General features: G+C 69.0%; 51 protein-coding genes (2 of these 51 only partly in view). 28 read left to right on the forward strand and 23 right to left on the reverse strand.

Annotated elements, in window-relative coordinates:
- Positions 1-376 carry the 5' end (the start) of a tRNA (adenosine(37)-N6)-threonylcarbamoyltransferase complex transferase subunit TsaD gene (tsaD, locus tag ACFWZ4_RS11200; protein WP_439704761.1) on the reverse strand. 686 nt of this gene lie to the left of the window's left edge, so the window shows 376 of its 1,062 coding nt (coding positions 1-376); its start codon is at positions 374-376; the stop codon falls past the left edge of the window.
- A gap of 72 nt (positions 377-448) precedes the next feature.
- On the opposite strand from tsaD, the gene rpsU reads away from it, so the two are divergent.
- The 6 genes from rpsU to ACFWZ4_RS11230 all read left to right on the forward strand — a co-directional run bounded on the left by rpsU (position 449) and on the right by ACFWZ4_RS11230 (position 5,180).
- A complete protein-coding gene (gene rpsU / locus ACFWZ4_RS11205; RefSeq protein ID WP_055999514.1) occupies positions 449-664 on the forward strand; it encodes a 30S ribosomal protein S21 in 216 nt (71 codons plus the stop codon).
- Between the two features lie 104 nt (positions 665-768).
- Complete coding sequence (locus ACFWZ4_RS11210) at positions 769-1,215, forward strand: GatB/YqeY domain-containing protein (protein WP_439704762.1); 447 nt, start codon at positions 769-771, stop codon at positions 1,213-1,215.
- Positions 1,216-1,377: 162 nt separating this feature from the next.
- The gene (locus ACFWZ4_RS11215) at positions 1,378-1,548 is read left to right on the forward strand and encodes a DUF1328 domain-containing protein (protein WP_231349929.1); all 171 of its coding nucleotides are present in this window, start codon (positions 1,378-1,380) and stop codon (positions 1,546-1,548) included.
- Positions 1,549-1,659: 111 nt separating this feature from the next.
- Positions 1,660-3,456: a CHC2 zinc finger domain-containing protein gene (locus tag ACFWZ4_RS11220; RefSeq protein WP_439704763.1), complete on the forward strand. Its 1,797-nt coding sequence runs from the start codon at positions 1,660-1,662 to the stop codon at positions 3,454-3,456.
- Positions 3,457-3,523: 67 nt separating this feature from the next.
- Positions 3,524-4,147: a DedA family protein gene (locus ACFWZ4_RS11225; RefSeq protein WP_439704764.1), complete on the forward strand. Its 624-nt coding sequence runs from the start codon at positions 3,524-3,526 to the stop codon at positions 4,145-4,147.
- Positions 4,148-4,193: 46 nt separating this feature from the next.
- Complete coding sequence (locus ACFWZ4_RS11230) at positions 4,194-5,180, forward strand: bile acid:sodium symporter family protein (protein ID WP_439704765.1); 987 nt, start codon at positions 4,194-4,196, stop codon at positions 5,178-5,180.
- Between the two features lie 78 nt (positions 5,181-5,258).
- On the opposite strand, the gene ACFWZ4_RS11235 is transcribed toward ACFWZ4_RS11230, so the two are convergent.
- The 3 genes from ACFWZ4_RS11235 to ACFWZ4_RS11245 form a co-directional block, all read right to left on the reverse strand.
- On the reverse strand, positions 5,259-7,697 hold the full coding sequence (locus ACFWZ4_RS11235; protein ID WP_439704766.1) for a CehA/McbA family metallohydrolase: 2,439 nt from the start codon (positions 7,695-7,697) through the stop codon (positions 5,259-5,261).
- Between the two features lie 120 nt (positions 7,698-7,817).
- Positions 7,818-10,469 (reverse strand): magnesium-translocating P-type ATPase, encoded by a 2,652-nt coding sequence (mgtA, locus tag ACFWZ4_RS11240; protein WP_439704767.1) that lies wholly within the window; start codon positions 10,467-10,469, stop codon positions 7,818-7,820.
- A 141-nt stretch (positions 10,470-10,610) separates the two neighbouring features.
- Positions 10,611-10,799: a hypothetical protein gene (locus ACFWZ4_RS11245; protein ID WP_439704768.1), complete on the reverse strand. Its 189-nt coding sequence runs from the start codon at positions 10,797-10,799 to the stop codon at positions 10,611-10,613.
- Between the two features lie 341 nt (positions 10,800-11,140).
- On the opposite strand from ACFWZ4_RS11245, the gene ACFWZ4_RS11250 reads away from it, so the two are divergent.
- Entirely contained in the window at positions 11,141-12,733 is a 1,593-nt protein-coding gene (locus ACFWZ4_RS11250) for a sulfotransferase (RefSeq protein ID WP_439704769.1), read from the forward strand.
- 4 nt (positions 12,734-12,737) lie between these two features.
- Here ACFWZ4_RS11250 and cyoE read toward each other — a convergent pair whose 3' ends face one another.
- Genes cyoE through ACFWZ4_RS11275 form a run of 5 tightly spaced genes read right to left on the reverse strand, consistent with a single transcriptional unit; the run spans position 12,738 to position 16,652 of the window.
- Positions 12,738-13,676: a heme o synthase gene (gene cyoE, locus ACFWZ4_RS11255; protein WP_439704770.1), complete on the reverse strand. Its 939-nt coding sequence runs from the start codon at positions 13,674-13,676 to the stop codon at positions 12,738-12,740.
- A 33-nt stretch (positions 13,677-13,709) separates the two neighbouring features.
- On the reverse strand, positions 13,710-14,120 hold the full coding sequence (locus ACFWZ4_RS11260; protein ID WP_439704771.1) for an EF-hand domain-containing protein: 411 nt from the start codon (positions 14,118-14,120) through the stop codon (positions 13,710-13,712).
- A 17-nt stretch (positions 14,121-14,137) separates the two neighbouring features.
- Positions 14,138-15,331: a COX15/CtaA family protein gene (locus ACFWZ4_RS11265; RefSeq protein ID WP_439704938.1), complete on the reverse strand. Its 1,194-nt coding sequence runs from the start codon at positions 15,329-15,331 to the stop codon at positions 14,138-14,140.
- Positions 15,332-15,351: 20 nt separating this feature from the next.
- A complete protein-coding gene (locus ACFWZ4_RS11270; protein ID WP_439704772.1) occupies positions 15,352-15,927 on the reverse strand; it encodes a hypothetical protein in 576 nt (191 codons plus the stop codon).
- Positions 15,924-16,652: an SURF1 family protein gene (locus ACFWZ4_RS11275; RefSeq protein ID WP_439704773.1), complete on the reverse strand. Its 729-nt coding sequence runs from the start codon at positions 16,650-16,652 to the stop codon at positions 15,924-15,926. Before ACFWZ4_RS11275 ends, ACFWZ4_RS11270 begins: the two co-directional genes overlap by 4 nt.
- Before the next feature lie 59 nt (positions 16,653-16,711).
- Here ACFWZ4_RS11275 and ACFWZ4_RS11280 point away from each other — a divergent pair, with 59 nt between their 5' ends.
- Positions 16,712-16,927, forward strand: coding sequence for a twin transmembrane helix small protein (locus tag ACFWZ4_RS11280; RefSeq protein WP_231321978.1), 216 nt, complete (start codon positions 16,712-16,714; stop codon positions 16,925-16,927).
- A 170-nt stretch (positions 16,928-17,097) separates the two neighbouring features.
- Here ACFWZ4_RS11280 and ACFWZ4_RS11285 read toward each other — a convergent pair whose 3' ends face one another.
- From ACFWZ4_RS11285 to ACFWZ4_RS11305, 5 genes are all read right to left on the reverse strand, one after another.
- Positions 17,098-17,982, reverse strand: a complete 885-nt coding sequence (locus tag ACFWZ4_RS11285) for a cytochrome c oxidase subunit 3 (RefSeq protein WP_439704774.1) — start codon at positions 17,980-17,982, stop codon at positions 17,098-17,100.
- Between the two features lie 101 nt (positions 17,983-18,083).
- Positions 18,084-18,212, reverse strand: coding sequence for a hypothetical protein (locus ACFWZ4_RS11290; protein ID WP_256445231.1), 129 nt, complete (start codon positions 18,210-18,212; stop codon positions 18,084-18,086).
- Between the two features lie 49 nt (positions 18,213-18,261).
- Entirely contained in the window at positions 18,262-19,878 is a 1,617-nt protein-coding gene (gene ctaD, locus ACFWZ4_RS11295; protein WP_439704775.1) for a cytochrome c oxidase subunit I, read from the reverse strand.
- A gap of 51 nt (positions 19,879-19,929) precedes the next feature.
- The gene (coxB, locus tag ACFWZ4_RS11300; protein ID WP_439704776.1) at positions 19,930-20,892 is read right to left on the reverse strand and encodes a cytochrome c oxidase subunit II; all 963 of its coding nucleotides are present in this window, start codon (positions 20,890-20,892) and stop codon (positions 19,930-19,932) included.
- Positions 20,893-20,912: 20 nt separating this feature from the next.
- A complete protein-coding gene (locus ACFWZ4_RS11305) occupies positions 20,913-21,353 on the reverse strand; it encodes a DUF2244 domain-containing protein (RefSeq protein ID WP_439704939.1) in 441 nt (146 codons plus the stop codon).
- A gap of 374 nt (positions 21,354-21,727) precedes the next feature.
- Here ACFWZ4_RS11305 and putA point away from each other — a divergent pair, with 374 nt between their 5' ends.
- The 3 genes from putA (at position 21,728) to ACFWZ4_RS11320 (ending at position 26,860) form a co-directional block, all read left to right on the forward strand.
- Entirely contained in the window at positions 21,728-24,883 is a 3,156-nt protein-coding gene (gene putA / locus ACFWZ4_RS11310) for a bifunctional proline dehydrogenase/L-glutamate gamma-semialdehyde dehydrogenase PutA (protein WP_439704777.1), read from the forward strand.
- Positions 24,884-25,032: 149 nt separating this feature from the next.
- Positions 25,033-26,442 (forward strand): coniferyl aldehyde dehydrogenase, encoded by a 1,410-nt coding sequence (locus tag ACFWZ4_RS11315; RefSeq protein ID WP_439704778.1) that lies wholly within the window; start codon positions 25,033-25,035, stop codon positions 26,440-26,442.
- 82 nt (positions 26,443-26,524) lie between these two features.
- A complete protein-coding gene (locus ACFWZ4_RS11320; RefSeq protein ID WP_439704779.1) occupies positions 26,525-26,860 on the forward strand; it encodes a hypothetical protein in 336 nt (111 codons plus the stop codon).
- A gap of 68 nt (positions 26,861-26,928) precedes the next feature.
- Here ACFWZ4_RS11320 and ACFWZ4_RS11325 read toward each other — a convergent pair whose 3' ends face one another.
- The gene (locus tag ACFWZ4_RS11325) at positions 26,929-28,368 is read right to left on the reverse strand and encodes an OmpP1/FadL family transporter (RefSeq protein WP_439704780.1); all 1,440 of its coding nucleotides are present in this window, start codon (positions 28,366-28,368) and stop codon (positions 26,929-26,931) included.
- Positions 28,369-28,568: 200 nt separating this feature from the next.
- Here ACFWZ4_RS11325 and ACFWZ4_RS11330 point away from each other — a divergent pair, with 200 nt between their 5' ends.
- Together ACFWZ4_RS11330 and ACFWZ4_RS11335 are read left to right on the forward strand one after the other, a co-directional pair.
- Entirely contained in the window at positions 28,569-28,856 is a 288-nt protein-coding gene (locus ACFWZ4_RS11330; protein WP_231321983.1) for a YcgL domain-containing protein, read from the forward strand.
- Positions 28,857-28,920: 64 nt separating this feature from the next.
- The gene (locus ACFWZ4_RS11335; protein ID WP_439704781.1) at positions 28,921-32,364 is read left to right on the forward strand and encodes an ankyrin repeat domain-containing protein; all 3,444 of its coding nucleotides are present in this window, start codon (positions 28,921-28,923) and stop codon (positions 32,362-32,364) included.
- 125 nt (positions 32,365-32,489) lie between these two features.
- Here the strand turns inward: ACFWZ4_RS11335 and ACFWZ4_RS11340 are convergent, their stop codons facing one another.
- Positions 32,490-34,298 carry a monovalent cation:proton antiporter-2 (CPA2) family protein gene (locus tag ACFWZ4_RS11340; protein ID WP_439704782.1) on the reverse strand — a complete coding sequence of 603 codons (1,809 nt, stop codon included), beginning with the start codon at positions 34,296-34,298 and terminating at the stop codon, positions 32,490-32,492.
- Positions 34,299-34,395: 97 nt separating this feature from the next.
- Here ACFWZ4_RS11340 and ACFWZ4_RS11345 point away from each other — a divergent pair, with 97 nt between their 5' ends.
- Positions 34,396-35,220 carry a glutaminyl-peptide cyclotransferase gene (locus ACFWZ4_RS11345; RefSeq protein WP_439704783.1) on the forward strand — a complete coding sequence of 275 codons (825 nt, stop codon included), beginning with the start codon at positions 34,396-34,398 and terminating at the stop codon, positions 35,218-35,220.
- A 176-nt stretch (positions 35,221-35,396) separates the two neighbouring features.
- Here ACFWZ4_RS11345 and ACFWZ4_RS11350 read toward each other — a convergent pair whose 3' ends face one another.
- A complete protein-coding gene (locus ACFWZ4_RS11350) occupies positions 35,397-35,570 on the reverse strand; it encodes a hypothetical protein (RefSeq protein WP_439704784.1) in 174 nt (57 codons plus the stop codon).
- A gap of 22 nt (positions 35,571-35,592) precedes the next feature.
- The gene (gene hemB / locus ACFWZ4_RS11355) at positions 35,593-36,585 is read right to left on the reverse strand and encodes a porphobilinogen synthase (RefSeq protein WP_439704785.1); all 993 of its coding nucleotides are present in this window, start codon (positions 36,583-36,585) and stop codon (positions 35,593-35,595) included.
- A 292-nt stretch (positions 36,586-36,877) separates the two neighbouring features.
- Between hemB and glk the strand changes: the two genes are divergently transcribed.
- Both glk and ACFWZ4_RS11365 read left to right on the forward strand, forming a co-directional pair.
- Entirely contained in the window at positions 36,878-37,894 is a 1,017-nt protein-coding gene (gene glk / locus ACFWZ4_RS11360; protein WP_439704786.1) for a glucokinase, read from the forward strand.
- Positions 37,895-37,946: 52 nt separating this feature from the next.
- Positions 37,947-38,630 (forward strand): HAD family hydrolase, encoded by a 684-nt coding sequence (locus tag ACFWZ4_RS11365; RefSeq protein WP_439704787.1) that lies wholly within the window; start codon positions 37,947-37,949, stop codon positions 38,628-38,630.
- 51 nt (positions 38,631-38,681) lie between these two features.
- On the opposite strand, the gene ACFWZ4_RS11370 is transcribed toward ACFWZ4_RS11365, so the two are convergent.
- The 3 genes from ACFWZ4_RS11370 to secB all read right to left on the reverse strand — a co-directional run bounded on the left by ACFWZ4_RS11370 (position 38,682) and on the right by secB (position 43,480).
- Positions 38,682-41,705, reverse strand: a complete 3,024-nt coding sequence (locus ACFWZ4_RS11370; RefSeq protein ID WP_439704940.1) for a DEAD/DEAH box helicase — start codon at positions 41,703-41,705, stop codon at positions 38,682-38,684.
- Positions 41,706-41,934: 229 nt separating this feature from the next.
- Positions 41,935-42,960: an NAD(P)H-dependent glycerol-3-phosphate dehydrogenase gene (locus ACFWZ4_RS11375; protein WP_439704788.1), complete on the reverse strand. Its 1,026-nt coding sequence runs from the start codon at positions 42,958-42,960 to the stop codon at positions 41,935-41,937.
- A gap of 13 nt (positions 42,961-42,973) precedes the next feature.
- Positions 42,974-43,480, reverse strand: a complete 507-nt coding sequence (gene secB / locus ACFWZ4_RS11380) for a protein-export chaperone SecB (protein ID WP_439704789.1) — start codon at positions 43,478-43,480, stop codon at positions 42,974-42,976.
- A gap of 298 nt (positions 43,481-43,778) precedes the next feature.
- On the opposite strand from secB, the gene rpmB reads away from it, so the two are divergent.
- The 5 genes from rpmB (at position 43,779) to ACFWZ4_RS11405 (ending at position 45,833) form a co-directional block, all read left to right on the forward strand.
- The gene (rpmB, locus tag ACFWZ4_RS11385; RefSeq protein ID WP_209619039.1) at positions 43,779-44,015 is read left to right on the forward strand and encodes a 50S ribosomal protein L28; all 237 of its coding nucleotides are present in this window, start codon (positions 43,779-43,781) and stop codon (positions 44,013-44,015) included.
- A 10-nt stretch (positions 44,016-44,025) separates the two neighbouring features.
- Positions 44,026-44,193, forward strand: a complete 168-nt coding sequence (rpmG, locus tag ACFWZ4_RS11390; RefSeq protein ID WP_017463578.1) for a 50S ribosomal protein L33 — start codon at positions 44,026-44,028, stop codon at positions 44,191-44,193.
- A 76-nt stretch (positions 44,194-44,269) separates the two neighbouring features.
- Complete coding sequence (locus ACFWZ4_RS11395; protein WP_439704790.1) at positions 44,270-44,809, forward strand: DUF4166 domain-containing protein; 540 nt, start codon at positions 44,270-44,272, stop codon at positions 44,807-44,809.
- Positions 44,802-45,209, forward strand: coding sequence for a thiol-disulfide oxidoreductase DCC family protein (locus ACFWZ4_RS11400; protein ID WP_439704791.1), 408 nt, complete (start codon positions 44,802-44,804; stop codon positions 45,207-45,209). The genes ACFWZ4_RS11395 and ACFWZ4_RS11400 overlap by 8 nt, the downstream gene beginning before the upstream one ends.
- A gap of 111 nt (positions 45,210-45,320) precedes the next feature.
- Complete coding sequence (locus ACFWZ4_RS11405) at positions 45,321-45,833, forward strand: DUF3016 domain-containing protein (protein ID WP_439704792.1); 513 nt, start codon at positions 45,321-45,323, stop codon at positions 45,831-45,833.
- A 126-nt stretch (positions 45,834-45,959) separates the two neighbouring features.
- On the opposite strand, the gene ACFWZ4_RS11410 is transcribed toward ACFWZ4_RS11405, so the two are convergent.
- A complete protein-coding gene (locus ACFWZ4_RS11410; RefSeq protein WP_439704793.1) occupies positions 45,960-47,153 on the reverse strand; it encodes a DesA family fatty acid desaturase in 1,194 nt (397 codons plus the stop codon).
- Between the two features lie 161 nt (positions 47,154-47,314).
- Here ACFWZ4_RS11410 and ACFWZ4_RS11415 point away from each other — a divergent pair, with 161 nt between their 5' ends.
- From ACFWZ4_RS11415 to mutM, 6 genes are all read left to right on the forward strand, one after another.
- Complete coding sequence (locus tag ACFWZ4_RS11415) at positions 47,315-48,025, forward strand: ABC transporter ATP-binding protein (RefSeq protein ID WP_439704794.1); 711 nt, start codon at positions 47,315-47,317, stop codon at positions 48,023-48,025.
- A complete protein-coding gene (locus ACFWZ4_RS11420) occupies positions 48,022-48,777 on the forward strand; it encodes an ABC transporter permease (RefSeq protein WP_439704795.1) in 756 nt (251 codons plus the stop codon). Before ACFWZ4_RS11415 ends, ACFWZ4_RS11420 begins: the two co-directional genes overlap by 4 nt.
- Entirely contained in the window at positions 48,777-50,132 is a 1,356-nt protein-coding gene (locus ACFWZ4_RS11425; RefSeq protein ID WP_439704796.1) for a GldG family protein, read from the forward strand. The genes ACFWZ4_RS11420 and ACFWZ4_RS11425 overlap by 1 nt, the downstream gene beginning before the upstream one ends.
- Positions 50,132-50,617, forward strand: coding sequence for a hypothetical protein (locus ACFWZ4_RS11430; protein ID WP_439704797.1), 486 nt, complete (start codon positions 50,132-50,134; stop codon positions 50,615-50,617). Before ACFWZ4_RS11425 ends, ACFWZ4_RS11430 begins: the two co-directional genes overlap by 1 nt.
- A gap of 102 nt (positions 50,618-50,719) precedes the next feature.
- Positions 50,720-52,126: an NADP-dependent phosphogluconate dehydrogenase gene (gene gndA, locus ACFWZ4_RS11435; protein WP_439704798.1), complete on the forward strand. Its 1,407-nt coding sequence runs from the start codon at positions 50,720-50,722 to the stop codon at positions 52,124-52,126.
- Positions 52,127-52,225: 99 nt separating this feature from the next.
- Positions 52,226-53,053, forward strand: a complete 828-nt coding sequence (gene mutM / locus ACFWZ4_RS11440) for a bifunctional DNA-formamidopyrimidine glycosylase/DNA-(apurinic or apyrimidinic site) lyase (protein WP_439704799.1) — start codon at positions 52,226-52,228, stop codon at positions 53,051-53,053.
- Positions 53,054-53,062: 9 nt separating this feature from the next.
- On the opposite strand, the gene ACFWZ4_RS11445 is transcribed toward mutM, so the two are convergent.
- Entirely contained in the window at positions 53,063-53,776 is a 714-nt protein-coding gene (locus ACFWZ4_RS11445) for a 2OG-Fe(II) oxygenase (RefSeq protein ID WP_439704800.1), read from the reverse strand.
- A gap of 206 nt (positions 53,777-53,982) precedes the next feature.
- Here ACFWZ4_RS11445 and ACFWZ4_RS11450 point away from each other — a divergent pair, with 206 nt between their 5' ends.
- On the forward strand, positions 53,983-55,780 hold the 5' portion of the coding sequence (locus ACFWZ4_RS11450; protein WP_439704801.1) for a S8 family peptidase. The gene runs 698 nt beyond the window's last position; 1,798 of the gene's 2,496 nt are visible here — the first part of the coding sequence; the start codon lies at positions 53,983-53,985; its stop codon lies off the right edge, out of view.

Here is a 55,780-nt window from a genome sequence, read left to right on the forward strand (position 1 = left end):
GCACGCCGATCGCCGGCACGTCCAGCGCCCAGGCCATCGCACGGGCCGCCGCCGCGCCGACCAGCAGCGCGCCGACCAGGCCGGGGCCGGCGGTGTAGGCCACACCGCCGAGGTCGGCGGGGGTCATGCCGGCCTGTGCCAGCGCCTCGCGCACCAGTGGCAGCAGCTTGCGCACGTGGTCGCGGCTGGCCAGTTCGGGCACCACGCCGCCGTAGTCGGCATGCAGTTTGATCTGGCTGTAGAGCGCGTGCGCCAGCAGGCCGCGGCCGGGGGCCTCGGGCTCCCAGCGCAGCAGCGCCACGCCGGTCTCGTCGCAGGAAGTTTCCACGCCGAGGACGGGCTTGTTGGACGGGTTTGAAAGTTGGCTGGTGTGCACGCTATACTTCGCGGCTCGCCCTATTCCACAGGCGCGCCAGGTTGGCGGGCCAGTTTACCACCCGGAGTTTTCATGCCCAGCGTAAAAGTTCGCGAGAACGAGCCGTTCGAGCTTGCCCTGCGCCGTTTCAAGCGTACCTGCGAAAAGGCCGGCGTCCTCGCCGAAACCCGCAAGCGCGAGTTCTACGAGAAGCCGACCCAGGAGCGCAAGCGCAAGCGTGCCGCCGCGGTGAAGCGCCACCTGCGCCGTCTCTCGCGCGACGTTTCGCGCAAGACCCGGATGTACTGATCCGCCTGCCGCTGCGTAGCGCGCGGCACGGTGGTTCTTTCATCCCCAAGGCCGGTGTTGCCCTCCACGGCGACACCGGCCTTTCGCGTTTCCGGAGATAGCCCATGAGCCTCAAGCAGCGCATCACCGACGACATGAAGGCCGCCATGCGCGGCGGCGAAAAGGATCGCCTGGCGGTGATCCGCCTGATCCTGGCCGCGATCAAGCAGCGCGAGGTGGACGAGCGCATCGAGCTGGACGAGACGCAGACCCTCGCCGTGCTGGAAAAGATGCTCAAGCAGCGGCGTGACTCGATCGTGCAGTACGACGCCGCCGGTCGCGTGGATCTTGCGGACGTCGAGCGCGCCGAGATGGTGGTGATCGAAGCTTATCTTCCGGCCAAGCTGTCCGAGGCCGAGATCGACGCACTCATCGACGCGGCCATCACGCAGACCGGCGCCAGTTCCCAGCGCGAGATGGGCAAGGTGGTCGGCCTGGTCAAGGAGCGCGCCGCCGGCCGCGCCGACATGGCGCAAGTGTCCTCGCGCATCAAGGCGCGACTGGGCGGCTGAGGCCTCCCCCGATTCCTTGCCCATTCGGAAAGCCGGAGCAAGGGAGCATCACGCCGCACGGAGCGAGCTGATGCGCACCCTTCACGCCGCTTCCCCTACAACGTTGCGGCGTCGCCGGATCGGAGGCTCCCGCCCCCGGCCGCGCGGCAAGGGAGAAGCCGCATGCTGAAGTGGGCCATCATTTTCGCCATCATCTCGCTGATCGCCGGCTGGCTCGGTTTCGGCGGGATTTCCGGCATCGCCGCGACGATCGCCAAGATCCTGTTCGTGATCTTCGTGATCCTGTTCATCATCGCCCTGCTGGCGGTGATCGGGGTGTTCCACATCCTGTAGCGGGGCGAAAGCCATCGCGCGTTGCGCGCACGAAGGCGGGCCCGACGGCCCGCCTTCGCGCATTGCCGCAGGCGCCCCGGAACACGGGCACAAGCCCTAGACTAGCCGCCTATGCGCGGCCGTATTCCTGACAGCTTCATCGACGAACTGCTCGCCCGCGTCGACATCGTCGACGTGATCGAGCGGCGCGTGCCGTTGAAGAAGGCCGGGCGCGAGTGGACCGCCTGCTGCCCGTTCCACAACGAGCGCACGCCCTCGTTCTACGTCAGTCCCGCCAAGCAGTTCTTCCATTGCTTCGGCTGTGGCGCGCACGGCAGCGCGGTCAAGTTCCTGATGGACTACGAGCGGCTGGAATTCCCCGACGCGGTGGAGGAACTGGCGCAGGCGGTCGGCCTGACCGTGCCGCGCGAGGGCGGCCGCGAAGCCGCACCGCGCGAGGACAAGACCGACCTCTACGCACTGCTCGACAATGCAGCGCGCTGGTACGAAACCGAGCTGCCCAGGAACGCCGAGGCGCAGGCCTATTGCCGCAAGCGCGGGCTGGACGCCGACACCATCGCGCGCTTCCGCCTGGGCTGGGCGCCGGCCGGCTACGACGGCCTGATCAAGGCGCTGGGCGGGAGCGACCGTCGCATGCAGTTGCTCACCGAAGCGGGCATGGTCGCCACCGGCGAGCGGGGCCATCGCTACGACCGCTTCCGCGAGCGGCTGATGTTCCCCATCCTCGACCGCCGCGGTCGCGTGATCGCCTTCGGCGGACGGGTGTTGAGCGGTTCTTCGAGCGCGAGTCCTTCGCGCGAAGATCAAGAAGCGGGCATCCCTGCCCGCACTCCTGAAAAAAGCTCCCCCAAATACCTCAACTCGCCCGAAACGCCGCTGTTCCACAAAGGCCGCGAGCTGTTCGCGCTGTGGCAGGTCAAGCAGGCCAACAGCCAGCTCGCGCGCATCGTGGTGGTCGAGGGCTACATGGACGTGATCGCGCTGCACCAGGCGGGCCTGCCGATCGCGGTGGCCACGCTGGGCACCGCGACCACGCCGGAGCACACCGAGGTGCTGTTCCGCGCCGCGCCCGACGTGGTGTTCTGCTTCGATGGCGACCGGGCCGGCCGCGCCGCGGCGTGGAAGGCGCTGGATGCGGCGCTGCCCCGGCTGCGCGATGGCCGCCAGGCGTACTTCCTGTTCCTGCCCGACGGCGAAGACCCGGACTCGCTGGTCCGCAAGGAAGGCAAGGAAGGTTTCGAGAAGCGCCTGAAGGAGGCCACGCCGCTGTCGGATTATTTCTTCGGCGAACTCGCGCACGACGTGGACACCGCCAGCCTCGACGGCCGCGCGCGGCTGGCCGAGCGCGCGCGCCCGCTGATCGCCAGGCTTCCCGACGGCGCCTTCCGCGACCTGATGGCGCAGGAACTGGAAAAGCGCACCGGCGCGCGCGCCAACGTGCCCGCCGAATCGGCTTCGCGCCGCGCGGTGCAGCGTCCGGTGGCCGTGCAGCGCTCGCTGGTACGCAGCGCCATCGCGCTGCTGCTGGCGCAACCGGGACTGGCCGACCTGGTCGAACCGCCTTACCGCTTCCTGCGCCTGGACAAGCCAGGCGTCGGACTGCTGGCAGAGCTGATCGACCTGTGCCGCGCCCGCCCGGGCATCAATCCGGCGATGCTGGTGGAGCACTTTGCCGAACGCCCCGAGTATCCGGCGCTGCAGAAGCTGATGGCGGCGATGGTGGTCGGCGAACTGGAGACCCAGCGCGAGGAGTTCCTCGACGCGTTGCGGCGCATGGACGAGCAGGCCACCGCGCTGCGCCGCGAGGCGCTCACCGCCCGGCACCGCGACGGCACGCTGACCAGCGCCGAGAAAGCCGAACTGCGCGAACTGCTGGCGGCACGCCGCCCCTCCCCGACGCAGGGCTGATCGATGCGGCATGTTTCCTGGCGCGTGCGCCATTCCCGATCGGCGCGCGCGCCCGCCAGGACCAACGATGCCGCTGCTTGAACGGCTGATCCTGCTGTTTGCCGAAAGCGGCTACCTGGCGGTGTTCGCCGCGCTGCTGCTGTGCGGCGCCGGCGCGCCGCTGCCGGAAGACATCACGCTGGTTGCCGGCGGCGTAATCGCCGGCCTGGGTTTCGCCAACGTGCACGTGATGGCGCTGGTTTCGCTGGTCGGCGTACTGGCCGGCGACGCGGCGATGTTCCTGCTCGGCCATCGGCACGGCGCGCGCATCATGCAGTGGCCGCTGGTGGCGCGCCTGCTCACGCCCGAGCGCTACTGCCGCGTGCAGGAAAAGTTCGCCCGCTACGGCAACCGCCTCTTGTTCCTCGCGCGCTTCCTGCCCGGCATGCGCACGGCGGTCTACGTGACCGCGGGTGCCACGCACCGCGTGTCGTTCCTGCGCTTCTTCCTGCTCGACGGGCTGGCCGCGCTGATCAGCGTGCCGGTGTGGGTGTACCTGGGCTACTTCGGCGCCAACAACCGCGAGTGGCTCGCGATGTGGATCGGGCGCGGGCAGCACGGGCTCTGGATCGTCGGCGCGCTGGTGCTGCTGGCCGGGCTGGTCCTGTGGTGGCGCCGTCGGCGGCGCACGCGCTGCGGCATGGGCAACTGATCCGGGCCCGCTACAATCCAACGCTGCGTTCGCCGCCTTCGCACCCATGCCCCCTGCCCTGCTGCGCCGCCTGCTGCCCGACCGCTTCACCCTCGCCCTGCTCGCCGCCGTCGCCCTGGCCACGGTGCTGCCGTGTCGTGGCGAGGCGGCCGTTTGGCTGGACCGGATCACCGACGCGGCGATCATGCTGTTGTTCTTCCTGCATGGCGCGAAGCTTTCGCGCGCGGCGATCCTTCGCGGCGTGACGCACTGGCGGCTGCATCTGGCGGTGTTCGCCAGCACCTTCGTGCTGTTTCCGCTGCTGGGCTTTCTGCTGGCGCCGCTGGCGCGCGCGCTGTTGACGCCGTCGCTGGCGCTTGGCGTGCTGTTCGTCTGCACGCTGCCGTCGACGGTGCAGTCCTCGATCGCGTTCACCTCGATCGCCGGTGGCAACGTGCCCGCCGCGGTGGTGAGCGCTTCGCTGTCGAGCCTGATCGGCATCGTGCTGACGCCGCTGCTGGTCGAGCTGCTGCTGGCCACGCACGGCGGGCACGCGCCCGGCGCCGCGGGGGTGTGGCAGATCGTCAGGCTGTTGCTGCTGCCGTTTGCCATCGGGCACCTGCTGCGGCCGTGGATCGGGCACTGGATCGACCGCCATCGCCCGCTGCTGGGGTTCACCGACCGCGGCACGATCCTGCTGGTGGTCTACGCCGCCTTCGGCGAGGCGGTGGTCGACGGCCTGTGGCGCGCCACTGCGCCGCTGGCCGTGCTGGCCACCCTCGGCGTGGGCGCGCTGCTGCTCGCGCTGGCGCTGCTGTGCACCAGCGCGGCTGGCAGGTTGTTCGGCTTCGCCCGTGCCGACCGCATCACATTGGTGTTCTGCGGCTCGAAGAAGAGCCTGGCCAGCGGCGTGCCGATGGCCAAGATCCTGTTCGCCTCCCAGGCCGGCGGATTGGGGGCACTGCTGTTGCCGCTGATGATCTTCCACCAGTTGCAGCTGATGGTGTGCGCGGTGCTGGCGCGTCGTTACGCAAAGGCGCCGCCGACGCTGTAGGGGCCCACTCGGCGATGTTCCCGCTGCGCCGATCCGCAGAAGGACATCGCCCGCAAGTGGGCCCCGACAGGTTTGCCCTTACTGGGTCTTGACCGCCACGTCGTCCACCACGAACGAAGTCTGCAGACTGCCGTCCTCGACACCGTAGAAGTTCACCTGCACCGTTTGTCCCTTGTAGCCGCTCAAACTGAGGGTGTGGTGCTGGTAGCCGCTGGCGGCGTCCGTGTTGGAGTAGGTGGCCAGCGTGACGTACTTGCCGGTGGAGGTGATCACCTGCACTTGCAGCGTGTCGTAGGCGGTACCGGTGCCCTCGGCGCTGTCGATGTGCAGGTAGAAGTCCAGCGTGGCACTGCTCACCGTCGAGGGGATGCTTACCTGCTGCCGCACGTAGTCGGTGTGGCTGCTGCCGTAGCCGTCCAGCCACGCCTTCCAGCTGCCGGCGTGGGCTGCCTCGCTACTGTCGCTGGTGATCACGCCGCTGGTCTGCGTCCAGGCGGTGGCGCCGCTCTCGAAGCCGCCGTTGCTCAGCAACTGGCTGCTGCCACCGCCGCTGCCGTTGGCGACGCTGAAGCCCACGCCCGAACTGCTGCCGACGTTGCCGGCCGCGTCGTAGGCCTTGGCGACGAGCGTGTGCGAACCGTCGGTGAGCGTGGTGGAGTCGAGGCTGGCCTGGTAGGGCGAGCTGCTGTCGGTGGCCTTGAGCGCGCCATCGACGTAGAACTCCACGCGGCTGACCCCGACGTTGTCGCTCGCCGTCGCCGCCAGCGTGATCGTGCCCGCGCTGCCGCTTTCCGAGGCGCTGACCGTCGGCGGCGTGGTATCGCCGCCACCGCCGCCGCTGCCCTGGCTCACCCAGACCGGCGCCGACCACAATCGGTTGCCGTCGGCCTGCGTGATCTTGGCGTAGTAGAAATGCTCGCCCGCGGCCGGCGTGATCGTGGTGGTCGCGGTTTCGGACAACGACGTCACGGTGCCGTTGCTGCCGGGCACACCCTGGAACACCTGCACGCGCTGCACGCTGTCGCCGGACGTGCTGGCGTAGTTGACGGTGAGCGTGAGCGGGCCTGAATTGCTGAAGCGCTCGCCCATGACATGCCCGTTGGCGGTGAGCACGATCTGGTCGGTCTTGTCCTCCGTCGCGAACACGCGGCGTGCGCGCAGCGCATCGAGGAAGCTGGTCAGGCTGAGCGCCGTGCCGCTCGGGATCAGCACGCCGGTGCGGTTGGTGTAGCTCGCGCCCCAGTTGGCGCAGTGGTTGTCCTGGTCGGAACTCGGCGCCACGTGGTAGCCGCGTTCGAGGATGGTGTTGAAGGCGGTCTCGTAGTTCGGCCGCGAGGTTTCGGTCTCGCTGGTATTGGCCGAGAAGGCCGAGCTGTTGAGCACCTCGGCCAGGACCATCACCGTGTCGCCGTCGGCGGTGTAGCCGAAGTTGGTGCCGTTGACCACGAACTGCCCACTGGAGGCCGGGTGGTTGAACTGGCCGATCCAGCCATGCTGGCGCATCAGCGTGTACAGCGAGGCGTAGTCGCCCTTGGCGATGTAGTAGTCGCCGATCACCTGGCCGGCGCTGTTTTTCTCCCACTCGATCAGGCCGTCGGCGTTGAGGATGTTCATGTGGCCGCCGTTGCTGATCACGCCCCACTCCTGGCCGTACACGGCGAGGAAGCTCGGGTGCGCGGCACGGAACGAGCTTGCCGCCTGCAGGCCCGAGGCGAACAGGTTCCTGGCCGTGGCCGGATCGGCCGAGGTGTTGGTGCCGGTGGAACCGTCGAACATGTGGTTGTGCTCGGAGGTCATCAGCATGTCGAGCCCGCGGTTCATCGCGTACTGGTACGCGTCGGTCGGGCCGTAGGCGCTGCTCTGCGGCGCCTGTTCGCTGTCGCAGGTGGCCAGGTCGCCGCCACCGTCGCTGTGGTTGGTCTGGCTGTGCAGGTTGCCGTAGTAGATCGTGTACGGCAGCGATCCGGCGCCGACCGACTGTGCCTGCAGCGTCTCGTCATGGCGCGGCAGCGCATGGAAGGACGGCACGCGGGCGGACGACACGTCGCCCACCTGGATGTCGTAGCGCTGCTCCTCGATGCGGTCGGGTGCGCGATCGGCGGCCAGGGCCAGCGCGTGGCCAGGCAGGCCGGTTCCCAGTTGCCGGATGTTGGCCTCGTCGAGCGCGATCGCGCGCAGGCGCATCGTGTAATAGCCGGCTGGCAAGGCTTGGCCATGGTCGCCCTTGCCATCCCAATGCACGCGGGCCGTGGCCGTGCGCGCGTGCAGCGTGCTGTGGCCGTCCCAGGCGCGCAGCACGCGCCCATCATGGTCCAGCAGCGCGACTTCCCAGGCGACCGGCGTGCCGGGCGTGGCGCCCGGATAGGCGAAGTGCAGCGTCACCGGCCGCCCGGCGACCGCCTGGAACGGAACCTGCAGCGACGCCTCGAATTCCTGGTGGTCGGGCAACGCCGTACCGGCCCACGCGACCGGCAGGCCGCAGCATCCCAGGCCCGCCAGCATCAGCGCGCGAGCCATCAAAATTCTTGCTTGCATATGAACCCCTACACGTTGGCAAGGATTCCCCCGACAGGTTTTATAGCTGTCGGCCGCTGGTGGCGGTATCGGCAAAATTCGTAGGAAAAATTCCCCGAAAGGTCAGAGCCAGCGACCGTAGCGCCGCATGTACACCCGCTTCACCAACTGCGTCAGCACGGCATAGCAAAGCAGCGTCAAGGCCAGCCAACCGAAGTACGCCAGGGGCAATCCGGTCATCCCGAGCTTGGCCCCCAGTCGACTGTAGGGAATGAAAAGCCCGATCGCGCCGATGGCCACCGTCAGCGCAAGCACGGGGGCGGCCGCGATGCTCTGCACGAACGGAATCCGCCGCGTGCGGATCATGTGCACGATCAACGTTTGCGAGAGCAACCCCTCCACGAACCAGCCGGACTGGAAGAGCGCCTGGTGCGCCACGTCGTTCGCCCCGAACAGGTGCCACAGCAGCCAGAACGTGGTGAGGTCGAAGATCGAGCTGACCGGTCCGACCCACGCCATGAAGCGGCCGATGTCGCTGGCGTCCCACTGGCGCGGGGACTTCAGGTATTCCTCGTCCATGCGGTCGAACGGGATCGCCAGCTGCGAGATGTCGTAGAGCAGGTTCTGCACCAGCAGCTGTAGCGGCAGCATCGGCAGGAACGGCAGGAAGGCGCTGGCCACCAGCACGCTGAACACGTTGCCGAAGTTCGAGCTGGCGGTCATCTTGATGTACTTCATGACGTTGCCGAAGGTGATGCGGCCCTCGATGACGCCCTCCTCCAGCACCATCAGGTTCTTTTCCAGGAGGATGATGTCGGCCGACTCCTTGGCGATGTCGGTCGCGCTGTCCACCGAGATGCCCACGTCCGCCTCGCGCAGCGCCGGCGCATCGTTGATCCCGTCGCCAAGGAAGCCGACGGTGTGGCCCTGGCGCTGCAGCGACTTGACCACGCGCGCCTTCTGCAGCGGGGACATCTTGGCAAACACGGTGGTGCGCGCGACCAGCGCGTCGAGCGCGGGCTCGTCCAGCGGTTCGATGTCGCGGCCTTGCGCCGAATGCACCACTTCCAGGCCGACCTCACGGCAGATCTTGCGCGTTACCGCCTCGTTGTCGCCGGTGATCACCTTCACCGCCACACCGTGTTCGCGCAGCGCCGCGATCGCCGTGGCGGCGGAGTCCTTGGGTGGGTCGAGGAAGGCGAGGCAACCGATCGCGGTCAGGCCCGCCTCGTCGGCCAGGCCATAGGCGCGCCCGCTCGGGCCCTGCCGCTTGATCGCCACCACCAGCACGCGCAGGCCGTCCTCGTTGAGGCGGCGGGTCATCGCGCGGATTTCCGCGCGCCGGGCGTCGTCCAGCGTGGTGTCGATGCCGTCCAGCCGTGCGGCGGTGCAGATGGCGAGCATTTCCTCGACCGCACCCTTGCACACCAGCAGGTGCTGTCCGTCGTCGCCGGCGAGCACCACCGACATGCGCCGGCGCTGGAAGTCGAACGGGATCTCATCGACCAGACGGAAGCGTGCGGCCATCGGCTCGAGGTTGCGGTGGGCCAGCACGGCCTTGTCCATCAGGTTCTTCAGGCCCGTCTGGAAACGGCTGTTGAGATAGCCGTATTCCAGCGCCTCGTCCGACGCTTCGCCGTCCAGGTCCAGGTGGCGTTCGAGCACGATCCGGTCGAGCGTCAGCGTGCCGGTCTTGTCGGTGCACAGCACGTCCATCGCGCCGAAGTTCTGGATCGCGTTGAGGCGCTTGACCACCACCTTGCGACGGGACATCGCCATCGCGCCCTTGCCCAGGTTCGCGGTGACGATCAGCGGCAGCATCTCGGGCGTGAGGCCGACCGCCACCGACAGCGCGAACAGGAACGCCTGCAGCCAGTCGTGCTTGTCCAGCCCGTTGATGGCGAACACCACCGGCACCATCACCGCCATGAAGCGGATCAGGAGCCAGCTGACCGAGCGCACGCCGCGGTCGAAACTTGTCTGCACGCGCTGTCCGGACAACGTGTGCGCCAGCGAGCCCAGGTAACTGCGCGAACCGGTCGCCACTGCCACGGCGATCGCGGTGCCGCTGACCACGTTGGTGCCCATGTAGCAGACCGTGGGCAGGTCCAGCGGATCTTTCGCGTCACCCTCGGCCAGGTCGCGCGCCGTCGGCGCCGCTTTTTCAACCGGCAGCGATTCGCCGGTGAGGATCGCCTGGCTGATGAACAGATCCTTGGCCGAGAGCAGGCGAAGGTCGGCCGGCACCATGTCGCCCGCGCCCAAATGCACGATGTCGCCGGCGACCAGTTCGCCGACCGGTACCTCGATGCGCTCGCTATGGCCGTCAGCCGCGCGGCGGGTGACGCTGGCGGTGTTGCGCACCATCGCCTTGAGCCGCTCGGCGGCGCGCGAGGAACGGTATTCCTGGGTGAAGCTGAGAAGTACGCTGATGCCGACCATCACGGCGATGATCAGCGGTCCGGTGAGGTCCTCGCGGTCGGTCGCCAGTTGCACGATGGCCAGCAGCACAAGCACCGCGATGAACGGGTTGCGGCAGGCGCGCAGCAACTGGCGCGACCAGTGCGGCGGCTTCTCGTGCGAGACCTCGTTGGCGCCGTCGCGGTGCAGGCGGGCGGCGATGCGTTCGGCGTCCAGGCCCGACGTGCCGGTGTCGAGCCGGGCCAGCAGTTCGTCGTTGCGCAGCCGCGCGTAGTCGACCGCCATCACGCGTGCCGGCGCCGCGCCTCTGCCGGTTGCCCGGGCGGCCGCGCTGTGGAGGGTCTGCCTGATCATCTGTCCGCTTCCGTCTTTCGCCTCGTCGAACGACGCTTGCCTTCGATCAGGCGCGCGCCGGCTACCGCAGGTCCGGTCGTCTGGGCGGCCGGACGGGACGAGGTCCTGGCGGGGGCCAGCCCTTGCGCGACGGACGCAGGCTCATCCGTTGACCGCGCACGGCAGCGGGGCCGGCTGGGCCACCACCACGGGATTGCGACGTTCGGCCAGGCCCGCATCGGCGAGCGGCGCGGGAACGGTGACGGCGTAGACCGGCCGCGCCGCGCGGCGGCGGTCGACGGCAAGGCGGCGCCACAGGCGCAGCCACGGAAGATCGCGAAGGAGGTTCATGACCCATCTCCTCGTACGGTGCCGACGGCACCGCGGGAGTGGGCCGGGCGTTTCCTAGTCGAGGAAAGCGCCGGCCGACCGCAGGCGGTCGCCGCAGGCGTTCAGCTTGTGATGCGACGCCGGCATCCGAAGCACGCGGATGTCGACGTTGCGACTAGGGTAGACGTCCATATGCCTTGGAAGGTCTTGGGGAATGCCGCGGCGCGGCGCGCCGGAGGGCGCGCGCATTCTGGTGTCCGCACGCTCGTCTGTCAATGGACCACGGGCTCCCCTGCTTTTTCCCATTGGCCGCGACGCGTGCGATCAGGCATGCTGCGCACCCTCCTCCGCCGGATCGGCCAGTGACGGCAACGGCTTCCCCTTCGTTCGACCATCTGCATGGGCGGGCCCGGGCCGCGCTGCGCCAGCACGACTTCGCGGGCCTGTACGCCCTGGCCGCGCAGATGCTCAAGCTCGAGCCGGCGAGCACCGAGGCGCATTACCTGGCCGGTGTCGGCGCGCTGGAGCTGCGCCAGGTCGGCGTGGCACTGGAGCACCTGCACCGCGCGGCGAGCAGCGAGCCGCGGCGGGCCGACTATGCCGTGCAGTTCGCCCGTGCGCTGGTGCGCGCCCATCGCCAGGGTGATGCGCTGCAGGTAGCCCTTGCCGCCAACGCGTTGGCTCCCCGCGATCCACTCCTGCTCGATGCGCTGGGCACGGTGTTCACGCAATGCCATGCGCACGAACGAGCGGCCAGCCTGTATCGCCGTGCGGCCGCGCTGGCGCCGGACAACCCGGTCTGCCAGTTCAACCTGGCCATGTCGCTGGTCTATGCCGGCCGCGCCGTGGATGCCGAGCGCGCGCTGGAAGCGTGCCTGGCGCTGGCGCCGCGGCACTGGGTGGCGCACGGCGCGCTGTCGCGCGTGCGGCGCCAGGATGCCGGATGCAACCATATCGAGCGGCTGTCCGCGCTGTTGGCCGGACATGGCGCCGAACCGGCCGCGGCCTACCAGCTCAACATGGCGCTGGGCAAGGAACACGAGGACCTCGGCAATCACGCGCAGGCCTTCGAACACTTCAGCCGCGGCAAGCAGGCGATCCGCGCGAGCCTGCCCTACGCGCCGGCACGGGACGCGTCGATCGTCCAGTCGCTCATCGACGCCTTTCCCGCAGCATCAGCTTCCCAGGGCGGCTGCCCGAGCGACGAGCCGATCTTCGTCATGGGCATGCCACGCAGCGGCACCACGCTGGTGGAGCGGATCATCGCCAGCCACCCGGAAGTGCACGCCGCCGGCGAACTGGAAAACTTCAGCATCTGGCTGCGTCGCCTCGCCGGGACCACGGCCCCGGTGCCGCTCGATCCCGACGTGGTGGCGCGCGCCACACAGTTGGACTGGAACCGGCTGGGCGAGCTCTACCTGGCCAGTACGCGGCCGGCGACGGCGCTCAAGCCGCGTTTCATCGACAAGTTCCCGCACAATTTCCTCTACGCCGGCTTCATTGCGCAGGCACTGCCGAACGCCAGGCTCGTCTGCCTGCGTCGCCACCCGCTGGACACGTGCCTGGGGAATTTCCGCGAGCCGTTCGCCGAGGGTTCGTTCTTCCACGGCTACGCATTCGACCTGCTCGACATCGGCCGCTACTACGCGCTGTTCGACCGCTTGATGGCGCACTGGCGGCACGTGCTGCCCGGACGCATCCTGGAGATCGATTACGAGGCCCTGGTCGACGCGCCGGAGGCCACCACGCGGCAACTGCTCGCACATTGCGACCTGCCGTGGAACGACGCCTGCCTGCACTTCGAACGCAACCGCGCGGCCAGTTCGACCGCCAGCGCACTGCAGGTGCGCGATCCCATCCACAAGGCCGGGGTGGGCCGCTGGAAGCAGTACTCGACCGAATTGACCGGACTGCGCGAGCTGCTGCAGGCCAACGGCATCGCCTGCGGAGAGTAAGGCCTCAGCGAGCCGCGGACGCCAGTGTCGGTACCGCCGTGGCAGCGGCCGACTGCAGCACCAGCCCGGGCCGCTGCGGCGGCGCGATCCAGTGGTCGGCCAGCAGGAAGGCGAACAGCGCCATCAGGTACACGATCGAGTACTTGAACACGCGCATGGCGAAGAACTCGTCCGGCGGGTTGAGCAGGCGGATCGCGTAGTAGAGGAATCCACCGCCGAGCACCAGCGCGCCGCCGAGATACACCGCGCCGCTGAAGCCGGTCAGCGCCGGCAGCAGGGTCACCAGCACCAGCAACACGGTGTAGAACAGCACGTGCCAGCGGGTGTAGGCCACGCCGTGGGTCACCGGCAGCATGGGGATCTGCGCGCGCGCGTAGTCGTCGCGGCGGAAGATCGCCAATGCCCAGAAGTGCGGCGGCGTCCATACGAAGATGATCAGGCACAACTGCAGCGCGAAGGCGTGCAGCTGACCGGTCACCGCGGTCCAGCCGAGCACCGGCGGGATCGCGCCGGCGAGGCCGCCGATCACGATGTTCTGCGGCGTGGCGCGCTTCAGATACGCGGTATAGACCAGGGCATAGCCGATCAGCCCGCCGAAGGTCAGCCACGCGGTCAGCGGGTTGACCAGCAACGCGAGCACCAGCATCGAGGCGATCCCCAGCAGCACCGCGAACACCAGCACCTGTCGCGGCTTGAGCTGGCCGGTAGCGAGCGGGCGGCGCTGCGTGCGCGCCATCAGCTTGTCGATGCGCTCGTCGATCAGGTGGTTGAACGCCGCGGCGGAACCGGAAGCCATCCAGATGCCCAGCGTGCCGAACACCAAGGCGCGCCACGGCGGAATGCCCGGCACCGCCAGGAACATGCCGATCACGGCGCAGAACACCAGCAGCGCAACGACGCGCGGCTTGGTCAGTTGAAAGTACTGGGACAGGTGCAGGGTCACGTGGAAACTTCGCGGTGTGGTTGGGCCAGGCGGTCAGGGCGTGCGCTGTGCAAGCTCGTCCGCGGCCGTGTCGGAGTAGTCGGCAAACTCCGAATAGGACAGCCGGTGGTCGCCATCGGAATCGAACTTGTCGAAGCGCGCGCGCAATGCGGGCAGGCTCTTCAGTTCGGAACGCGTCAGGCGCAGATCCTTGTCTTGGTCGAGGCTGAGAAACAGGTCGGTCAGTTGCTGCGGCGACAAGGTCGGGCGGGCGTCGTCGCGGCGCTTGAGCTCCTGCTGGACCGAAACCATGTCCTGGCCACTGGCGTGTATCTGGCTGCGCCGTTCCACGGCCCCGGTGCTTACACCCTTTTCCGGCCGTTCCTGCGCCAGCGTGTTGGCAGACGCCAGAATTGCTCCCGCGCCAAAGGCAAAACCAAGCAACCGCGCCGAAGATTTCGCCATGCCCGGACTCCCTGTTGTCAATGTGGGTGGGTCGACCCGATGGCCGGGAGCGGCTGCGTCCGCGCCAGCGTGGCCAGCAGGGTGAACAACAGCAACGCGGCGACACCGTTGTGGAGGGTCGCCACCGGCAAGGGTAGCCCGAAATGTACGTTGCTGATGCCCAGCAGCACCTGTGCCACAAGCACCACGCCGATCGCCGCGCCGGCCAGGCGCAGGCCGCGTTTGGCCGCGCGGTGGCCCAGCCACATCAGGTAGACGAACACCACCAGCGCGCCGAAGCGGTGCGCGACCTGGATCGCACTGCGCGCGGCCATGTCCAGGATGCCGCCCTCGTAGTTCACGCCGATGCCGCGCCACAGCACGAAGCCTTGCTTGAAATCGGTCGGTGGCATCCATTGGCCCAGGCACTTGGGGAAGGCGTCCGCGCCAGTGCCGCACGCGAGGGCGGCGTAGTTGGACGAAGTCCAGCCACCCAGCGCGATCTGGCAGGCCAGCAGCACGATGCCAAGCACGACCCAGCGCCGCAACGTCGCGTGGCGCTCGTCGGGCGCGCCGACGCCCGCGAAACGCAGCGCCGCGTAGGCCAGCAACGCGAACGTCGTGATGCCGCCGAGCAGGTGTCCCATCACCACGATCGGCTTGAGCAGCAGGGTGACGGTCCACATGCCCAGCATCGCCTGGAAGATGATCACCGCCAGCGCCAGCACCGCGATCCGCCACGCGCCGGGGCTGCGCAGCCGGGTCGCGGCGGCAAGCGGCAGGCCGATCGCCACCACCGCCAGCAGCGAGGACCAGGCATGCTCGCCGCGCATGTACAGGGTGACACCGCCAGCGGCGAAGACCGCGCCCAGGATCACCGCCGCACGCGCCCAGCGCGGACGCCAGGCGGCCATCAGCGCCAGCACGAGCACCAGCACGCCCAGCGTGCCGGCAAGGAAGCGGTGGACCTGTTCGCGCCAGGCCTTGTTCGCCTCGTAGGGGCGGTCCGGGAACGCCGCGTCGGCGCGCGCCACCGCCTGCTCGTGGTGCGGCCAGGTCACCTGGCCGTAGCAGGTCGGCCAGTCCGGGCAGGACAGGCCCGCGTTCGACAGGCGTACGAAGGCGCCGAACATGACCACACCGAAGGCGAATACCGCGGCGCACAGCGCGAGCCAGCGCATGATGCGCCGCGCCCGGGACGACGCCAACGGCGTTTCGCTCGCGGCCTGCATGCGGCCGCCACCCTCACCGTTCATTTGATCACCTTGTGCATGTCGCGAAGCAGGCCGGTGCCGTCGAAGCCGGCCGGGTAGTACGCCAGTGCGGTGCCGTTGGACTCGACCAGCAGCGCGCTCACGCTGTCGGACGCCTGCGGGCGAAAGGCGTCGAGCTTGCCTTCGGCATCGCGCCCCAGCGTCCAGTAGGCCTTCATGGCCGCGAGCCGACCCGCGTCGGCCGGTGGCTCACCGACGTAAAGGAGGCGCAGGCGCTTCTGGTTGCGATTGAGCGTGACCCATGCTTTGGCCATGCCTGTCAGCGTGTCGAAGCAGCGCGCGGCGCAGCCGGGGCCGGCCAGCGCGACCAGGGTCATGCGCGGCTCGGCCGGGTCGCGCCAGGCGTAGTTGCCCGCGTCGGCAAGCGTCACGCGCAGGTGTTCGTCGACAAAGTTGCGTTGCGGTTCGATCGGCTGGCCATAGCCCTTGCCGCTGGGCTGCCAGCCGGTGAAGGTCAGCACGCCGGCGGCAATGATCGGCAGCGCGAAGACCGCCATGATCGCCAACAGTTTCAGGCGGCTGGCCTTGAGGGTCGGAGGCGTGGGTGTGTTCATGGGTTGTCCGTGCGTCGGGGGCGGCGCTTGCGGTGCAGGACCAGGAAGATCACTACCACCGCGACCGCAAAGCTGAACCACTGGAAGGCGTAGGCCCGATGCCGCTCCGGCGGCATCGAGGAAAAGTCGAAGGCGTGCTCGCGCTGGTAGGCGGCCGTCGGGTCCGCGTCGAGCGCGAGCACCCGCGGGTACAGCGGACGACCCAAGTCCCTGGCCACCTGGCCGAGCTCGAGATAGATGGTCGTCTTGGGCCAATGCGCCTGGCCAGCCAGCGCATCGCCGCCCAGCTCCAGGCCCACGCCCGGCGGTGGCAGGTAAAGCCCGTGCAAGCTGACCTGGCCAGCCGGCAGCGGCGGCACCTGCTCATGGGTGCCGGGCAGAAAGCCCAGGTCCACCAACAGCAGGCGCGACTGTCCCGGCAACGCCAGCGGCACGTAGACCTCCACTCCGCCGCGCGCATCGTGGTGGGGGTTGTCCAACAGGTATGCGCGGTCTGCCAGCCAGTTGCCACGTACCGCCACCCGCGGGAACGCGTCGGCCGGGGGTGCGGCCGCGACCTGCCCGAAAGGCACCGGGAGGGCGGTGGCCGCGGCGGCATAACGCCGCACCAGGCTGTCCTTGTAGGCCGCGCGATCGAGTTGCCACACGCCCAGGCGCACGAACAGCGCCGCGGCGGCCACGGTCAGCAGCACGCTCCACCAGGCCGGCCTGCGCCAACGTGTCACGCAGAGGCCTCGTCGGCGGTGGCTATACTGCCGGCTGGGAAGTCGTTCGGACCGCTCACGTGGAAACCATCTACAAAGTCGCGCTGGTGATCATGTTCCTGATCGTGGTGTTCAACCTCGGCCAGGCGCTGTACTACATGATGACCGACAAGGACGGCAGCAAGCGCACCGCCTGGGCGTTGACCCGGCGCATCGGCCTGTCGATCGTGCTGATCGCCATGATCATGCTGGGCATCTGGATGGGCTGGCTGCAGCCCCATGGCGTCGGCCGTTGATTGTAGCGGTCCCGGGCCCGCGTAGCCTGCAAGCGCGACATTTAGCGCACGCCCGCCGTCCTTGAATCCAAACAAAAAGCCCGCCATCCGGCGGGCTTTTTTTCGTGCGGCGGCTCGCCGTCGCAGGGTGGGCTTCGACCGCGGGCCGAGACCCGTCCTGCGGTCTCGTCTCAGAGGATGTAGACGAACATGAACAGGCCCAGCCACACCACGTCCACGAAGTGCCAGTACCACGCGACCGCCTCGAAGCCGAAGTGGTGATCGGGGCTGAAGTGACCCTTGAGCACGCGCAGCCAGATGATCGCCAGCATGATCGTGCCCAGCGTCACGTGCAGGCCGTGGAAGCCGGTCAGCATGAAGAAGGTCGAGCCGTACACGCCGGTGTGCAGCGTGAGGTTGAGCTCCTTGTAGGCCTCGATGTACTCGTGCGCCTGGGCGTACACGAAGGTGGCGCCCAGCAGGACGGTCAGCCCCAGAAACACCAGAATCCTGCCGCGGTGGCCGGCCTTCAGCGCATGGTGCGCGATGGTCACGGTGACGCTGGAGGTGAGCAGGATCAGGGTGTTGAGCAGCGGCAGGCCCCACGGCGCCACCGTCTGGAAGTTACCGCCGATGTTGCCCGGGCCGTTGCCGCCGCCGGCGCCCCAGGCTGCGGCGTAATCGCTCCACAGGAACTGATGGGTGAGCACGCCGTGGCCTTCGCCACCGAGCCACGGCACCGAGAACATGCGGGTGTAGAACAGCGCGCCGAAGAACGCGGCGAAGAACATCACCTCGGAGAAGATGAACCACATCATGCCCATGCGGAACGAGCGATCCACTTGGGCGTCGTACTTGCCAGACAGCGATTCATGGATTACCGAACGGAACCAGCCGAAGAACATCAGCAGGATCCCGATGAAACCGATGGCGATGACCGTCTTGCCGAAGCCCGCTTCGCCCGGCGGTGCGTTCAGCCAGTGCGCGGCACCGAACACGGTGAGGAACATGACCACCGCGGCCACGATCGGCCAATGGCTCTTGGCCGGTACGAAATACGCTTGCTGCTGACCCATGAGTGATCCCCGTGGATATCTCTTTGTTTGCTTCCATCCCCGCCATGTTGCGCGGGGAACTGCTTGCCGGACCGCCATGACGGATCCGGGGAATACCTGTGCTAGCCGATCTTCACCATGCTCAGGATCGACAGCAGGAACAGCACCACCGCGATCGTGCCGGTGATCCAGAGGGTGCGCCGTACGCCCTTTCGGCGTGCCAGTTCCCCGTCTTCCGTCTGCCCGCTCATCGTCCTGGGCCCTTCGGGCGCACCGACCGGGGTCGGCGCAACCGCTGCCTCAATCATCCACGTGACCGTGGGCCAGTTCGTCGTCGTGGATCACCGGCGGCAGCGCGAAGGTGTGGTGCGGAGCCGGCGACGGCACCGTCCACTCCAGGCCACGAGCGCCTTCCCACACGCGGTCGGCGGCCTTCTTCTTGGAGAAGAACGCGCAATGCACGATCACGCCCAGGAAGATCAGCTGCGAGGCGCCGAACAGGAAGCCGCCGATCGAGCTGACCATGTTGAAGTCGGCGAAGGCCACGTTGTAGTCCGGGATGCGGCGCGGCATGCCGGCCAGGCCTAGGAAGTGCTGCGGGAAGAACAGCACGTTGACGAACACCACCGAGCACCAGAAATGCACCTTGCCCCAGAACTCGCTGTACATGCGGCCGGTCCACTTGGGCAGCCAGTAGTACGTGGCCGCCATGATGGCGAAGGCCGCGCCCGTCACCAGCACGTAGTGGAAGTGCGCCACCACGAAGTAGGTGTCGTGGTACTGGAAGTCCGCCGGCACCAGCGCCAGCATCAAGCCGGAGAAGCCGCCGATGGTGAACAGGATGATGAACGCGATGGCGAACAGCATCGGCGTCTCGAACGTCAGCGAGCCGCCCCACATCGTGCTCACCCAGTTGAACACCTTGATGCCGGTGGGCACCGAGATGAGCATGGTGGCGTACATGAAGAAGATCTCGGCGCCCAGCGGCAGGCCGACCGCGAACATGTGGTGCGCCCACACGATGAACGACAGGAAGGCGATCGCCGCGATCGCGAACACCATCGCCTTGTAGCCGAAGATCGGCTTGCGCGAGAAGGTCGGCACGATCTCCGAGATGATCCCGAACGCCGGCAGGATCATGATGTACACCTCGGGATGGCCGAAGAACCAGAACACGTGCTGGTACAGCACCGGGTCGCCGCCGCCGGCGGCGTTGAAGAAGCTGGTGCCGAAGTACTTGTCGGTCAGCAGCATGGTCACCGCACCGGCCAGCACCGGCATCACGGCGATCAGCAGGAACGCGGTGATCAGCCAGCTCCACACGAACACCGGCATCTTGAGCAGATCCATGCCCGGGGCGCGCATGTTGAGGATGGTCGCGATGATGTTGATCGCGCCCATGATCGAGCTGATGCCCATCAGGTGGATCGCGAACACCACGTAGGCGACCGAATCGCTCTGCAGCGACAGCGGCGGATACATGGTCCAGCCGCCGGCCGGGCCACCGCCGGGCATGAACAGCGTGGACAGCATCAGCGCGAAGGCGAACGGCAGGATCCAGAACGAGAGGTTGTTCATGCGCGGCAGCGCCATGTCCGGCGCGCCGACCATCAATGGGATCATCCAGTTACCCAGGCCCACGAAGGCCGGCATGATCGCGCCGAAGATCATCACCAGCGCATGCATGGTGGTCATCTCGTTGAAGAAGTACGGCTGCACCAGTTGCATGCCCGGCTTGAACAGCTCCGCGCGGATAACCATCGCGAAGCTGCCGCCGATGAAGAACATCAGCAGCGAGAAGACCAGGTACAGCGTGCCGATGTCCTTGTGGTTCGTGGACATGAACCAGCGCGTGAAGAAGTTCGACGGCGCGCCGTGGTGCTCGTCGTGGTGATCGTGGGTGGCTGCGTGGGCCATGGCCTTGCACCTCTACCTAATGCGAATGCTTGAAAGCGGAAAAGCGGGCGATCAGCCCTGCTTGCCCGGCGTCTTGGCTGCCGGGGCGGCCGTGGTCGAAGCGGATGCCGGCGCGGCGGCGGTCGACGCCGGCGCCGGAACGGCCGGCGTCGCGGGCGCGGCCGGCGGCGCCTTGCCGGCGGCCTCCTGCTGCGCCAGCCACTGGGCGAACTCGGCCTTGGAAACCGCCTTCACCACGATCGGCATGAAGCCGTGGTCCTGGCCGCAGAGCTCCGCGCACTGGCCGCGGTAGGTGCCCGGCACCTTGATGTTGGTCCAGGCGGCGTTGACGATGCCCGGGATGGCGTCGATCTTCCAGCCCAGCGCCGGCACCCACCAGGAGTGGATCACGTCGCCGGCGGTGATCACGAAGCGCACCTTGGTGTCGACCGGCAGCACCAGCGGCTTGTCGACGTTGAGCAGGTAGGTGTTCTCGTCACCGACCTTGACCGACTTCGGATCCAGGCCCGAGTCCAGCTGGCGGGTCTCGTTGCTCTGCTCGTCGAGCTTGGACATGAAGCCGACGCCGTCGATCGCCTTGCCCTGGTAGTCGACATAGTCGTAGCGCCACTTCCACTGGTAGCCAGTCACCTTGACGGTCAACTGCGAACCGGTGGTGTCGGCGAAGGACACGAGACCGCCGGTCGACATCCATGCCAGCACGATCAGGATGATCACCGGAATGGTGGTCCACACCACTTCGAGCATGGTGTTGTGCGACCACTTCTCGGCCACCGCACCGCGCGATTTGCGGAAGCGGAACATGGCGACGAACATCGCGCCGAACACCAGCACGCCGATCACCGTGCACACGCCGAGCGCGACGTTGTTGAGGAAGTAGGCCTCGGGCGACCACTCGCTGACGCCGCGCGTCATGTTGAGCTGGCCCGGCTGGGGGTTGGCCCATACCGCGCTGCTGAACAGCGCACAGGCCGCTGCCGCCCATGCCTTGATCCTGATGCCGCCAGATGTCATGTCTTGCACCTTTGTTGACCCTACCCGCGCTGCCGGCCTTGCATGTCCGCCAGCAGCACCTTGAGTTTTCTCGACAACTCGACGCGTTCCTCTTCGGCGAGGAACGAGCCGATCTCCATCTCGCGTCCATGCGACCCCAGCAGCAGACGCCCGTGCCCGTTGCCGGGCGCCAGTCGCACGCGCACCCAGTAGGACTGGAAGCACGCGCGGCGCCGCCCGGGCAGCGAGCGCACCTCCAGCGACTCCTCGTCGAGGCGGATGCGTTCGCTGCGGTCGCCCGCGCGCCAGGCCTGCCTCAATGCAAAGGCCATCGCGCAGGACTCGATCAGGGCAAACAGCGGAGCAAACACATTCCCCTGCCACGCGCCCAGTCCGGCCGTCGTCAGCGCCAGGGCCGCCAGCACCATGATCAGGCGACGCAGCCCGCGTCGGCTGAGTGCGCGATTGGGCCGAAGCCACATCGTCACGCACGGCAGGCCGGCGCCAGCGGGTCGAAGCACGATCATGGGAATCCGGCGTGCCTGGAACTGCGGAATGATAGGCCGCTGAATGACTGCGAGGCAAGAATGTCGCACCCGGCTGACCTGGATCACGCCATGAGAGACCGGCAGCCGGGGGCGGGAAGCGGTCATCCAGCGCTCGCGCGTGTGCGGCTGCGCGCTCGCTGCGGTGTGTATCCCGTCTGCGCGCCACGGCATGGGATCGGCCTAGCGTCTCGCCACCGCGCAGCCGCGGCCGTCGATGCGCCCGCGCACGGATGCGTGCGCCTGTGTGCGGGGCGTACAATTGCGGGCTTCGCCGCCGCCCCGGGCGGCCACCAGCCGCAGATCCCCACGTGACGCAATCCATCCTGAGCCCCGAAATCCCCGCGGTCGCCGAGCCTGCGCGCGCCCGCATCACCGCCGCCTGGCTGCGCGACGAGACCGAAGCGGTGCTCGACCTGCTCGACCAGGCCGACCTGCCGCCGGAGGAGCGTGAGGCGGTGGTCGACCGCGCCGCCGCGCTGGTCACGCGCGTGCGGGCGCGGGCCAAGGACCAGAGCATGGTCGAGGCGTTCATGCGCCAGTACGACCTGTCCAGCGAGGAGGGCGTGCTGTTGATGTGCGTGGCCGAGGCCCTGCTGCGCATCCCCGACCAGAGCACCGCCGACAAGCTGATCCGCGACAAGCTCGGCGACGCCGACTGGCGCAAGCACCTGGGCCAGAGCGAGTCGGCGCTGGTCAACGCCTCCACCTGGGGCCTGCTCCTGACCGGCCGGCTGGTCAACCTGGCCCAGACTACCCGCGACGATTTCACCGGCTCGCTGCGCCGGCTGGTCGCACGACTTGGCGAGCCGGCGATCCGCGCCGCGGTGCGCCAGGCCATGCGTCTGATGGGCCACCAGTTCGTGATGGGCCGCACCATCGACGAGGCGCTGGACCGCGCCAAGAAGAAGGAAAACGCGGCCTACCGCTATTCGTTCGACATGCTGGGCGAAGCCGCGCTGACCGCCGCCGACGCCGAGCGCTACCAGCAGGCCTACCGCGACGCCATCGCCGCGATCGGCCGCCGCGGGCCGCACCCCAACCACACCGACGCACCGTCGATCTCGGTCAAGCTCTCAGCGCTCTACCCTCGCTACGAGTCCGGCCAGCGCGAGCGCGCGCGCAAAGCGCTGGTCGCGCGGCTGCTGGAGCTCTCGCAGCTGTCGATGAAGGCCGGTATCGCGCTCTCGGTCGACGCCGAGGAAGCCGACCGCCTGGAGCTCTCGCTGGACATCATCGGCGAGGTGTTCGCGCACCCGTCGCTGGAAGGCTGGAATGGCTTAGGGATCGTGGTGCAGGCCTACTCCAAGCGCACCCCCTTCGTGATCGACTGGCTCGTCGAGACGGCGCTGACCCACGGCCGGCGCTGGTACGTTCGCCTGGTCAAGGGCGCCTACTGGGATGCCGAGGTCAAGCGTGCGCAGGAAGGTGGCCTGGCCGGCTATCCGGTGTACACGCGCAAGCCGAACACCGACGTCTCCTACATCGCCTGCGCGCGGCGCCTGTTCAACGCCGGCCCGACGCTGATCTACCCGCAGTTCGCCACGCACAACGCGCACACGATCGCCGCGGTACACCACCTCTCGCAGGGCCGGCCGTTCGAGTACCAGCGACTGCACGGCATGGGCGCGGACCTGTATGCCGAAGTGATCGGCGCGAACGGGCTCGGCGCGCCGTGCCGCGTGTACGCGCCGGTCGGCACGCACGAGGACCTGCTGCCGTACCTGGTGCGTCGCCTGCTCGAAAACGGCGCCAACACCAGCTTCGTCAATCGCGTGGTGGACGAGGACGTGCCGGCGCGCGAACTGGTCGCCGACCCCTGCCAGACGGTGCGCTCGTTCGAGTCGATCCCGCACCCGCGCATCCCGCTGCCGGCCAACCTCTACGGTGAACTACGGAAGAATTCCATGGGCGTGAACTTTGCCAACGACAACGAACTGAAGGCCTTGGCTGACGAGGCCAGCGCCCACCAGGGTCCGTGGACCGCGGGTCCACTGGTGCCCGGCGCGACCAGCCAGGGCCCGACCGTCGAGGTCACCGACCCGACCGACCGCCGCCGCAAGCTCGGCACCTACGTGGCCGCCGACGAGGCCACCGTGCAGAAGGCGCTGGCCAACGCGCACGCCGCGCAGGACCGCTGGAGCAACTTCCCGGTCGCCAACCGGGCGGCCATGCTCGAGTACGCCGCCGAGCAGCTCGAGGCTCGCCGCGGCGAGTTCATTGCCCTGTGCGTGCGCGAAGCAGGCAAGAGCCTGCCCGACGCGATCGCCGAGATCCGCGAAGCGGCCGACTTCCTGCGCTACTACGCGACCATGGCCAAGCGCCTGTTCGGCGAGCCGATCGCCCTGCCCGGCCCCACCGGCGAAACGAACCAGCTGTTCCTCGAAGGCCGCGGCGTATTCGTCGGCATCAGTCCGTGGAATTTCCCGCTGGCGATCTTCATCGGCCAGGTGAGCGCCGCGCTCGCCGCCGGCAACACGGTGATCGCCAAGCCGGCCGAGCAGACCAGCCTGATCGGCTACGTCGCCACGCAGCTGTTGCACGACGCCGGCATCCCGAAGGACGTACTGCAGTTCGTCCCCGGCGACGGCCCGACCGTCGGCGCCGCGCTGACCCGCGATCCGCGCGTGGCCGGCGTGGTGTTCACCGGCTCGACCGAAACCGCCTGGGCGATCAACCGCGCGCTGGCCGCGCGCAAGGCGCAGATCGCCATCCTGATCGCCGAGACTGGCGGCCAGAACGCGATGATCGCCGACTCCTCCGCGCTGCCCGAGCAGATCGTCAAGGACGTGATGGCCTCGGCCTTCCAGTCCGCCGGCCAGCGCTGCTCGGCCGCGCGCGTGCTGTACGTGCAGGAGGACATTGCCGACAAGGTGATCACCATGCTCACCGGTGCGATGGCCGAGCTGAAGGTCGGCGATCCTGGCCTGCTCTCCACCGACGTCGGCCCGGTCATCGACGAGGACGCCAAGGCGATCCTGGTCGCCCACGCCGAACGCATGGACAAGGAAGCGAAGAAGATCGCCGAAGCGCCGATGGACCCGGCCGCGACCTCGCACGGCACCTTCTTCGCGCCGTGTGCCTACGAAATCCCGACGCTGTCGATCCTCGATCGCGAGATCTTCGGCCCGGTGCTGCACGTGCTGCGCTGGAAGGGCAGCGAACTGCCGCAGGTGATCGAGAAGATCAACGAAACCGGCTACGGCCTGACCCTGGGCGTGCACAGCCGCATCGACGCCACCATCGACTACATCGCGCGGCATACCCGCGTAGGTAACTGCTACGTCAACCGCAACCAGATCGGCGCTGTGGTCGGCGTGCAGCCGTTCGGCGGCGAAGGCCTGTCCGGCACCGGCCCCAAGGCCGGCGGCCCGCACTACCTGCTGCGCTTCGCCAGCGAGCGCACGCTGACGATCAACACCACGGCCGCCGGCGGCAATGCCTCGTTGCTGACCATCGGCGAGTGAGCGCCGGTCAGGGATGGTGGCTTGCGGTGGAAACCCACCCTCGCCACCCCCCTAGTCCTGCATACCGCGCGCTCCAAAAAAAATAGTTCCGCGACGTGCAGTTGGCCTGGACGTGCGACCATGAGTCCCTGCCTCATCAAGCGCACGCCATGGCCGACTCCGCCGAGCTGACCGCCGTCCTGCACCGCCTGCGTGCCGCGCAGGCGCGCGATCCCTTGCCTTCCTGGCAGGTGCGCGCCGATCGGCTGCAACGCCTGGCCCGCATGCTGCGCGAGCAACGCACGGCATTCGCCACGGCGATCGATGCGGACTTCGGCCAGCGACCGGTCGAGGAGACCGAGCTGCTGGAGCTGTTCCCCTCGCTTTCGGCCATCCGGCATGCGTTTCGCCACGGCAAGCGCTGGATGCGCCCGCGCCGCGCGCCGACGGCGCTGGCGTTCGTGCCCGGGCACAACCGCCTGCTGCCGCAGCCGCGTGGCGTGGTCGGCATCGTGGTGCCGTGGAATTACCCGCTGTTCCTGGCGGTCGGTCCTCTGGTCGACGCGCTGGTGGCGGGCAACCGCGCCATGATCAAGATGAGCGAGTTCACGCCGCGCTTTGCGGCGCTGTTCGCCGAACAGGTCGCCGCGTATTTCGCCGACGACGAGGTCGTCGTGGTCACCGGCGACGCGGCGGTGGCGCAAGCCTTCAGCGGCCTGGCCTTCGACCATCTGCTGTTTACCGGCTCGACCGCCGTCGGCCATCACGTGATGCGGACCGCTTCGGCGCATCTGACGCCGGTGACGCTGGAGCTCGGCGGCAAGTCGCCGGCCATCATCGGGCCGGGGGCCGACATGGCCCAGGCGGTCGAACGCATCCTGGTGGGCAAGCTGGTCAATGCCGGCCAGACCTGCATCGCGCCGGATTACGTATTGTTGCCCGCTGCGCGGGTGGAGGAATTCGTCAGCACGGCGCGCATCACGATGGCGCGGCTGTACCCCGAGCTGGCCAGCAATCGGCAGTACACCAGCCTCATCTCCGATCGCCACTTCGAGCGCATGGCGGCGCTCCGCAATGAGGCGGCGAATGCCGGCGCGCGGATCGAGCCGCTGGACGGCGCACCGGCCGATCCGGCGCGCCGCCTGTTCCCACCGCAACTGCTGCTCGACGTGCCCGACGACGCGAAGGTGATGCACGAGGAGATCTTCGGCCCATTGCTGCCGCTGGTCGCATGCGACTCGGTCGCGCAGGCGGTCGACTACGTCAACGCCCGCCCGCACCCGCTGGCGCTGTACCTGTTCGAGCGCGACCGCCCGACCATCGATGCGGTGCTGGCCCGCACCCAGGCCGGCGGCGTCACCGTCAACGACACGCTCTACCACATCGCCCAGCACGGGCTGCCGTTCGGCGGCGTCGGTGCGTCGGGCATGGGCGGCTACCACGGCAAGGCGGGATTTGACACGTTTTCGCACCTCAAGCCGGTGTTCGCGCAGTCGCGCTGGAACGGTGCGGGGCTGCTGCGCCCGCCCTACGGTCCCCGCTTCCGGCGACTGCTGGAGCTGCTGCTGCGGCACGGCTGACATTCTTCGCAGGAGCCCACATGCACGTGCCGCCTACGGCACAGTGGCGACACTGCGGGCAGGCCACCTGCAGGAGCCCTCCATGACCAAGCCGAATGTTCCCAACGACCAGCGCAGCCCGGGCCGGGCCAGCGCGAATGCGGGCCCGCAAAGCGGCCCCGGCGGCGTCGGCGGCGAGCCCAAGGGCACCCGCGTGGACGCCCGCTCGCAGGACCGCGGAGCACAAGCGGAACCGGCAGGCCACAAGCCACGCCCGGAGCACTCCCCGGACAAGGCGCAACCCGGTTACCGCGCGCGGCCCGCTGGGCAGAGCGGTCTCGGCGAGCAGGATGACCACGCCTCGACGATCCGCGAGCCGCAGGGCGACGGCAACTACATCGCCACCGATCGCGGCGACAAACCGCTGCGCAACGGCTGACCATCCGCCGAACGATGCGCAAAAAAAACCTCCCCGCTCGCGCGGGGAGGTTTCGGTACTTCAAGCGATCAGAACTTGTACTGCGCCGACAGGCTCAGCAGGTTGCCGTAGTCGTCGAAGTTGCCGGTCAACCTGTCGCCCGTGGCGCTCACCGAGTCGATGTGCGCCTGGTTCACGAAGATGTGCGCGTACGAAGCGTTGATCTCGAAGTGCTCACTGGCCTTGTAGCCGATACCCACCGCGGCGAACTTGCGGGTGGAGTCGGGCACGCGGGCGTCGCGGGTGGCGGTGTAGGTCGGCGTGGTGTCGACCGAGATGCCCGCACGCAGGGTCAGCTTGTCGTTGACGTAGTAGTCGCCGCCGATCGCCGCATACCAGGTGTTGCGCCAGTTGAAGGTCTCGACGCTGTCCGGCTGCGCCGGGTTGCCGTACTGCACGCGCAGTTCCTTGAACACGTCCCACTTGGTCCAGTTCAGATCGACACCCAGGCCAAACTTCTCACCCTGGTGCCAGTAGCTGAAGCCGGCGCTGGCAGGCGTGGTGAAGTCGGCGGTGCCGGTGGTGTGGGTGAAAGGCACACCGCCGGCGGCGGCCAGCAGCGGAGCGACCTGCGGGCTGGACAGCAGCGCGGTCACGTTGGCCGGCACGGTGAAGTTGCCGGTGCCCTCGAGCTTGTGGGCGATCTTGGAGCGGTAATTGAGGGCGAGCTTGTCGTTCGGGGTCAGCTTCCAGTACGCGCCCACCTGCCAGCCGTAACCCCAGTCGTCGCCCTTGACGCGGGCCAGGCCGTCCGAGCCCGGCGGCACCACCGTGCCGACCAGCTGCATGTACGCCGGCACCTGTGCCGCCGGGATCAGCCCGCCGGCCGCGCCCTGCTGGATCAGGCCCAGAGCGACGCCGTTGAAATTGATTGCCGAAGTCAGTTCGGCCGAGGTCTTCTGCGCGATGACGCTGGCGCCCAGCGAGAACTGATCGTTGACGTCGAACGAACCGGACAGTGTGGCGTCAAGGGACTCGAACCGGGACTTGACCGCGTTGTAGCGACCCTTCCAGTTCTGGCCATATTCGGTCTGGAAACCGAACGGTACCGACAGGCCGAAGCCCAGATGCACGCGATCGGACACCTTGCTGGCAATGAACAGCGCGGGGATCGGCAGCGTCGTACCCGCATCGCCGCCGTCACCGCCGCTGATCGGGCGACCCATCGCGTCCGTAGCGGTGCCCTTGAAGCGGGCGCTGAAGTTGATCGCGGTGACGTCGGCCTGCAGGTAGGTGCCGTCCAGGTCGGTCATCGCGGCGGGGTTGTTGACCACCACCGAGGCGTCGCCGCCGGCCGTCGCCGAACCGGCATAGGCGCGGCCCATGCCCTTGGCACTGTTCTCCTTCAGCTGGAAGGCACTGGCATCGGCCGCCTGCGGCAACGCCAGCGCACCGGCGACGGCAAAGCTCAGCGCGGCCAGCGCCAAAGGCCGGGCGCGGCCCGGGATGGAACGAAAAGACATAGGCATCGCTTGCTCCTGCTTATCTTAAGACGCGGCTCGGGGTGGCAACGGAGACCGTCACGGCTGTTTTCATACGCGCGTTTGAGGCCCCCGCGCGACACTCTGCCCAGCCACCCTCGGGCTTGCAAGTGCGACCGCAGCATTGGCGGTGCACGCTGCTACCCTTCGCGTCCCCCGCCCCACGCCATCGCCGTCGGAGTCGTCCCATGCATTGTTTCGTCTACGCCAGCCAGCGCAAATCCGATACCTACGTGTGGCTCGCCGCACGCGACGAGTTCGGCGTGGTGCCCGAGTCGCTGTCGATGATGCTCGGTGACCTGCGCTTCGTGCTCGAAGTGCAATTGGACGAGCAGCGCCGCCTGCCGAACGAAGACAGCGAGGTCGTGCTCGAACACCTGCGCACCCAGGGCTGGCACCTGCAGTTGCCGCCGCAGGAGACGCTCGCGGTCGCCAACCAGTTGCAGCGCAGTACGCCGGACGATCGCGACGAATGATTTGTGGTGTCGGGGTTAACGTGCCGTTACCGTCTGCGGCGCCCACGCTTCCTATACTCGCGCCATGAACGAGCCCCGATCGCGCCACCGCCCGCCGTCCCTGCTCAAGGGTATGGCCTGGTTCCTGCCTGGATGGATTGCCGTGGCGATCGCCGCGCTCGGGGCGCACCCGCTGGCGCTGATCCCGTTGCTGCTGGCCAATGCACTGACGATGGCGGCGGTATGCCACGCGATCGGTTTCGATCCGGAGCCCCGCTTCGGCCGCACCGTGCTGCGTCGGGGCGCCGCGCACCTGGTGATGTTCACCGGCTACGTGGCGCTGGTGTTCCTGCTGATCGCCTGGCCGATGCTGGAGTTGCGCCAGCAACCGACGCTGGGCGGCGCACTGTTGCTGGCCGCTGCACTGGTGGTGGCGCTGGTGTCGCTGTGGCGCGTGTGGCCCGCGTTCGGCCTGGTATTCGTGTGGGACGACGCCTATCCCGCGCAGAGTGATGGCTCGTGGATCTTCACCGCGACCGCCCGCAGCCTTGCGTTCGGCCGTCACTTGGCGCGCGAGGAACGTTTCTTCAGCCATTTCCTGCCGGCGGCATTCGCGCTGCTGGTGCTCGCCTATGGCGCCATCGCGCTGACCGGGCTGTATGGCGTGCTGCCCTCGGAATTACGCACCGCGGCGCTGGTCGTCTACGGGCTGGCGGTGTTGCCGCTGGGTTGCCTGGTGATCGCCAACCGCACCTTGCGCGCGTTGCTGTGCGAGCGCACGCGCCCGCGCCGCCGCGCCGAAGACGCTCCGCTGCCGGCCGATTTCCTCGCTTCTCCGGCCCCGCGCCCGGCCATGCTGAGCGAGGAAGAGCGCACTGCCGGCGCGCCCGCGCAGGGTCCCGCGCTGCTCGCGGCCGCGCGCGACGGCGACATCGAGCGCGCACTCGCCCTGCTCGAGGCCGGCGCCGATCCCGACAGCGCGCCGGCGCCGGGCGAGCGCGACCAGCGTCCGGTACTCACCCTGGCCGCCTTGCTGCCGGACACGCGACTGTTGCGCGCACTGATCGCCAAGGGCGCCGACGTCAATCGCGCCAGCGGCGGCCTGACCGCCCTCCTCGCGGCCACCCGCGACAGCTGGCACGGTCGCGCCGAGGCGGTCATGACCCTGCTCGCCAACGGCGCCAGCCCGCTGGCCGCCGACGGCGAGGGCAATACCGCATTGCACGGTGCCGCGCTGAGCGGAGAACCGATCGTCGCCGCGATGTTGCTCGATGCCGCCGCGCCGGTGAACGCGCTAAACCGCGCCGGCGTCAGTCCGCTTGCCGCGGCCTGCCGCGCGGCCAACTGGCCGCTCGCCAAATACCTGCTCGAGCACGGCGCCAAGCCCGCTCCCGCCGACGGCGAGCCCGCGCTGGTCGCCGCCGCCGGTATCGCCGACGACGATCCCACCGGCGTCAAGCTGTTGCTCAAGCATCGCGCGAACGTCAACGCCACCGACGCCCACGACCGCAGTGCGCTGATGACCGCTGCGGCCGAAGGGCACCTGCAGATCGCCCGCGCCCTGCTCGTCGCCGGCGCCAACCCGAACCTGGTCGATCGCCATGGCGCCACCGCGCTGATGGAAGCGGCGCGCTGCGGCGCCAGCGAGCTGGTGCAGGCGTTGGCCGACGCGCACGCGGACGCCCGCGCCAGTGACAACCACGGTCGCGACGCGCTCACCCTCGCCTGCCAGTCGCCCCGCGCGCAGGCCGCGACCGTGCGCGCGCTGCTCGCGCTCGGCGCCGAGCCCAGGCGTGCCGGCAGCGATGGCCGCAGCGCGCTGGACCATGCCGCGGCCGCCGGTCGCTGGGACCTGGTCGCGTTGCTCGACCCGGAATCGCCGCTGCCCGCCAGCCTCGGCGGCGACACGCCGGACGACGACGACACGCCGGCGCGATTGCTCGAAGCTTTGCGCCAAGGTCAGTGGGCGGTCATCGCGACGTTCGCCGAGCGCGCGCGCCAGTGGCCGCAACCCCAGCTCGCGCAACTCTACCTGGATCTCGCAACGCCCGGCCTCGGCGCGGCGCGACGCTGGCTGCTCGAACACGGGCTCGCGGCCGAAGCATTTTTGCCCGCGGCGACGATCGAGCCCGGGCACGCACCGCACCTGCCTGGCCAGCGCCTGTTCGATGCATTGCTGGTCCAACTGCCCGCCTCCACCGAAGCGGTCGACGGCCTGCTCGAGGCCGGCGCCACGCCCGCCGGCGCCCATCTGCTCGCGCAGGCGCTGGTTGCCCTGGGCGACAGCGCCCTGGGCGCGGCACTGCCGCTCAGGCTGCTCGAGGGCGGCGCCGACGCCTTCGGGCCCGATGCACGCGAGCGCACGCCGCTGCACCTGGCGGCGATCCACCGGCACGGCGCACTCCTCGAAGCCCTGCTGGCACGCGGCTGCGATCCCAACGCACGCGATGGTTCCGGCCGCACGCCGCTGTTTGCCGCGATCGAACATGGCGAGAGCGGGTTGGCGCTGGTGCGCGCGCTGATCGCCCACGGCGCCGATGCCGAAGCCACCGACGCCAACGGCGAAACGCCACTTGGCCTTGCGCTGGAGCACGGCGCCATCCAGCACTGGCTGGACTGGGGCGACTGGACGCGCCCGCGCCGCGCGCTGACCGCCACGGACCTTCCCGCCGCCACCCGCACGGGCGTGCTGACCGCGGTCGAGCGCCTGCTCGAGCTGGGCTTCGACGTCGATACCCGCGACGCGCAGGGCGCCACCGCGCTGCTGCATGCCTGTGGTGCCGGCCACCGTGAGATCGCCCTCTGCCTGCTCGACGCCGGCGCGGATGCCACGCTGGCGGCCGGCACGGGCGTCACGCCGCTCGCGGCGGCGGTGGGTGCGCGCCGCGATGCACTGGTGGGTGTGCTCCTGGAGCATGGCGTGCAGGTGGACCAGCGCCTGCCCGGCGAGACCACCGCGCTGATGGTCGCCGCTGCGCTGGGCTATCCGGAACTCGTCGAGCACCTGCTCGCCGCCGGCGCCGACATACACGCGGTGGACATGCGCGGACGCACCGCGCTGCACGCCGCCGCGCAGTTCGGCTTCGAGCACAACGACAGCCTGCGCGCGCGGCGTCTGTTCGACGTGCTGTTCAAGCACGACGCCGACGTCAACCGCGCCGACAACGAAGGCAAGACACCGTTGCTGCTGCTGCTCGGCGCACAGTTCAAGCCGGGCTCCGCCTGCGACGCCACCCACCTGGCGGCCCTGCTGCCGGTGCTGCTGGACGCCGGCGCGCAGTTGGAACATGCCGACCAGCGTGGCGTCACCGCGTTGCACGCCTGTGCCATGCACGCACTGCTGCCGGCCGCGCGCGTGCTGCTGGCCCGCGGCGCCGACCGCCAGGCCACCGACGCCTTCGGCCGCACCCCGGCCGACGTGGCCCGCCACCTGGGCCTGGTCGATATCGCCCACGAGCTGGCCGCGCGCAGCAACGCGGTGCCCAGCGTCCGGCAGATGCTGCGCCAGCCGGCGCAACCGGCGGAGTAATCACGCTGACGCGATCTGAAGGCCCCTCCCCGCCGGAGAGAGGGTTTGGGTGAGGGGCGGGGCGCGCGGTAAAGCCGGACCGATGCCGAAAAATAGCGCTCTGTGTCGTCAGCGTCCCCGTGCCCTTACAGGGGTGGCGACGACGACTCCGGTCGTTCCCGCTCCGCGTCCGCCTCGAACAACTGCTCCAGGTCCGCCAGTGCCTCGCGCGTGGTCTGCACGATGCGCGCGTCGTCGTCGTACACCAGATACTGCCGCTTGAGCAGCTCGGCATCCTGCTGGCGAAAACGTTCCACCCGCGCCGCAGCCACGTCCCGGGACATGCCCAGCGCCTCCAGCGTCATCTGCGTCATCTGCAGGCTGGAGCAGAGCGTCTCGCGCACCGGGTCGTCGATCCCCAGATCCATCAGCCGCCACACGTGCTGGCGGTTGCGCGCGCGCGCGATGACCCTCAGGTGCGGATACTGCCGGCGCACCAGCCGCGCCACGCGCAGGCTCGATTCGGGATCGTCGCTGGCCAACACGAACACCTCGGCCTTGTCCGCCTGCGCCGCGCGCAGCAGTTCCGGTCGCGCCGGGTCGCCGTAGAAGATGTCGTTCCAGCCGCCGAAGCGCTGCACCAGGTCGATCTGCTCGACCGAGTGGTCGAGCGCCACGAAGCGGATGCCCTGCGCGCGCAGCACGCGCGCCACGATCTGGCCCATGCGCCCGTAGCCGGCGATGATCACCTTGGGCGTCTCGGTCTCGATGGTGTCGTACTCGCGCACCGCCTTCTTCGGCCGCGCCCCGAGCAGCCGCCCGGTGAGCGCGACCAGCAGCGGCGTCAGCGCCATCGACAGCGTGATCGCCAGCACCAGCCGGTTGTGCAGCGTGCCATCGAGGATGCGCTGCCCAGCGGCGATGTTCAGCACCACGAAGGCGAACTCGCCGCCGCTGGCCAGCAATACCGCCAGGCGCAGCGACTCGCCGCGGTCGAGCCCGCCGACCAGCCGTCCCAGCGGCCACAGCAGCACGCCCTTGACCAGCAGCAGGCCGGCGACCAGCGCCAGCACGCGCAGCGGCTCGCCGAGCAACAGCGACAGATCCATCGACATGCCCACGCTGATGAAGAACAGCCCCAGCAACAGGCCCTTGAACGGCTCCAGGTGGGATTCCAGCTCGTGGCGATATTCCGAATCGGCCAGCAGCACGCCAGCCAGGAACGCCCCCAGCGTGGAAGAGACGCCCACCCGTTCCATCAGCCATGCCGTGCCCATGACCACCAGCAGCGCGGTGGCGGTGGACACCTCAACCGCATCGGCCTTGGCGACGAAGCGGAATACCGGCCGCAACAGGTAGCGTCCGCCGACCACCACCGCCACGATCGCAGCCACCGTGCGCAGCACGCCCGCCGAGTCCATGCCGTGCCCGCCCGAGGCCGCCAGCAGCGGCACCGCGGCGATCAGCGGGATCGCCGCCAGGTCCTGGAACAGCAGGATCGCGAACGCCTGGCGCCCGTAGGCCCAACCGGCCTCCTTGCGCTCGGCCAGGATCTGCAGGCCGAACGCGGTGGACGACAGCGCCAGGCTGCCGCCCACGATCACCGCCGCCCGGCCGCTCAGGCCGAACCAGGCGAAGCCGATCGCACCGATCGCGATGCCGCAGGCCAGCACCTGCATCAGGCCGGTGCCGAACACCGCGCGCCGCATCACCCACAGGCGTTGCGGCGAGAGCTCCAGGCCGATCACGAACAGCATCAGCACCACGCCGAACTCGGAGATGGTCGCCACGCCGGCGGTGTCGGCGACCAGTCCCAGCAGTTGCGGGCCGATCACCACGCCGGCGAGCAGGTAGCCCAGCACCGAACCCAGGCGGAAGCGCTTGGTCAGCGGCACGGCGATCACCGTCGCCAGCAGGAACACCAGCGCGGTTTCGAGGTAATGATGGCTTTCCATCCGCGCGACGCCTTGGTGGGGATGCCTCCGATTATTCCACGCCGCACCCGCCACGACCGCCGCGTCGTTGAGCACGCAACCGTGGGATGATCGCGCGATGACTTCCTTCAAGCTCGCGATCGCCGGCCTGTTGCTGCCTGGCCTGGCCTTGGCTTCGTCCGTCCCGGTGCAGGGCTACACGGTCGTGCACGCCTTCCCGCACGATCCGTCGGCCTATACCGAAGGGCTGGTCTATCTGGACGGCTATCTCTACGAGGCCACGGGGACCGTCGGCGCGTCCTCGGTGCGCAAGGTGGACCTCGCCAGCGGCAAGGTGCTCCAGCAGACGCCCACGCCGTGGCCGGATTACGGCGAGGGGATCGTGGCGTGGAGGAACCAGCTCATCCAGCTGAGCTGGCAGGACCACGAAGGCTTCGTGTACGACCTGGCCACGCTGGCCCCGCGCGCGAAGTTCGCGTACCCGGGCGAAGGCTGGAGCCTGACCACCGACGGCACCCACCTGCTGATGAGCGACGGTACGCCGACCATCCGCATCCTCGATCCGGACTCGTTGCAGCAGATCGGCCACATCGATGTCACCGCCGACGGCCAGCCATTGGCGAACCTCAACGAGCTGGAATGGGTGAAAGGCGAGCTGTACGCCAACGTCTGGCTGACCGACCGCATCGCGCGGATCGACCCGGCCAGCGGCCGCGTCATCGGCTGGATTGACCTGGCCGGCCTGGTGCCCGCGCCCGAAACGCTGGCGGACCCCGCGAACGACGTACTCAACGGCATCGCCTACGACACCGTGCACGACCGCCTGTTCGTCACCGGCAAGCGCTGGCCGCGGATGTATGAAATCCGGCTGGCACCGGCGCATCGCGATGCAACGGTGGGCCACGCCACGGCGAAGACCGCGTCACCGGCAGCCGGCCCCTAGCGCGACGCGGGCCGGCACTGCGCATCGAAGTGCACAGCAAGACCGCGCGCCGCCGGCGCTACCAACGACAAACCGGTCGGGACGGCCATGGTTGCCGCGGCGATCCGCGCCGGCAGTGCGGCTATCCGCGCCACGCATCTGTTCGCCGGCTGATCGCTTGTTGGTGATCGAGATGCTCAACGGCCGGTGTTGCCGGCCGCTGCGGCAGGCGCATGCCGCACGAAGGCGCGCATGGTCAGGCCGGGCACGGTGCGAAAGGTCATCGGCCGCGGCGCACCGGCGTCGGCGACCTGCCGCCAGATGCCCTGCAAGGCGGCCAGGTCGCGAGCGTTCGGATCAAGAGCTTCCATGCTGTTGTTTCTGTGGGTAAGGCTATTCGCCGCGCAGCCAGCGGGCGGCATCGATGGCGTAATAGGTGAGGATCGCATCCGCGCCGGCGCGCTTGAACGCGATGAGCGATTCGAGCACCACCGCCTTCTCGTCCAGCCAGCCGTTCTGCGCGGCCGCCTTGAGCATCGCGTACTCGCCCGACACCTGGTAGACGAAGGTCGGCGCGCCGAAGGTGTCCTTTACCCGGCGCAGCACGTCCAGATAGGGCATGCCTGGCTTGACCATCACCGCGTCGGCGCCTTCGGCCAGGTCCAGCTCCACCTCGCGCAGCGCCTCGTCCGAGTTGGCCACGTCCATCTGGTAGGTGTGCTTGTTGCCCTTGCCCAGGTTCGCCGCCGAGCCGACCGCGTCGCGAAACGGTCCGTAGAAGCTGGAGGCGTACTTGGCCGAGTAGGCGAGGATACGGGTGTGGATGTGACCGGCGGCTTCCAGCGCATCGCGGATGGTGCCGATGCGGCCGTCCATCATGTCCGACGGCGCGACGAAATCCATGCCCGCTTCGGCCTGGGCCAGCGACATCTTCACGAGCGCCTCGACCGTGGGTTCGTTCATCACGTAGCCGTCGGCGTCGATGAGGCCGTCCTGGCCATGCGTGGTGTAGGGATCGAGCGCCACGTCGCCGATCAGGCCCAGTTCGGGGTATTTCGCCTTCAGCGCGCGGGTGGCGCGGTGCATGAGGTTGTCCGGGTTCCACGCCTCGGCGGCGTCTTCACTCTTGACCGACGGGCCGGGCGACGGGAACAGCGCCAACGCGGGGATGCCCAGGCGCACGCACTCGCCGGCCAGCTTGAGCAACTCGTCGATGGAGAGCCGCGCCACGCCCGGCATCGAAGGCACGTTCTCGCGCTGGCCCTCGCCCTCGATCACGAACGCCACCATGATGAGGTCGCTCGGCAGCAGGCTGTGCTCGCGCATCAGCGCGCGGGAGAAGGCGTCGCGACGCATGCGGCGCATGCGGATGGCGGGGAAGTTCATGGCAGATCCGTCGCTGGTGCGAAAGGCGCCATTGTACGCCGCGGGCTTCGCAAGCCTTCCCGCTGCGGCGTTCCATCGCGCGCCGTCCGGACATGCCCGAACCCACGACCCTGCATGACGCCGCCAGGCTCCGCCATCGAAGCCGCATGGTTCACCCCATCCATCCAGTGCGTCACACATTTTCCACGACCGTCGCACGACGAGCGGTCCGCAAGTAGCCAGTCAGGCCGGTTTCCGATACCTTCCCCCGATTGCCGCCGCGCCCGCGACGCTGCGCCCACAGAACGACCCGATGAGCTTCGACACCCACCCCCCCACCCTGCTGGCCGACCTCGGCGGCACCAACGTGCGCTTTGCGCTTGCCGACGTCGGCGCCGCGGAGCCGCTCATGGCCGACAGCGTGCGCCGCTACCGCGTGCGCGACTTCGCCACGCTGGCCGACACCATCCGGCAGTACTTCGCCGACACCGGGCTGACCGCGCCGCGCGCGATCATCGCCGCGGCCGGGCGCATCGCCGACGGCGAGACGGTGCAGATCACCAACAATCCGTGGGCGGTTGCCGCGCATGCGCTGCAGGCGGACCTGGGGATGGAGTCGGTGCGCCTGGTCAACGACTTCGCCGCGCAGAGCATGGCCGTTTCGCTGCTGCAGCCGCAGCACCTGAAGGCCGTCGGCGACCTGCCGCTGCCGCGGCTGGACCGTCGCGACCACCAGACCTTCGTGGTGATGGGCCCCGGCACCGGGCTGGGCGTGGGTGGCCTGCTGCGCCGCGATGGCCACTGCAGCGTGCTGGAAAGCGAAGGCGGCCACGCCGGCTTCGCTGCGCACAGCCGCGAGGACATTGAAATCCTGCACCGGCTCAACGAGCGTTTCGGCCGCGTCTCCAACGAGCGGCTGATCTGCGGCAACGGGCTGGTGAACCTCTACGGCGCGCTGGCCGACATCGCCGGCGAGCGCGCGCAGGAGTACACCCCCGAGGACATCACCGCGCACGCCGGCGCCGGCACCGACCCGTTGTGCGTGCGCACGGTGGAAACGCTGGCCGGCATCTTCGGCTCGGTCGCCGGCGACCTGGTGCTGACCCTGGGCGGCTGGGACGGCGTCTACCTCACCGGCGGCCTGCTGCCGATCCTGCTGCCGTGGCTGCAGCGTGGCGGCTTCCGCCAGCGCTTCGAAGCCAAGGGCCGCTTCAGCGACACCATGCGCCAGGTGCCCACCATCGCCGTGCTGCACCCGGAACCGGGCCTGCTCGGAGCCGCCGCGCTGGCGGTGATGGAAACCGGCCGCCCTCTGCTGCCGCGGGCGTAGACGCTACCTGGCCGGCTCGCCGGTATCCTCGCTGGATGACCAGGAGGCACCGATGATTCGCCCACGCACCGCGTTCCTGTTCGACCTCGACGGCACGCTGGTCGACAGCGTCTACCAGCACGTGCTGGCGTGGAAGGAGGCGCTCGACCGCGAGGGCATCGAGCTGGCGGTGTGGCGCATCCACCGCAAGATCGGCATGAGCGGCGGGCTGTTCACGCGGATGCTGCTGCGCGAGACGGGCATCGAGATCACCGAGGAGCGCGTGGCGCGACTGCGACGCTGGCACGCGGAAGCCTACGGGCGGCGCGCCGAGGGTGGCGGTGTACGCCCGCTTCCGGGCGCGCGCGAGTTGCTCGACTGGCTCACCGAAGCGGGCCTGCCCTGGGCCATCGCCACCAGCGGCCGCATGCAGACGGCGGCGCACAATTTGGAGGCGCTCGGCGTCGACCCGGCCAAGGTGCCGGTGATCACCCGCGATGACGTGCGCCACGCCAAGCCCGACCCGGACCTGTTCCTGGCCGCGGCCGAACGGTTGGACGTGGATATCCAGCATGCGCTGGTGTTGGGCGACAGCATCTGGGACATGCTCGCCGCGCAGCGTTGCCGCGCCCTCGGCGTGGGCCTGCTTTCCGGCGGCTACGGGCAGGAGGAGCTGGAGCGCGCCGGCGCGTTCCGCGTGTATGAGGATCCTGCCGATCTGCTGTATCACATCGACGAGGTCGCCGCGCGCGACTGACCGGCGTACGCCAGAGCCAGCCCGCTCGAACCCATCCGGAGGGTCGTGCGCTCAGCCCGGCGCGAGCAGCGCATCGAGGTCGTCCTGGTCGAAGCTGAGCTTCTCGCGTGCGCCGCCACCGTCGAGCACCGCCTCGGCCAGTTCGGCTTTTCGCGCCTTCAGCTCCTCGATACGCTCCTCGACGGTGTCGGCGGTGATCAGCCGGAACACGAACACCGGCTTGTCCTGGCCGATGCGGTGGGCGCGGTCGGAAGCCTGCGCTTCAGCCGCCGGGTTCCACCACGGGTCGTAGTGGATCACGGTGTCGGCGGCGGTGAGGTTCAGTCCCACGCCGCCGGCCTTGAGCGAAAGCAGGAACAACGGCACGTCGCCTTCCTGGAAGCGCTGCACGGGTTCGGCGCGGTCGCGGGTTTCTCCGGTGAGCATGACGTAGCGGATGCGCTTGCGGTCCAGTTCCGCGGCGATCAGCTTGAGCATTTCGGTGAACTGCGAGAAGAGCAGCACCTTGCGGCCTTCGGCGAGCAGCGCCGGCAGCATGTCCATCAGCAATTCGAACTTGGCCGACTCACGCACGCCTCGCGCGGCCTCGAGCTTGACCAGCCGCGGGTCGCAGCAGACCTGGCGCAGCTTGAGCAACGCGTCGAGCACCACGATGCCCGAATGGGTGATGCCGCGCTGGGCGATCACCTCGCGCAATTCCTCGGCCAGGGTGAGGCGCAGGCTCTCGTAGAGCTCGCGCTGGCGCCCGTCGAGCACCACTCGGCGGGTGATCTCGGTCTTCGGTGGCAGTTCGGCCGCGACCTGCGCCTTGGTGCGCCGCAGGATGAAGGGCGCGAGGCGGCGGTTGAGGCGCGCCTGGCATTCGTCGTCACGTTGCTTCTCGATCGGCACGCGGTAGTGGCGGCGGAAGGCGCCTTCGTCGCCGAGCAGCCCGGGCACGGCCAGGTCGATCTGCGACCACAACTCGCCCAGGTGGTTTTCCAGCGGCGTCCCCGTCAGGCAGATGCAGCGCGGCGCGCGCAGGCTGAGCACGGCGCGGCGCGCCTGCGTACGCGGATTCTTCACCTGCTGCGCCTCGTCCAGCACGATCAGCGCGAACGGCTGCTTGCGCAGGGTGACCACGTCGCGCGGCAGCAGCGCGTAGCTGGTGAGCACGATGTCCTGCGCACCCAGTTGCGAGAAGTCGCCGCTGCGCTGCGGACCGTGCAAGGCGAGCACCGAGATGTCCGGGGCGAAGCGCGCGATCTCCGATTGCCAGTTGGGAATGAGGCTGGTCGGCACCACCACCAGCGCCGGCTGGGTCAGCGCACCGCGCTGCTTGAGTGCGAGCAGGTGGGTGATCAGCTGCAGCGTTTTCCCCAGGCCCATGTCGTCGGCAAGCACACCGCCGACGCCTGCCTCGGCCAACGCGTTCAACCAACGCAGGCCCTCGCGCTGGTAGGGGCGCAGTTCGACGGTGAGGCCGTCGGGAATGGCGTCGCTGGCGCGCTCGGCGGCATCGCGCAGGCGTGCGGTGAAGCCACGCAATGCCTCGGGCGCGCGCAGCTCGCCGCCGCTGGGCAGCGCCTCGACCAGTTCCTCCAGGCGGCCGGCCTGCACGCGCGGCAGGTGCAGCTTCTTCTTCGGGCGCTCCAGGTATTCGGCCAGCGGCGCCAGCAGGCCGCGCAGTTCCTTCAGGCGCACCGGCACGCGGCGGCGTTCGTCGACCGGCGCGTACCACACGGCGTCTTCCGGTTCGTTCGGCGCGGGGCTCAAGTTCAACTGGTGCTCAGCCAGCGCCTGTGCCACCGCGGGCAGCAGGTTGTGACGCTTGCCCTCGACCTCGATGCCGATCTCCAGGTCGAAGGCGTGGTCGTCGGCGTCCTCGGTGGCGTTGCCATACCAGCGCACCGGGCCTTCAAGCACTTCGAACGGGAAGCTCGGCGCGTAGTCGAGCTGGAAACCCTCGGCCTCGAGCTTGGCGCGCAGCGCCAGCCAGCGCGCCGGCGTATTCACCTCCAGTGCGCCGGCATAGCCCTTGCCGGGGAACAGCCAGGCGTCTTCGGGCAGCGTGTCCGCCAGGTCCCAGGGCAGGCCTTCGGTGTCCACCCCGGGAGTGAGCCCGACGCGTTCGAGCTGCTCCATGGCCGAGAGTTCCTCGGCGCGCCGGCGCGTGATTTCGACGAGGTGGCCGTTGCGCACGCGGCGCACCAGCGGCTCGCCGCCGCGGCCGGGCAGGCGCTCGCCGGCGTAGTCGAAGGCCAGCCGCGCATAGGCCAGCGGCGGGGTACCGGCGGCCAGGCGGGCGTGGCGCGTGAGTGCGTGCAGGGTCAGCACCGGCTTGGGCGCCAGCTCCGCGCGGCGCAGTTCGTCGAACACCTGGGGTGCGGGCAGGCGCTGGCCGAGTGGGCTGTTCTTCAGCGCCTTGAGCAACGGCCGGCCGGCTTCGTGCCTGAGCGGCGGCAGGTCCAGCCAGTGGCTTTCGCGCTTGTCCGCCTCGAGCAGACCCAGCGTGGCGCGTTCGGCGTCGAGATACCAAAGGCAATCCAGCCGCAGCAGGCGCTGGTTATGGCCCAGCGTGGGCAGCAGGCGCTGGCTGCCGTCCTGTTCCAGGTGCCAGTGCCAGTTGAGCGGATGCGCCTTGCCGCGCGACAGCCGCAGGCCGGCCAGGCCACCGAGGAAACACGGCGCGGTGTCGAGCATCTGCGCCAGCAGGGCGTCGCCGATGTGGCCGGCCAGGCGCACGTAGCTGCGGCCCTTGCGCAGGTTCTGCGGCAGACCGAGCAAGGCAGCGGCCAGGTGTTGTTCGTGCGGTTGCAGCGGCGCGTGGGCGAGGTGGCGGCTGTCCAGCGGGACCGGGCGCACGTAGCGGCCCGGCTCGGCCACGCCCAGCGCCACCGGGGCCACGTCCAGGTGGGCCCAGGAAGCGCCGTCCTCGGGCATGACCTCCAGGAAGAAGCCGAGGACCTGGGTTTCGGCGGGGGCCGCCGCGGGCGGCTTGAACAGTCGGCGCCAGGCCGGCGGCAAGCCGCCTCCGGTCATGTCCTCCGGCGAGGAGGCACGATCGGCAGGCTGCTTTTCGTCCGGTTGCTGCATGCGCATGCGGTCCGCTTGCCGGCCAAAACAACGAGCTTAGCAAGGGGATGGGTGGTGTGCGCGTCGAGGGCGCAAGTTCGTGCGGGGCTGCGCCGCAGGCGCAGGGCGGGCTTCGGCCAACCGCCGTTCACGACGAACGGCCGGGTGTGGCATGCCGCCAACCAGGAACCGCGTCGCGAGCCCCGACCGCTCACCCTACCCCCTTCCCGGAGGGGAGAGGGGCCGCGGGTCAGGCGTTGCCGAACAAGCCTTGTGGGTATTCGGGCTTCTGCTCGCGCGACATCAGCATGCGGACGCCCTCGACCGGAGTGACTTCCCCGTGCAGCACGGCGCGAACGCCGCTGGCGATGGGCAGGTCCAGGCCGTGCTGGTCGGCCAGGCGGGACACCTCATCGGCGGTCACCACGCTCTCGACCACCTGGCCGATCTGGCGAACGGCCTCGTCCAGCGCGATGCCCTGCCCCAAGGCCAGGCCGAGCCGCCGGTTGCGCGAAAGATCGCCGGTGCAGGTCAGCACGAGATCGCCCAGGCCGGACAGGCCCATCAGGGTTTCCGGCCGCGCGCCGAGCGCCAGGCCCAGGCGCAGCATCTCGTTCATGCCGCGGGTGATCAGGCCGGCGCGGGCGTTGAGGCCCAGTTGCATGCCGTCGGCCACGCCGGTGGCCACCGCCAGCACGTTCTTCATCGCACCGCCCAGCTCCGCACCGAGCACGTCGTTGCCCGAATAGGCGCGGAAGTTCGGCGCATGCAGCAACGCAGCCAGCGACGTGGCGAAAGCCTCGTCTTCCGAATGCACGGTGACCGCGCTGGGCAGCCCGGCGGCGACCTCGCGCGCGAATGACGGCCCGGTGACTACCGCGGCCGGCCGGCCCGGCAGCTTCTGCGCCACCAGTTCGTGCAGGAATCGGCCGGTGCCCGGCTCGAAACCCTTGGTCGCCCAGGCGATCGCCGTGTCGGCGTCGAGCAGCGGCGCAAGCTCGTCCAGCATCGCGGCGAAGGCATGGCTGGGCACCACGATCAACACGATGTCGACATCGCGCACGGCCGCAGCCAGCTCCGGCTCATAGGCGAGCGCGGCCGGCAGTTCGAGGTCAGGCAGATAGCGCTGGTTGCGGCGGCTCTGCGCCATCGCCTCCAGCGCCGCGCGGTCGCGGCCCCAGAGGCGCGTGGTGACGCCGTTGCGCGCGGCCAGCGCGGCCAGCGCGGTGCCCCAGGAGCCGGCGCCGAGCACCGCGAGGATCGGTTGGTCCCGCATGGGTTGCAAGCCGTCAGCTGTTGAGCGTCGGGGCCTCGCCGCCGCCCGCCGCGCGGCGCTGCTGCTCCGCGAAGAGGGCGTCGAAGTTGATCGGCTGCAGCAGGAACGGCGGGAACCCGCCCTCCAGCACCAGCGAGGAAATCACTTGGCGTGCATAGGGAAACAGCAGGTTCGGGCAGTAACTGCCGATGATGCCGTCGCGGTCCTGCTCGTTGAAGCCCGCGATGCCGAACACGCCAGCCTGGTGGACCTCGGCCAGGTAGGCCGTCCGCTCGCCGATGGTGCAGGTGAGGGTCAGGCTCAGCACTACTTCGTACAGGCTGTTGCCCAGGTCGGTGGCGCGCTGGCCCAGGTTGAGTTGCACCTGGGGCTGGGCCTGGTCGTTCTCGCCGATGTCCTGGAAGATCTGCGGTGCGTTGGGAGCCTCGAAGGACACGTCCTTGACGTAGATCTTCTGCAGCATCAACTGCGGCATGGCCTGGCCGGCGGCCTGGTCGTTGGCGGGCGTGACTTCTGCCATCGGAAATCCCTCGAATTCGTGAGTGCGGGCGAGCAAAGAGGGCGATTGTTCCATACATCCGCACGCCCTGCCATGGTCCGACGCCCCGGACGACTTGCGCAGGATGCTGTTTTTCCGGGAGAATACGCGGCTCGACCGAGGCCGCCCCGATCTTTCGGGCTTCCGCGACGCGATGCGGAAACGCAAGCCGGCCACGCTCGATACGCAACACCCTCCAGCATCGCGTGGCGCCCCAAGCGCCGCTGGGCCGATGCCGTCCTGGCCAACGGGCGGTCCAATACCGATTACGGAGGCCCTCATGGCCCGTGTATGTCAAGTCACCGGAAAGGGTGTGCAGACCGGCAACAACGTCTCGCACGCCAACAACAAGACCCGTCGCCGCTGGTTGCCCAACCTGCACGAGCGCCGCTTCTGGGTCGCCAGCGAAAACCGTTGGGTGAAGCTGCGCGTTTCCAACGCCGCGCTGCGCACCATCGACAAGAATGGCATCGAGGCCGTGATCGCCCAGCTGCGTGCCCGCGGCGAGAAGGTCTGAGGATTGAACCATGGCTAACAAGACCCAAGACAAGATCCGCCTGATCTCCTCGGCCGGCACCGGCCACTTCTACACCACGCAGAAGAACAAGAAGAACACGCCGGAAAAGTTCGAGTTCAAGAAGTACGATCCGGTCGTGCGCAAGCACGTGATCTACAAGGAAGGCAAGATCAAGTGATCTCCGAAGAAAACCCGCCGCTCGGCGGGTTTTCTTTTGGGCGCGCGAAAGCTTCCGCGCACTTATGATCCGCGCCATGGCTGACCCCCTGTTCCCCGCACTGCTCGGCGAACAATGGCACGCGCTGGCACCGCCGGTGCGGCGCATGCACGGCAACGCGCCGCGCGTGCGCGCCATCGGGCAGGCCGACGTGGCGGGCGCGACCCACCTGCCAGCGCGCCTTTTGCGCCGGGTGTTGGGCCTGCCCGCCCCGGGCCTGGCGCAGCCCATGGAGGTATGCATCGAGCGGCACCCGGGCCATGAAATCTGGATCCGGCGCTTCGCCCATCGCCGGATGCGCTCCCGCCTTAGCCGGGCCCCGCAGGGCGATCGACTGCACGAGCGGCTCGGCCCGGTAACGCTGCATTTCGAGCTGCGCCGCGCGGGCGATGCGATCGACTGGCAATTTTGCGGCGGAAGCCTGCTGGGCCTGCCGTTGCCGCGCGCGTGGTTCGGCTCGGTGTTTTCCCAAAGCGGCGCGCACCAAGGGCGCTACTGCTTCCACATCGACACGCGATTGCCGTTGCTGGGCCGGCTGGTCGCCTATCGCGGCTGGCTGGAGCCGACCGATGGCTGAGCGAAACGACGTCATCGTGTTCGACGGGGTCTGCGTGTTATGCAGCCGCTGGGTCGATTTCGTGCTTCGGCACGATCGCGCGGGACGCTTCCGGCTGGCCGCCATGCAGGGCACGCATGGACGCATGCTGCTGCAGGCGCACGGTCTGTCAGCGGGCGACCCGGTGTCGTTCCGGCTGGTGCTGGAGGGGCGCGCACATACCGATACCGACGCCATCGCGCACGTTCTGCGTGGATTCGGTGGCCTCTGGCGCGTGGCCGCGTCCCTGCTGGAGGCGATCCCGCGCGCGTGCCGCGACCCGGCCTATCGCTGGATCGCCCGCCACCGGTACCGGTTGTTCGGCCGGCGCGCGAGTTGCCGGCTGCCCGCGCCGGCGCAGGCCTGGCGTTTCCTCGACTAGACCCGGCTGTCCACCCCGGGCGCGTTCAGGCGTTTCCACGCAGGCGCGAACCGCGCCGCGTTTGCGCTCCATCCCCCAGCCTGGTGCTGCATCGCCTATCGGAGATACGCCATGTCCAAGCTCCCCTTCCGTCCCACCTTGGGCCTGGCCCTCGCCTTGGTTGTCACCTCGGCGGCGGCCGCCACCGGCACGGTCACCGTCCGCTACGACCATCCGGAAAATTTCACCGAAACAAAGGAAGTGCGCGCATTCGCGCCCATGCGCGATGATTCGGGATACCTGGACACCCTCAAGCGCTACTTCGAAAAGAAGGCGGCGACCGAGCTTGAGCAAGGCCAGACCCTCGACATCGTCGTGACCGACATCGACCGTGCCGGCTCCTATGCGCCTTCGGTGGGTTCGTTGCAACCGGTGCGCGTGGTCAAGGACGTCTATCCGCCGCGCATCACGCTGCACTTCCGCCTGCTGGACAGCCAGGGACGGGTGATCCGCGAGGGCGACCGCAAGCTGACCGACCTGGGCTTCATGTATGACAGCCCCGGCGAATTCTCCAACACCGACCCGCTGCGCTACGAAAAGCGCACGATCGATCGCTGGCTGGCGCGGGGACCTGCGAAGCTGTAACGCGGGAGTCGGAGGCTGGGCTTGAGCCCGCCTATGTTGGTCCGAAGTTGGTCCGGCGGGACGCGGCCACCGCTATAAAAAAAGCCCGCCTTGATGGCGGGCTTTTTTTGTCGTGCACCAGATCGTTCAGGCGTTGGCGACGCGGTAGCCCTTCAGCCGTGCCGCGAACTCCTGCAGCGAACGGATGCCGCTCTGTTCGGCCTCGGCGATCCATTGCTGCAGGCCCTTGAGGGTCTGCTCGGCGCCACGCTGCTCCATCAGGGCCGCCAGGCGGGTGCGGAAGTCGCACACGGTGCGCAGCGTGGGGCGCTTGGCCAGCACGGCCTGCAGGCGCGCGCTGCCTTCGCTGTCCAGCCAGCGACCACCGTCGGCCAACGCGTGGCGCATCCGGCGCGGCATCGCCTTGAGGTTGTCGCCCGCGTGGGCGGCTTCCTCGCGCAGGGTCGGCATGATCACGCCGCGGTAGTAGTCGGTCATCGCCTGGAAGCGATGGGTAAGCACGGCCTTGAGCGTCTCCGCGTCGGGCAGGCTCACGTTCGGACGCACGTCCAGGGCCGGCGCCACGCGCAGCACCTTGGCCAGGCCCACCGCGCGCAGCCCGCAGATCGCCGCCCAGCCGATGTCGAACTCCCACTTGCGCAGGGCGAACTTGGCCGAGCTCGGGAATGCATGGTGGTTGTTGTGCAGCTCTTCGCCGCCGATCCAGAAACCCCACGGCAACAGGTTGCGCGCGGTGTCGGCGCTTTCGAAGTTGCGGTAGCCGGCCCAGTGGCCGATGCCGTTGACGAAACCGGCCGCCCAGAACGGGATCCAGATCATCTGCACCGCCCACAGCGCCGCGCCGATCACGCCGAACAGCGCCAGGCTGATCAGCAGCATCAGCGTCGGGCCCCAGTACGGATGCGCACCATAGAGCTTGTGCTCGACCCAGTCATCGGGCGTGCCGCGGCCGTACTGCTCCATGTCCTGCTTCGACTCGCAGGCATCGCGGTACAGCGAGACGCCGTCCCAGAACACCTTCTTGATGCCGTAGATCATCGGGCTGTGCGGATCTTCCTCCGTCTCCACCTTGGCGTGGTGCTTGCGGTGCACCGCCACCCACTCCTTGGTGACCATGCCGGTGGTCAGCCAGCCCCAGAAGCGGAAGAAATGCGCCAGCACCGGGTGGAAATCCACGCCGCGATGGGTCTGGCTGCGATGCAGGTAAAGCGTCACCGTGAAGATGGTGAGCTGGGTCATCACCAGCATGTAGACCAGCATGGCAAGCCAACTGGCGTGGGTCACGCCGTTGGAAAGGAACGTCAGCACCGTGTCGAGCATCAGGAAAACACCGGGGAAGTTGAAAGGCAGTCTATCGGAGGGGTTTCCGTACCCGCCAGCATGGCGCTTTGCGCTTCGCGCATGCGTGAAGCACCCCGCAGGTTGTGCAAACGTGGGGGCACCGTGACAATCATGCAATGACTCTGCCACAACCGCTGTTAATGCTTGAGAAAGCCAGCCGCCGCCGCGCCGGGCGCGCCGCGGTGCAGGACCTCGATCTCACGCTGGATCGCGGCCAGGTGCTGGGCCTGCTGGGCGTCAACGGCGCCGGCAAGTCGACCACACTGTCGATGATCGCTGGCGCACTGGCGCCGGACGGCGGTCGCATCCTGATCGACGGCGTGGACCTGGCCGAGCACCCGGCACCCGCTCGCCGCCTGGTGGGTTGGCTGCCCGAACGTGCCCCGCTGTGGCAGGAACTGACGGTGGGGGAACATCTGGACGCGCACGGTCGCCTGCGCGGTCTGAACGGCGCGACGCTCAGGCAGGCACGCGCGCGCATGATCGAACGGCTGGAACTGGCCCCGCTGGAACACCGCCTCGCCGGCGTGCTCTCGCAGGGCCAGCGCCAGCGACTGGGGCTCGCCTGCGCGCTGCTGCACCAACCGGCGCTGCTGGTGCTGGACGAGCCCGGGAACGCGCTCGACCCGGTGCAGGTCGCCTCATTGCGCACGCTGATCCGCGAGCAGGCCGCGGTGGGCACGGCGGTGATTCTTTCCACCCATGTGCTGGCCGAGGTCACCGCGGTCTGCGATCGCGTGGCGATCCTGCACGACGGCACGCTGCGTTACGAAGGCGCGCTGGACGCGGGCGATCACGCCGCGCTGGAACAACGCTTTTTCGCCATCGCCACGGCAAAGGCGGCCGCATGAGCGCGCTGGCGATGACACGACTGGAGCTGCGCCGGCTGTTCGTGCGTCCGCTCGCCTGGGTGCTTGGCGCACTGACACTCGCCTGGCTGGCGTGGAACTTCACGCTGCTGCTGGGCAGTTTCCTGGCCGCGCAGATCCGCCTCGCCGCCCTGCCCGATGGCCCCGGCTACACCGACCTGGTGGCCGTGCCCTTGCTGGCCAAGCTGGCCGAGCTCGCTTTCCTGGTCGTGCCACTGCTGTCGATGTCGGCACTGGCCGCCGAACGCCGCGAGGGACGCCTGTCGCTGCTGCTCGGCATGGGCCTGACCCCGTCGCGCATCGTGCTCGGCAAGTACGCCGCGCTGCTGGTGTGGTTGCTGGCCTGGCTGGCGCTGGTGCTGGCGATGCCGGCGGCGCTGGCGCACGCAACCGGGATCGACTGGGGCAAGCTCGCCGCCGCCACGCTGGGCATGGCGCTGCTGCTGGCCTCGCTTGCCGCGCTGGGGCTGGCCTGTTCGGCGTTCGCGTCGCATCCGGCCATCGCCGCGGCCGCCGCGCTGGTGCTCACACTGGGTCTGTGGGCGGTGAACATGGGCGCGCAGCTCGCCGGCGCGGACGACGGCACGATCAACTGGCTGGCGATGAGCTCGCACCTGCAGCCGCTGCTGCGCGGGCTGGTGACCAGCGTCGACGTGGCGTGGTTCGTCCTGCTGGCGATCGTCTGCCTGGCGCTGGCCATCCGCCGCGTCGCGGCGGAACGGGAGCGCGGCTGATGCGCACGCTATTCGGACGTCTGGACGGCTGGCTGTTCGCGCTGGCCCTGCTCGTCGGCGCGGGAGCCATCGGTTACCTCACCACCCGGCATGTCTTTGTCGCCGACTGGACCGCGGGCGGACGGGCCAGCCTGTCGCCGGAGAGCCGCGCCGTGCTCGGCCAGCTCCAGGGCCCGGTGGAGATCGTCAGCTACGCCAACCCGCAGGGCGACCTGCGCCCCACCATTGCCGGCTTCCTCGAACGGTATCGCCGGGTCAAGCCCGACCTGACGCTGCGCTTCGTCGATCCGCAGCAGGACCCGGCGAAGATGCGCGAGCTGGGGATCACCGTCGACGGCGCGATCATCGTGCACTACGGCGACCGCGAACAGCGGCTGGACGAGCTGTCCGAACGCAGCCTCACCAATGCGCTCGAGCGCCTGGCGCGCGGCGGCGAACGCATCGTCGCCTTCGTCACCGGCGACGGCGAGCGTCGCGCCGATGGCCAGGCCAACGCCGACCTCGGTACTTTCATGGCGCAGCTGGAAAGCCGCGGCATGCGCGCGGTGCCGCTCAACTTCGCCCAGGTCACCGCGGTGCCCCGGCACACCGACCTGGTCGTGCTGGCCAGCCCCTCGCTGCCGCTGGAAGCCGGCGCCGTGCGCGCGCTGGTCGATTACCTGGCCAACGGCGGCAACCTGCTATGGCTCACCGAGCCGGCCAACAGCGACCTGAACCTTGCACCGCTTGCCGACGCGCTGGGCCTGCGCGTTCTGCCCGGCGTGCTGGTCGATGGCGGCGGCGCGGCGCTGGGCCTGAAGGATCCGCGCCTGATCGCACTGGGCGCCTATCCGCCCCACGCGATCACCCGCGGCTTCCTGCTGACCACGCTGTTCCCGCAGGTCGCCCCGCTGGCCCAGGTCAACCGCAACGATTGGGCGGTACAGGACTTCCTCGAGTCGGGTCCGCAGAGCTGGACCGAGTTCCAGCCGATCGGGAACGACGGCAGCTCGACCATTCGCTTCGACGCCTCGGCCGGCGAGTTGAAGGGACCATTGGCGTTCGGCCTGGCACTCTCGCGCCTGTCGCCCAGTCCCGACAAGAGCCAGCAACGCGTGGTGGTGGTCGGCGATGGCGATTTTCTCTCCAACACCTTCCTGGGCAACGGCGGCAACCGCGCGCTGGGCGAGCGCGTGTTCGACTGGCTGCTCGGCGACGACGCACTGGTGAGCCTGCCGCCGCGCGGCGCGCCCGATCGCGTGCTGGAGATCACGCAGACCGAACTCAATGCGCTGAGCCTGGGTTTCCTCATCGCGTTGCCGGTGCTGCTGCTGCTCGTCGGCGGCCTGCTGACCTGGCGGCGGCGCCGGCGTTGATGCGACGCAGGGCACGCCAGCGGTGGGTGATGCTGGGCATCGCGCTCGCACTGGTGGCGCTGGCTGCGATGCAATACCTGCACGACCAGCGCGAGGCGCCCGGCACGCTGCTGGCGCTGGAACCGGCCGCGATCACCTCGATGACGCTGGCCCTGCCCGGCCAGCCAACCGAGAGCTATCGCCGCCGCGATGGCCAATGGTGGCAAGCCGACGCCCAACGCGCCGACGAGGGCCGGCTGCAGGAACTGACCGAAATCGCGCAGGCGCCGGTCGTCAGCTGGCGGCCGGATACGGATTTCGACGCCGCGAAAATCGGGTTGGCGCCGCCGGTTGTGCAGCTCACGCTAAATGGCCAGAGACTGGATTTCGGCACCACCGCCGTGACCGGGCCGCTGCGTTACGTGCGCGCAGGCCACCGGATCGCGCTGGTGCCGCTGCGTTACACGCCGCGCCCTGCCACGCAGGACGCCGAGCGTATCCACTGACGCCGTCGCAGGGTGGGCGGACGCCCTCCCTACGCCGATGTGGCGCTTGTGGCGCGCGCGGGCGAGCCCATATTGCACGGATCAAGTCCAAAGGAGCGCGCGATGAGCCTGCAGGTGATGGGTGTGTTCGGCATGGGCGTGATGGGACGCAGCCTGGCGCTGAACATCGAAAGCCGCGGCCACGCGGTTTCCGTCTACGACCATGACGGGGCCTTCACCGACCAGGTCATGGCCGCCCATCCCGACCGCCGCCTGGTGGCGTTCCACGAGTTGCCAGCTTTCGTCGCGTCACTGGAACGTCCGCGCCGCATCCTGCTGATGATCAAGGCCGGCCCGCCGGTCGGCGCCATGCTGGACGCGCTCAAGCCGCTGCTCGAGCCGGGCGACATCGTGATCGACGGTGGCAACAGCTACTACCGCGACACCATCCGCCGCGAGCAGACGATGCAGGCGGCCGGCTTGAACTTCATCGGCTGTGGCATCTCCGGCGGCGAGGAAGGCGCGCTGCACGGACCCTCGATCATGCCCGGCGGCCCGCGCGAGGCCTACGCGAAGGTCGAACCGATCCTCACCCAGATCGCCGCGCGCGCGCCTGACGGCACGCCCTGCGTGGCGTGGATGGGCCCCAACGGCGCCGGGCACTACGTGAAGATGGTGCACAACGGCATCGAGTACGGCGACATGCAGCTGATCGCCGAGAGCTACGCCATGCTGCGCCAGGTACTGGGGCTGTCCAACGGCGAACTGGCGCGGGTCTACGCGGACTGGAACCGCGGCGAACTCGACAGCTACCTGGTCGACATCACCTCGCATATCTTCACCCGCAAGGACCCGGACACCGGCAACGACCTGGTCGACATGATCCTGGACCGCGCCGCGCAGAAAGGCACCGGCCAGTGGACCTGCCAGGACGCGCTGGAGATGCGCGTGCCGCTGCCGTTGATCACCGAAGCGGTGTTCGCCCGCGGCCTGTCGGCGCAGAAGGACGAACGCATCGCGGCCAGCCGCGTGCTGCACGGGCCCAGCGCCAGCTTCGGCGGCGACCGCGCGGCATTCGTCGAGTCGGTGCGTCGCGCGCTGTACCTGGGCAAGCTGGTTTCCTACGCGCAAGGCTTCGCGCAACTGCGCGCCGCGTCCGCGGCACACGACTGGGACCTGGACTACGCCACCATCGCCAGCATCTTCCGCGCCGGCTGCATCATCCGGGCCGGCTTCCTCGAGCGGATCATGGACGCCTACACGCGCGACCCGGCGCTTTCCAATCTGATGCTCGATCCCTATTTCGCCGACGTGGCAGGCAAGTACCAGGACGCTCTGCGCGAGGTGGTCGGCGCCGCGGTGCGGCAAGGCGTGGCGGTCCCGTGCTTGGCGTCGGCGATCGCCTGGTTCGACGGCTACCGCAGCGAGCAGCTGCCGGCGAACCTGCTGCAGGCGCAGCGGGACTATTTCGGCGCGCACACGTTCGAGCGCGTCGACCGCCCCGGCAGCTTCCACGTCGACTGGGAATGACGGGCCCGCGCCTGTGGAGCGCCACGGGTGGGTGATGTTTCCGTGCAGGAATCGAAGCCGGAAGCAGCGCCCGCCAGCGGGCTCCTACAATGAGCCGCCATGCCTGAGCTTCCCGAAGTCGAAACCACCCGTCGCGGCATCGCTCCGCATGTCGAAGGTCGCCGCGTAAGCGACGTCGTCGTGCGCCGCCCCGACCTGCGCTGGCCGATCCCGCGCGAGGTGAGCGAGCTGTTGCCGGGCCAGCGCATCGACGCGGTCGAACGGCGCGCCAAGTACCTGCTGCTGCATACCCGGGCTGGCAGCGCACTGATGCACCTGGGCATGAGCGGCGTGTTGCGCGTGCTGCCGCCGGATGCACCAGTGGGCACGCACGACCATGTCGACATCGTGCTCGCCGCCGACGCCACCCGCGCCGCGCGAGTGTTGCGCTTCACCGATCCGCGCCGCTTCGGCTGCCTGCTCTGGCAACCGCCGGGCGAAACCCATCAACTGCTCGCCGCGCTGGGCCCCGAGCCGCTAACCGACGCCTTCGACGGCGATCTTCTCTGGCACCTCTCGCGCGGCCGCAGCGCGGCGGTCAAGCTGTTCCTGATGGACAACGCAGTGGTCGTGGGCGTGGGCAACATCTACGCGAGCGAGGCGCTGTTCGCCGCCGGCATCGACCCGCGCCGCGCGGCCGGCAAGGTCTCGCGCGAGCGTTATGCGAGGCTCGCCGGTGAGGTCAAGCGCATCCTCGGCTGGGCGATCGAACGTGGCGGCACCACACTGCGCGACTTCCTCAACCCCGATGGCGCGCCCGGCTATTTCTTCCGCGAGCTCAACGTCTACGGGCGCGCCGGCGAACCGTGCAAGGCGTGCGGCACGCCGATCCGCCAGGCCATGCTCGGGCAGCGCTCGACGTTCTGGTGCCCGCGCTGCCAGCGCTGAGCGCCGGGTTCAGCGCCCGCCGTACAGCTGCTCGGCGCGCTGGAAGAGCACCCAACTGGTGGCGATCACCTTGTCGCCCCCACGCGGGCGGTTGCCGCGATGGGTATGCGTGAACGCGGCCGGCGCCAGCAGCAGCGCGCCCGTGCGCGGAGCGATCTTGCGCTGCTGGTGGAGGAACTCGGTCTCGCCATCGGCGAAGCCATCGTTGAGGTAGAGCGTCCACAGCAGGTGGCGGTGCAGCGTCTCGGCCTGCGCGTCGCGCGGGTAGAGCTCGCAATGCCAGTAGGGGTAGCCGCCCCGATCGGCGGCGTAGCGCTGCAGATTGATCGCGCCGGGCCGGAACACCGCCTCGACCAGTGGCGCCAGCATCGCGTCGTCCATCGCCCGCAGCCGTTCGGGCGTGAGCCGCTCGGATAGCCCGCCCTCACCGGGCACCTGCAGCATCAGCGGTGCCACCAGCGCATGCGGGTAGCGGCGCAGGTACTTCAACAGCCCGGCAAACACCGCCTGGTTGAGCGCCGCCTCGGCCTCCCGCCACGCGGGCAGGCCGCTGATGCCAAGGTCCTGGCTGTCCTTCAGGTCGGGCAATACACCCGCGCCGACCCGGCCCGGTCGCAATTCCTCGCTCGCGTCCAGGCACTCGACCAGCGCCGCGCAGGTGGCCGCCGGCAAAGCCTCCGGGTAGAGCTCGATGAAGTCGTCTTCAGGCGAAGAGGGAGGCATGCTGGGCGTCAAGGTTCAGCTGCGGGAAAGCCATCCTCGCATGCGCCCTGCCCCCGGCAAACGCTTGCCCGGCGCGGTCTCCCACGCCTCCCGCAACACAGGCAACCATACGCTCAGGTGTGGAAGCAGACGACCGGGTGTTCACGCACGGCTGCAAATGCTGACCTGGACCGCCCCATTCCGCGGGCGTCTCGGGGAGCTAACGCATGCCATCGAAGTTCATGCCGTCGATCAGACACACCACCTTCCGCCTCTGCGCCATCGCCGCGGGCCTCCTCGCCAGCGGCGTCGCGCTCGCGGACGCCCGGCTCGACCCGCAACTGCTGGCCCAGATGGGTACCGCGGCCAGCGCCGATCCGCTGCAGGTAGTGGTCACCTACAAGCAATCCGGACCGGTCACGGCCGACCAGCTGGCCGTGCTCGAATCGCTCGGCATCACCCGAGGCCTGACCATGCACACCCTGCCGATCGCCGGTGCGCTGGCGACACCGGCGGAGATCCGCGCACTGGCCCAGCGCGACGATGTGCTTTCGATCTGGGCCAACCGTCGCCTGACCTACCTGGACGCCGAGGCCAACGGCCTGTCCGGGGCCACGCGCACGGTGGCGAACCCGGCCGACTATCACCGCGCCATTCCGTTCAGCGGCAAGGGCGTGACGGTGGAGGTCAACGATTCGGGCATCGACGCGACGCACATGGACCTGCAATACGGCACGCACGTGGTGCAGAACACGCAGGCCGTGACCAACCTGGCCGCGCTCGACACGATGCTGCCGATCACTTACCTCGAGGGCGTGCCAAACAGCGACTGGGGTTCGGGCCACGGCACGCATTGCGCCGGCATCGTGGGCGGCAACGGCGCGCGCTCCAATGGCCTGTACGAGGGCGTGGCGCCCGACGCCGACCTGGTCGGCTATGGCTCGGGCGCCGTGCTGCTGGTGCTCGATGCGGTCGGCGGCCTGGACTACGCGGCCACCCACCAGTTCAGCTTCCGCAACCCGATCCGCGTGGTCAGCAACTCGTGGGGCAGCTCGGGCAAGTTCGATCCGGCCGATCCGGTAAACGTGGCCTCCTACGAGTTGTACAAGCGCGGCATCGTCAGCGTGTTCGCCGCCGGCAACGATGGCCCTGGCGAAGACACCCACAACCCCTACGCGCAGGCGCCCTGGGTGATATCGGTGGGCGCCAGCGAGAAGAACGGCGTGCTGACCGACTTTTCCTCGCGCGGCAAGCGCGGCGAGAGCGGCACGTTCGCCATGCCCGACGGGAAGCAGTGGACCTACGTCAACGAGCCGACCATCGTCGCGCCGGGCGTGGACATCATTTCCACCCGCGACAGCACCGGCACGCTGCCGGCGCTGGCCGCGCAGCAGGATGCCGAGGTCATTCCCGCGGCCTACCTGCCCTTCTACACGATCATGAGCGGCACCTCGATGGCCACGCCGCATGTGGCCGGCATCGTGGCGCTGATGCTGGAGGCCAATCCCGGCCTCACGCCGGCACAGGTGCGCGACATCCTGGAGCGCACTGCCACCAACATGACCGGGCGGCTGGGCTGGGAAGTCGGGGCGGGCCACGTCAACGCCTACACGGCGGTGGCCGAGGCGGCCGGCATACGCGGCGGCTTCGGCGGCACGGTGAACGCGCTGCACAGCTTCAACAGCAACGCGCTGGTCGTGCCGGGCGCTCCACCGATTCCGTTCTCGGTGGATTTCGCGCCGGTGGGCCCGGTCGGCGAGCAGAGTTTCACGGTGGGGCCGGAAGTCGCCTTCGTCAGCGCCCGCGCCACCATCGGCACCAATACCCTGGCGCTGGTGCTGATCGACCCCGACGGCGAAGAGTACGGCTCGGCGATCGCCTTGCCGGTGCTCGGCGACACCGTGACCACCGGCGCGCCGGCCAAGCCGGGGGTGTGGAAAGTGACCGTGCGCGGCATCGGCTCGGTATCGGGAACCGGCCTCGATCCGCTGGAGGTCACCAACGGCTATGGCGCGCCCGGCACGG

Origin of the sequence: Frateuria sp. GZRe12 (assembly GCF_051900535.1) — a bacterium.
Lineage (GTDB): Bacteria > Pseudomonadota > Gammaproteobacteria > Xanthomonadales > Rhodanobacteraceae > Frateuria_A.

Coding starts and splice junctions, on each gene's coding strand:
- rpsU (WP_055999514.1), top strand. CDS start 449: ATGCCCAGCGTAAAAGTTCGCGAGAACGAGCCGTTCGAGCTTGCCCTG.
- ACFWZ4_RS11210 (WP_439704762.1), top strand. CDS start 769: ATGAGCCTCAAGCAGCGCATCACCGACGACATGAAGGCCGCCATGCGC.
- ACFWZ4_RS11215 (WP_231349929.1), top strand. CDS start 1,378: ATGCTGAAGTGGGCCATCATTTTCGCCATCATCTCGCTGATCGCCGGC.
- ACFWZ4_RS11220 (WP_439704763.1), top strand. CDS start 1,660: ATGCGCGGCCGTATTCCTGACAGCTTCATCGACGAACTGCTCGCCCGC.
- ACFWZ4_RS11225 (WP_439704764.1), top strand. CDS start 3,524: ATGCCGCTGCTTGAACGGCTGATCCTGCTGTTTGCCGAAAGCGGCTAC.
- ACFWZ4_RS11230 (WP_439704765.1), top strand. CDS start 4,194: ATGCCCCCTGCCCTGCTGCGCCGCCTGCTGCCCGACCGCTTCACCCTC.
- ACFWZ4_RS11235 (WP_439704766.1), bottom strand. CDS start 7,697: ATGGCTCGCGCGCTGATGCTGGCGGGCCTGGGATGCTGCGGCCTGCCG.
- mgtA (WP_439704767.1), bottom strand. CDS start 10,469: ATGATCAGGCAGACCCTCCACAGCGCGGCCGCCCGGGCAACCGGCAGA.
- ACFWZ4_RS11245 (WP_439704768.1), bottom strand. CDS start 10,799: ATGAACCTCCTTCGCGATCTTCCGTGGCTGCGCCTGTGGCGCCGCCTT.
- ACFWZ4_RS11260 (WP_439704771.1), bottom strand. CDS start 14,120: ATGGCGAAATCTTCGGCGCGGTTGCTTGGTTTTGCCTTTGGCGCGGGA.
- ACFWZ4_RS11265 (WP_439704938.1), bottom strand. CDS start 15,331: ATGCAGGCCGCGAGCGAAACGCCGTTGGCGTCGTCCCGGGCGCGGCGC.
- ACFWZ4_RS11270 (WP_439704772.1), bottom strand. CDS start 15,927: ATGAACACACCCACGCCTCCGACCCTCAAGGCCAGCCGCCTGAAACTG.
- ACFWZ4_RS11285 (WP_439704774.1), bottom strand. CDS start 17,982: ATGGGTCAGCAGCAAGCGTATTTCGTACCGGCCAAGAGCCATTGGCCG.
- ACFWZ4_RS11290 (WP_256445231.1), bottom strand. CDS start 18,212: ATGAGCGGGCAGACGGAAGACGGGGAACTGGCACGCCGAAAGGGCGTA.
- ctaD (WP_439704775.1), bottom strand. CDS start 19,878: ATGGCCCACGCAGCCACCCACGATCACCACGACGAGCACCACGGCGCG.
- coxB (WP_439704776.1), bottom strand. CDS start 20,892: ATGACATCTGGCGGCATCAGGATCAAGGCATGGGCGGCAGCGGCCTGT.
- ACFWZ4_RS11305 (WP_439704939.1), bottom strand. CDS start 21,353: ATGTGGCTTCGGCCCAATCGCGCACTCAGCCGACGCGGGCTGCGTCGC.
- ACFWZ4_RS11315 (WP_439704778.1), top strand. CDS start 25,033: ATGGCCGACTCCGCCGAGCTGACCGCCGTCCTGCACCGCCTGCGTGCC.
- ACFWZ4_RS11320 (WP_439704779.1), top strand. CDS start 26,525: ATGACCAAGCCGAATGTTCCCAACGACCAGCGCAGCCCGGGCCGGGCC.
- ACFWZ4_RS11325 (WP_439704780.1), bottom strand. CDS start 28,368: ATGCCTATGTCTTTTCGTTCCATCCCGGGCCGCGCCCGGCCTTTGGCG.
- ACFWZ4_RS11330 (WP_231321983.1), top strand. CDS start 28,569: ATGCATTGTTTCGTCTACGCCAGCCAGCGCAAATCCGATACCTACGTG.
- ACFWZ4_RS11335 (WP_439704781.1), top strand. CDS start 28,921: ATGAACGAGCCCCGATCGCGCCACCGCCCGCCGTCCCTGCTCAAGGGT.
- ACFWZ4_RS11340 (WP_439704782.1), bottom strand. CDS start 34,298: ATGGAAAGCCATCATTACCTCGAAACCGCGCTGGTGTTCCTGCTGGCG.
- ACFWZ4_RS11345 (WP_439704783.1), top strand. CDS start 34,396: ATGACTTCCTTCAAGCTCGCGATCGCCGGCCTGTTGCTGCCTGGCCTG.
- ACFWZ4_RS11350 (WP_439704784.1), bottom strand. CDS start 35,570: ATGGAAGCTCTTGATCCGAACGCTCGCGACCTGGCCGCCTTGCAGGGC.
- hemB (WP_439704785.1), bottom strand. CDS start 36,585: ATGAACTTCCCCGCCATCCGCATGCGCCGCATGCGTCGCGACGCCTTC.
- glk (WP_439704786.1), top strand. CDS start 36,878: ATGAGCTTCGACACCCACCCCCCCACCCTGCTGGCCGACCTCGGCGGC.
- ACFWZ4_RS11365 (WP_439704787.1), top strand. CDS start 37,947: ATGATTCGCCCACGCACCGCGTTCCTGTTCGACCTCGACGGCACGCTG.
- ACFWZ4_RS11370 (WP_439704940.1), bottom strand. CDS start 41,705: ATGCAGCAACCGGACGAAAAGCAGCCTGCCGATCGTGCCTCCTCGCCG.
- ACFWZ4_RS11375 (WP_439704788.1), bottom strand. CDS start 42,960: ATGCGGGACCAACCGATCCTCGCGGTGCTCGGCGCCGGCTCCTGGGGC.
- secB (WP_439704789.1), bottom strand. CDS start 43,480: ATGGCAGAAGTCACGCCCGCCAACGACCAGGCCGCCGGCCAGGCCATG.
- rpmB (WP_209619039.1), top strand. CDS start 43,779: ATGGCCCGTGTATGTCAAGTCACCGGAAAGGGTGTGCAGACCGGCAAC.
- rpmG (WP_017463578.1), top strand. CDS start 44,026: ATGGCTAACAAGACCCAAGACAAGATCCGCCTGATCTCCTCGGCCGGC.
- ACFWZ4_RS11395 (WP_439704790.1), top strand. CDS start 44,270: ATGGCTGACCCCCTGTTCCCCGCACTGCTCGGCGAACAATGGCACGCG.
- ACFWZ4_RS11400 (WP_439704791.1), top strand. CDS start 44,802: ATGGCTGAGCGAAACGACGTCATCGTGTTCGACGGGGTCTGCGTGTTA.
- ACFWZ4_RS11405 (WP_439704792.1), top strand. CDS start 45,321: ATGTCCAAGCTCCCCTTCCGTCCCACCTTGGGCCTGGCCCTCGCCTTG.
- ACFWZ4_RS11410 (WP_439704793.1), bottom strand. CDS start 47,153: ATGCTCGACACGGTGCTGACGTTCCTTTCCAACGGCGTGACCCACGCC.
- ACFWZ4_RS11415 (WP_439704794.1), top strand. CDS start 47,315: ATGCTTGAGAAAGCCAGCCGCCGCCGCGCCGGGCGCGCCGCGGTGCAG.
- ACFWZ4_RS11420 (WP_439704795.1), top strand. CDS start 48,022: ATGAGCGCGCTGGCGATGACACGACTGGAGCTGCGCCGGCTGTTCGTG.
- ACFWZ4_RS11425 (WP_439704796.1), top strand. CDS start 48,777: ATGCGCACGCTATTCGGACGTCTGGACGGCTGGCTGTTCGCGCTGGCC.
- ACFWZ4_RS11430 (WP_439704797.1), top strand. CDS start 50,132: ATGCGACGCAGGGCACGCCAGCGGTGGGTGATGCTGGGCATCGCGCTC.
- gndA (WP_439704798.1), top strand. CDS start 50,720: ATGAGCCTGCAGGTGATGGGTGTGTTCGGCATGGGCGTGATGGGACGC.
- mutM (WP_439704799.1), top strand. CDS start 52,226: ATGCCTGAGCTTCCCGAAGTCGAAACCACCCGTCGCGGCATCGCTCCG.
- ACFWZ4_RS11445 (WP_439704800.1), bottom strand. CDS start 53,776: ATGCCTCCCTCTTCGCCTGAAGACGACTTCATCGAGCTCTACCCGGAG.